This is a genomic window from Streptomyces sp. NPDC056628 (assembly GCF_042792555.1).
Taxonomy (GTDB): domain Bacteria; phylum Actinomycetota; class Actinomycetes; order Streptomycetales; family Streptomycetaceae; genus Streptomyces.
Window position 1 is genome coordinate 1 of the sequence record NZ_JBHTWG010000016.1, and the last position, 56,698, is coordinate 56,698.

51 protein-coding genes and 1 pseudogene (1 of these 52 cut by a window edge) are annotated in these 56,698 nt (G+C 72.6%); 35 read left to right on the forward strand and 17 right to left on the reverse strand.

Annotated features, from left to right (window positions below; all coding sequences use genetic code 11):
• The first annotated feature begins 182 nt into the window (after positions 1-182).
• From ACFRAC_RS20215 to ACFRAC_RS20230, 4 genes are all read left to right on the forward strand, one after another.
• Complete coding sequence (locus ACFRAC_RS20215) at positions 183-377, forward strand: hypothetical protein (RefSeq protein ID WP_361340000.1); 195 nt, start codon at positions 183-185, stop codon at positions 375-377.
• Positions 378-634: 257 nt separating this feature from the next.
• The gene (gene tatA / locus ACFRAC_RS20220) at positions 635-922 is read left to right on the forward strand and encodes a Sec-independent protein translocase subunit TatA (RefSeq protein WP_382925429.1); all 288 of its coding nucleotides are present in this window, start codon (positions 635-637) and stop codon (positions 920-922) included.
• Between the two features lie 92 nt (positions 923-1,014).
• Positions 1,015-1,899, forward strand: coding sequence for a twin-arginine translocase subunit TatC (tatC, locus tag ACFRAC_RS20225; protein ID WP_382925624.1), 885 nt, complete (start codon positions 1,015-1,017; stop codon positions 1,897-1,899).
• Between the two features lie 112 nt (positions 1,900-2,011).
• Positions 2,012-4,864: a DEAD/DEAH box helicase gene (locus ACFRAC_RS20230; RefSeq protein WP_382925431.1), complete on the forward strand. Its 2,853-nt coding sequence runs from the start codon at positions 2,012-2,014 to the stop codon at positions 4,862-4,864.
• A 64-nt stretch (positions 4,865-4,928) separates the two neighbouring features.
• Here ACFRAC_RS20230 and helR read toward each other — a convergent pair whose 3' ends face one another.
• Positions 4,929-7,112, reverse strand: a complete 2,184-nt coding sequence (gene helR, locus ACFRAC_RS20235; RefSeq protein ID WP_382925433.1) for an RNA polymerase recycling motor ATPase HelR — start codon at positions 7,110-7,112, stop codon at positions 4,929-4,931.
• Between the two features lie 596 nt (positions 7,113-7,708).
• On the opposite strand from helR, the gene ACFRAC_RS20240 reads away from it, so the two are divergent.
• The 5 genes from ACFRAC_RS20240 to ACFRAC_RS20260 all read left to right on the forward strand — a co-directional run bounded on the left by ACFRAC_RS20240 (position 7,709) and on the right by ACFRAC_RS20260 (position 12,268).
• A complete protein-coding gene (locus ACFRAC_RS20240) occupies positions 7,709-9,304 on the forward strand; it encodes a sensor histidine kinase (protein WP_382925435.1) in 1,596 nt (531 codons plus the stop codon).
• On the forward strand, positions 9,301-9,708 hold the full coding sequence (locus ACFRAC_RS20245; RefSeq protein ID WP_062672133.1) for a roadblock/LC7 domain-containing protein: 408 nt from the start codon (positions 9,301-9,303) through the stop codon (positions 9,706-9,708). The genes ACFRAC_RS20240 and ACFRAC_RS20245 overlap by 4 nt, the downstream gene beginning before the upstream one ends.
• Positions 9,705-10,106, forward strand: coding sequence for a DUF742 domain-containing protein (locus tag ACFRAC_RS20250; protein WP_361340016.1), 402 nt, complete (start codon positions 9,705-9,707; stop codon positions 10,104-10,106). Before ACFRAC_RS20245 ends, ACFRAC_RS20250 begins: the two co-directional genes overlap by 4 nt.
• Entirely contained in the window at positions 10,087-10,707 is a 621-nt protein-coding gene (locus ACFRAC_RS20255; RefSeq protein WP_382925438.1) for an ATP/GTP-binding protein, read from the forward strand. Before ACFRAC_RS20250 ends, ACFRAC_RS20255 begins: the two co-directional genes overlap by 20 nt.
• 121 nt (positions 10,708-10,828) lie before the next feature.
• On the forward strand, positions 10,829-12,268 hold the full coding sequence (locus ACFRAC_RS20260; RefSeq protein WP_382925440.1) for a cytochrome P450: 1,440 nt from the start codon (positions 10,829-10,831) through the stop codon (positions 12,266-12,268).
• Between the two features lie 19 nt (positions 12,269-12,287).
• Here ACFRAC_RS20260 and ACFRAC_RS20265 read toward each other — a convergent pair whose 3' ends face one another.
• The 4 genes from ACFRAC_RS20265 to ACFRAC_RS20280 form a co-directional block, all read right to left on the reverse strand.
• On the reverse strand, positions 12,288-13,232 hold the full coding sequence (locus tag ACFRAC_RS20265) for an RluA family pseudouridine synthase (protein ID WP_382925442.1): 945 nt from the start codon (positions 13,230-13,232) through the stop codon (positions 12,288-12,290).
• A 21-nt stretch (positions 13,233-13,253) separates the two neighbouring features.
• Positions 13,254-14,192, reverse strand: a complete 939-nt coding sequence (locus ACFRAC_RS20270) for a pentalenene synthase (RefSeq protein ID WP_382925443.1) — start codon at positions 14,190-14,192, stop codon at positions 13,254-13,256.
• Between the two features lie 686 nt (positions 14,193-14,878).
• A complete protein-coding gene (locus ACFRAC_RS20275) occupies positions 14,879-15,724 on the reverse strand; it encodes a siderophore-interacting protein (protein ID WP_382925445.1) in 846 nt (281 codons plus the stop codon).
• 154 nt (positions 15,725-15,878) lie between these two features.
• Positions 15,879-16,799, reverse strand: coding sequence for a 5'-3' exonuclease H3TH domain-containing protein (locus tag ACFRAC_RS20280; protein ID WP_382925446.1), 921 nt, complete (start codon positions 16,797-16,799; stop codon positions 15,879-15,881).
• A 193-nt stretch (positions 16,800-16,992) separates the two neighbouring features.
• Here ACFRAC_RS20280 and ACFRAC_RS20285 point away from each other — a divergent pair, with 193 nt between their 5' ends.
• From ACFRAC_RS20285 to ACFRAC_RS20300, 4 genes are all read left to right on the forward strand, one after another.
• A complete protein-coding gene (locus ACFRAC_RS20285; RefSeq protein WP_382925448.1) occupies positions 16,993-18,069 on the forward strand; it encodes a glycine betaine/L-proline ABC transporter ATP-binding protein in 1,077 nt (358 codons plus the stop codon).
• Positions 18,062-19,888: an ABC transporter permease/substrate binding protein gene (locus tag ACFRAC_RS20290; RefSeq protein WP_382925451.1), complete on the forward strand. Its 1,827-nt coding sequence runs from the start codon at positions 18,062-18,064 to the stop codon at positions 19,886-19,888. Before ACFRAC_RS20285 ends, ACFRAC_RS20290 begins: the two co-directional genes overlap by 8 nt.
• 529 nt (positions 19,889-20,417) lie before the next feature.
• Positions 20,418-20,987: a helix-turn-helix domain-containing protein gene (locus ACFRAC_RS20295; RefSeq protein ID WP_382925452.1), complete on the forward strand. Its 570-nt coding sequence runs from the start codon at positions 20,418-20,420 to the stop codon at positions 20,985-20,987.
• Entirely contained in the window at positions 20,987-21,706 is a 720-nt protein-coding gene (locus ACFRAC_RS20300; protein WP_382925454.1) for a helical backbone metal receptor, read from the forward strand. The genes ACFRAC_RS20295 and ACFRAC_RS20300 overlap by 1 nt, the downstream gene beginning before the upstream one ends.
• Here ACFRAC_RS20300 and ACFRAC_RS20305 read toward each other — a convergent pair.
• Positions 21,618-22,745, reverse strand: a complete 1,128-nt coding sequence (locus ACFRAC_RS20305; protein ID WP_382925456.1) for a TDT family transporter — start codon at positions 22,743-22,745, stop codon at positions 21,618-21,620. The two genes, ACFRAC_RS20300 and ACFRAC_RS20305, sit on opposite strands and share 89 nt — an antisense overlap.
• Positions 22,746-22,815: 70 nt before the next feature.
• Between ACFRAC_RS20305 and ACFRAC_RS20310 the strand changes: the two genes are divergently transcribed.
• Positions 22,816-23,739 carry a LysR family transcriptional regulator gene (locus tag ACFRAC_RS20310; protein WP_382925457.1) on the forward strand — a complete coding sequence of 308 codons (924 nt, stop codon included), beginning with the start codon at positions 22,816-22,818 and terminating at the stop codon, positions 23,737-23,739.
• A 324-nt stretch (positions 23,740-24,063) separates the two neighbouring features.
• On the opposite strand, the gene ACFRAC_RS20315 is transcribed toward ACFRAC_RS20310, so the two are convergent.
• The 3 genes from ACFRAC_RS20315 to ACFRAC_RS20325 form a co-directional block, all read right to left on the reverse strand.
• Positions 24,064-24,735, reverse strand: coding sequence for a gamma-glutamyl-gamma-aminobutyrate hydrolase family protein (locus ACFRAC_RS20315; protein WP_382925627.1), 672 nt, complete (start codon positions 24,733-24,735; stop codon positions 24,064-24,066).
• Positions 24,736-24,768: 33 nt separating this feature from the next.
• The gene (gene eat, locus ACFRAC_RS20320) at positions 24,769-26,214 is read right to left on the reverse strand and encodes an ethanolamine permease (RefSeq protein ID WP_382925458.1); all 1,446 of its coding nucleotides are present in this window, start codon (positions 26,212-26,214) and stop codon (positions 24,769-24,771) included.
• Positions 26,215-26,460: 246 nt separating this feature from the next.
• Entirely contained in the window at positions 26,461-27,207 is a 747-nt protein-coding gene (locus ACFRAC_RS20325; protein ID WP_382925460.1) for a FadR/GntR family transcriptional regulator, read from the reverse strand.
• 86 nt (positions 27,208-27,293) lie between these two features.
• Between ACFRAC_RS20325 and ACFRAC_RS20330 the strand changes: the two genes are divergently transcribed.
• Genes ACFRAC_RS20330 through ACFRAC_RS20340 form a run of 3 tightly spaced genes read left to right on the forward strand, consistent with a single transcriptional unit; the run spans position 27,294 to position 30,831 of the window.
• Complete coding sequence (locus ACFRAC_RS20330; RefSeq protein ID WP_382925461.1) at positions 27,294-28,652, forward strand: glutamine synthetase family protein; 1,359 nt, start codon at positions 27,294-27,296, stop codon at positions 28,650-28,652.
• A gap of 8 nt (positions 28,653-28,660) precedes the next feature.
• A complete protein-coding gene (locus ACFRAC_RS20335) occupies positions 28,661-30,052 on the forward strand; it encodes an aldehyde dehydrogenase family protein (RefSeq protein WP_382925463.1) in 1,392 nt (463 codons plus the stop codon).
• Entirely contained in the window at positions 30,049-30,831 is a 783-nt protein-coding gene (locus tag ACFRAC_RS20340) for a 3-oxoacyl-ACP reductase (protein ID WP_382925464.1), read from the forward strand. Before ACFRAC_RS20335 ends, ACFRAC_RS20340 begins: the two co-directional genes overlap by 4 nt.
• Before the next feature lie 50 nt (positions 30,832-30,881).
• Here the strand turns inward: ACFRAC_RS20340 and ACFRAC_RS20345 are convergent, their stop codons facing one another.
• Positions 30,882-32,084 (reverse strand): amino acid deaminase/aldolase, encoded by a 1,203-nt coding sequence (locus ACFRAC_RS20345; protein WP_382925466.1) that lies wholly within the window; start codon positions 32,082-32,084, stop codon positions 30,882-30,884.
• Between the two features lie 271 nt (positions 32,085-32,355).
• Between ACFRAC_RS20345 and ACFRAC_RS20350 the strand changes: the two genes are divergently transcribed.
• Positions 32,356-34,134: a hypothetical protein gene (locus ACFRAC_RS20350; RefSeq protein WP_382925468.1), complete on the forward strand. Its 1,779-nt coding sequence runs from the start codon at positions 32,356-32,358 to the stop codon at positions 34,132-34,134.
• A 44-nt stretch (positions 34,135-34,178) separates the two neighbouring features.
• The gene (mycP, locus tag ACFRAC_RS20355) at positions 34,179-35,360 is read left to right on the forward strand and encodes a type VII secretion-associated serine protease mycosin (protein WP_382925629.1); all 1,182 of its coding nucleotides are present in this window, start codon (positions 34,179-34,181) and stop codon (positions 35,358-35,360) included.
• A gap of 3 nt (positions 35,361-35,363) precedes the next feature.
• On the opposite strand, the gene ACFRAC_RS20360 is transcribed toward mycP, so the two are convergent.
• Positions 35,364-36,302 (reverse strand): serine hydrolase, encoded by a 939-nt coding sequence (locus tag ACFRAC_RS20360; RefSeq protein WP_382925469.1) that lies wholly within the window; start codon positions 36,300-36,302, stop codon positions 35,364-35,366.
• Between the two features lie 149 nt (positions 36,303-36,451).
• On the opposite strand from ACFRAC_RS20360, the gene ACFRAC_RS20365 reads away from it, so the two are divergent.
• Positions 36,452-37,180 (forward strand): SseB family protein, encoded by a 729-nt coding sequence (locus ACFRAC_RS20365; RefSeq protein WP_382925471.1) that lies wholly within the window; start codon positions 36,452-36,454, stop codon positions 37,178-37,180.
• A 16-nt stretch (positions 37,181-37,196) separates the two neighbouring features.
• Here the strand turns inward: ACFRAC_RS20365 and ACFRAC_RS20370 are convergent, their stop codons facing one another.
• Positions 37,197-37,574, reverse strand: a complete 378-nt coding sequence (locus ACFRAC_RS20370) for a DUF1844 domain-containing protein (protein WP_382925473.1) — start codon at positions 37,572-37,574, stop codon at positions 37,197-37,199.
• Positions 37,575-37,912: 338 nt separating this feature from the next.
• Here ACFRAC_RS20370 and infC point away from each other — a divergent pair.
• The 10 genes and pseudogenes from infC (at position 37,913) to ACFRAC_RS20420 (ending at position 48,839) form a co-directional block, all read left to right on the forward strand.
• Positions 37,913-38,630 (forward strand): annotated as a pseudogene (gene infC, locus ACFRAC_RS20375) (translation initiation factor IF-3).
• 109 nt (positions 38,631-38,739) lie between these two features.
• On the forward strand, positions 38,740-38,934 hold the full coding sequence (gene rpmI, locus ACFRAC_RS20380; protein ID WP_382925474.1) for a 50S ribosomal protein L35: 195 nt from the start codon (positions 38,740-38,742) through the stop codon (positions 38,932-38,934).
• Between the two features lie 102 nt (positions 38,935-39,036).
• Entirely contained in the window at positions 39,037-39,420 is a 384-nt protein-coding gene (rplT, locus tag ACFRAC_RS20385) for a 50S ribosomal protein L20 (RefSeq protein WP_004002577.1), read from the forward strand.
• Between the two features lie 146 nt (positions 39,421-39,566).
• Complete coding sequence (locus ACFRAC_RS20390; RefSeq protein ID WP_382925476.1) at positions 39,567-40,415, forward strand: TrmH family RNA methyltransferase; 849 nt, start codon at positions 39,567-39,569, stop codon at positions 40,413-40,415.
• Positions 40,416-40,468: 53 nt separating this feature from the next.
• Entirely contained in the window at positions 40,469-41,593 is a 1,125-nt protein-coding gene (locus ACFRAC_RS20395) for an ATP-binding protein (protein ID WP_382925478.1), read from the forward strand.
• A 145-nt stretch (positions 41,594-41,738) separates the two neighbouring features.
• Positions 41,739-42,860 (forward strand): phenylalanine--tRNA ligase subunit alpha, encoded by a 1,122-nt coding sequence (pheS, locus tag ACFRAC_RS20400; protein WP_382925480.1) that lies wholly within the window; start codon positions 41,739-41,741, stop codon positions 42,858-42,860.
• A complete protein-coding gene (gene pheT, locus ACFRAC_RS20405) occupies positions 42,860-45,373 on the forward strand; it encodes a phenylalanine--tRNA ligase subunit beta (RefSeq protein ID WP_382925481.1) in 2,514 nt (837 codons plus the stop codon). Before pheS ends, pheT begins: the two co-directional genes overlap by 1 nt.
• 175 nt (positions 45,374-45,548) lie before the next feature.
• Complete coding sequence (locus tag ACFRAC_RS20410) at positions 45,549-46,589, forward strand: PP2C family protein-serine/threonine phosphatase (RefSeq protein WP_382925483.1); 1,041 nt, start codon at positions 45,549-45,551, stop codon at positions 46,587-46,589.
• A 258-nt stretch (positions 46,590-46,847) separates the two neighbouring features.
• Positions 46,848-48,188 (forward strand): transcriptional regulator, encoded by a 1,341-nt coding sequence (locus ACFRAC_RS20415; protein ID WP_382925485.1) that lies wholly within the window; start codon positions 46,848-46,850, stop codon positions 48,186-48,188.
• Positions 48,189-48,263: 75 nt separating this feature from the next.
• The gene (locus tag ACFRAC_RS20420) at positions 48,264-48,839 is read left to right on the forward strand and encodes an NUDIX hydrolase (RefSeq protein ID WP_382925486.1); all 576 of its coding nucleotides are present in this window, start codon (positions 48,264-48,266) and stop codon (positions 48,837-48,839) included.
• 71 nt (positions 48,840-48,910) lie between these two features.
• Here the strand turns inward: ACFRAC_RS20420 and ACFRAC_RS20425 are convergent, their stop codons facing one another.
• Both ACFRAC_RS20425 and ACFRAC_RS20430 read right to left on the reverse strand, forming a co-directional pair.
• The gene (locus tag ACFRAC_RS20425; protein WP_382925487.1) at positions 48,911-49,168 is read right to left on the reverse strand and encodes a hypothetical protein; all 258 of its coding nucleotides are present in this window, start codon (positions 49,166-49,168) and stop codon (positions 48,911-48,913) included.
• Positions 49,169-49,383: 215 nt separating this feature from the next.
• Positions 49,384-50,256: a 3-hydroxybutyryl-CoA dehydrogenase gene (locus tag ACFRAC_RS20430; protein WP_382925489.1), complete on the reverse strand. Its 873-nt coding sequence runs from the start codon at positions 50,254-50,256 to the stop codon at positions 49,384-49,386.
• Positions 50,257-50,456: 200 nt separating this feature from the next.
• On the opposite strand from ACFRAC_RS20430, the gene ACFRAC_RS20435 reads away from it, so the two are divergent.
• Positions 50,457-51,719 carry a glycoside hydrolase family 10 protein gene (locus ACFRAC_RS20435; protein ID WP_382925491.1) on the forward strand — a complete coding sequence of 421 codons (1,263 nt, stop codon included), beginning with the start codon at positions 50,457-50,459 and terminating at the stop codon, positions 51,717-51,719.
• Between the two features lie 46 nt (positions 51,720-51,765).
• On the opposite strand, the gene ACFRAC_RS20440 is transcribed toward ACFRAC_RS20435, so the two are convergent.
• Positions 51,766-51,966 carry a DUF1918 domain-containing protein gene (locus ACFRAC_RS20440; protein WP_361340100.1) on the reverse strand — a complete coding sequence of 67 codons (201 nt, stop codon included), beginning with the start codon at positions 51,964-51,966 and terminating at the stop codon, positions 51,766-51,768.
• Between the two features lie 95 nt (positions 51,967-52,061).
• Positions 52,062-52,868 (reverse strand): DMT family transporter, encoded by an 807-nt coding sequence (locus ACFRAC_RS20445; RefSeq protein WP_382925631.1) that lies wholly within the window; start codon positions 52,866-52,868, stop codon positions 52,062-52,064.
• On the opposite strand from ACFRAC_RS20445, the gene ACFRAC_RS20450 reads away from it, so the two are divergent.
• The 3 genes from ACFRAC_RS20450 to ACFRAC_RS20460 all read left to right on the forward strand — a co-directional run bounded on the left by ACFRAC_RS20450 (position 52,783) and on the right by ACFRAC_RS20460 (position 55,682).
• Positions 52,783-54,438 (forward strand): PLP-dependent aminotransferase family protein, encoded by a 1,656-nt coding sequence (locus ACFRAC_RS20450; protein ID WP_382925633.1) that lies wholly within the window; start codon positions 52,783-52,785, stop codon positions 54,436-54,438. The two genes, ACFRAC_RS20445 and ACFRAC_RS20450, sit on opposite strands and share 86 nt — an antisense overlap.
• A 73-nt stretch (positions 54,439-54,511) precedes the next feature.
• The gene (locus tag ACFRAC_RS20455) at positions 54,512-54,946 is read left to right on the forward strand and encodes a GNAT family N-acetyltransferase (protein ID WP_382925493.1); all 435 of its coding nucleotides are present in this window, start codon (positions 54,512-54,514) and stop codon (positions 54,944-54,946) included.
• Between the two features lie 142 nt (positions 54,947-55,088).
• A complete protein-coding gene (locus tag ACFRAC_RS20460) occupies positions 55,089-55,682 on the forward strand; it encodes a histidine phosphatase family protein (protein WP_361340110.1) in 594 nt (197 codons plus the stop codon).
• Here ACFRAC_RS20460 and ACFRAC_RS20465 read toward each other — a convergent pair.
• A complete protein-coding gene (locus ACFRAC_RS20465) occupies positions 55,664-56,107 on the reverse strand; it encodes a DUF6314 family protein (protein ID WP_382925494.1) in 444 nt (147 codons plus the stop codon). The two genes, ACFRAC_RS20460 and ACFRAC_RS20465, sit on opposite strands and share 19 nt — an antisense overlap.
• Positions 56,108-56,350: 243 nt before the next feature.
• Between ACFRAC_RS20465 and argC the strand changes: the two genes are divergently transcribed.
• Positions 56,351-56,698: the 5' end (the start) of an N-acetyl-gamma-glutamyl-phosphate reductase gene (gene argC, locus ACFRAC_RS20470; RefSeq protein WP_382925496.1), read on the forward strand. 681 nt of this gene lie beyond the right edge of the window; 348 of the gene's 1,029 nt are visible here — the first part of the coding sequence; it begins with the start codon at positions 56,351-56,353; its stop codon lies beyond the right edge, outside the window.

Below are 56,698 nucleotides of genomic sequence, written 5' to 3' on the forward strand. Positions count from 1 at the left end.
GTCCCGTCCGGTCCGCGACGCCTGGCACGGCGCCTCGCCGCGTTGTCGGGATCGTCCGCGTACGCCCAGTACGCGGACGACCCTCCGCCTTGAGATGCACCGCACCAGACGCCGCGGACCCCGCCCTTCGGGCGGACGACGCTACTTTCGAAACACGCCCTAGGACCGTCTAGGCTCGGCTCATGTTCTGGCCGATGTTCGCGGTAGCTGTGGGTTTCGTGGGTCTCGCCGTCCTCGGTGTGCTCGCCGTGCGGGTGTTCGTGGAGGCGCAGCGCCTCGGCCGTCAGGTGACGGAGTCGGCCCGCCGCATCAACAGGGCGGCGGAGGACCTGGAGCGGGCGTCGGTCGGTGTGGCCCGTGCCGCGGACTCCTTGTAGGGCGTTCAAGGAATCGGTGTGAGTGCCGGGCCGTGTGCGTTTTGGGCCGCTTCGCCCTGTCGACGGGCAGTGGGTCACAGGTACGCTGCTCACTTGCGGCCCGGGAGCGAGGCGCGGGCACGCGACTGGGAGTATGCACAGGGATTGTCCTGCGTTCACCCCCGAGCGTTACGATCGCTGGCAGCACGGTGGTCGGATGTATGTCCGACCGGCCGGGTATTCGGACCATGTCGCCTCGGTGAAGAAGGTATACAGCTATGGGTAGGCTCGGCCCCACCGAGATCATCCTGATCCTCGTCGTCATCATCCTGCTGTTCGGTGCGAAGAAGCTCCCGGACATGGCCCGCTCCCTCGGCAAGTCGGCCCGCATCCTCAAGAGCGAGGCCAAGGCGATGAAGGACGACGACAAGTCCGCCGCCCCCGCCGACCCGCCGAACACCACTGACGACCAGCAGCCTCCCGCCCAGCGCGTCATCCAGGCTTCCCCCGGCGACGTGAAGAGCTCGCGCCCGGTCAACGAGTCGACGGACACCACGCAGCGCTGACGCAGGGCCGGTGACCTCCGGCCCACCGCACGAGATGGGAACGTGGGTTGCTGAAGTCTGCCCGCAAACAGGAGAAGGACCCCGAGGGGCGGATGCCGCTCGCGGAGCACCTCCGTGAGCTCCGCAACCGGCTCGCGAAGGGCATGCTGGCCATCACGCTCGTCACCATCGTGGCCGCCTTCTACAACCAGCAGTTGATGGAGTTCCTCTCCGACCCCGTGCCCAAGTGCGCGAAGGGTCTCGGTGAGACCACGGGCGGCGCCTGCGCGGTCGTCGCGTACACCGATCTTCTCTCTCCCTTCACGACCACGGTGAAGGTGAGCCTCATGGCGGGCATCGTCCTGGCGAGCCCGTTCTGGCTGTACCAGCTGTGGGCGTTCGTCGCCCCGGGTCTGCACAAGCACGAGCGCAAGTACACGTACTACTTCGTGGCGGCCGCGGTCCCGCTGTTCCTCGGCGGCGCCTGGCTCGCCTACACGATCATGCCGGTGAGCATGCGCGTGCTGCTCGGCATCACGCCCGAGGGCTCGGCGAACATCCTGCCGATGGACAAGATCCTCGACTTCAGCGTCCGGATGGTCCTCGTCTTCGGCGCCGCCTTCGAACTGCCGCTGCTGCTGATCATGCTGAACCTCACCGGTGTGGTGACGGGCCGCCGCATGTTCGCCTGGTGGCGCGGTGTCGTCATGGGCGTCTTCATCTTCGGCGCGGTCGCCACGCCCACCACCGACCCGGTCGGCATGATCGCCCTCGCCGGGCCGATCGTCGTCCTGTACTTCATCGCCGTCGGCCTCTCCCTGCTGAACGACCGCCGCCGCCACCGCGACGACCCCGACGCGGCCCTCGACGACGACGAGGCCTCCGACCTCGACCTGACCCCCGAGAGCATCGGCGAGGTCGAGCGCGTCTCCCCGAGCCGCGCCCTGCCGGAGCAGGCCACCACGGAACGTGTCAACGGCTACGACGACGTGACCTGACCCGCAGCCACCACGAGCACACGGCCGGGGCGCCCACGGGGCGTACCCGGCCGCTCGCGCTCCGCGGTCCCGCGCCGGGTGGACGCCGGGGCGCCGGCCGCCGATCCGGATAATGATCGTCCTGTTGTCAGCGGCGCCCGGTACGCTCGAAAGCACGATGACAGAGGACCTCTCACCGGCCGAGCGGTACGCGGCAGCACGCAGGCGCGCTACCGAGCAGGCCACCGCGCTCGCCTCCTTCTGCGAGATGTACGACTTCGGCCTCGACCCCTTCCAGATCGAGGCGTGCCAGGCGCTCGAGGCGGGCAAGGGCGTCCTGGTGGCCGCCCCCACCGGCTCGGGCAAGACGATCGTCGGCGAGTTCGCCGTCCACCTCGCCCTGCTGCAGGGCAAGAAGTGCTTCTACACCACGCCCATCAAGGCGCTGTCCAACCAGAAGTACGCCGACCTGTGCCGCCGCTACGGCGACGACAAGGTCGGTCTGCTCACCGGTGACAACAGCATCAATTCCGACGCCCCCGTCGTCGTGATGACGACCGAGGTCCTGCGGAACATGCTGTACGCCGGATCGCAGACCCTCCTGGGCCTCGGCTACGTCGTCATGGACGAGGTGCACTACCTCTCCGACCGCTTCCGCGGCGCCGTCTGGGAGGAAGTGATCATCCACCTCCCCGAGTCGGTCACCCTGGTCTCGCTGTCGGCGACCGTCTCCAACGCCGAGGAGTTCGGCGACTGGCTCGACACCGTCCGCGGCGACACCGAGGTGATCGTCTCCGAGCACCGGCCCGTGCCGCTGTTCCAGCACGTGCTCGCCGGACGCCGGATGTACGACCTGTTCGAGGAGGGTGAGGGCCACCGCAAGGCGGTCAACCCCGACCTGACCCGGCTGGCGCGGATGGAGGCCACCCGGCCCTCCTACCAGGACCGCAGACGCGGCCGCGCCATGCGGGAGGCCGACCGCGAGCGCGAGCGCCGCCAGCGGTCCCGCGTGTGGACCCCGGGCCGTCCCGAAGTCATCGAGCGGCTCGACGCGGAGGGCCTGCTGCCCGCCATCACGTTCATCTTCAGCCGCGCCGCCTGCGAGGCCGCCGTCCAGCAGTGCCTGCACGCGGGGCTGCGGCTCAACGACGACGAGGCCCGGGAGCAGGTGCGTGCCCTGGTCGAGGAGCGCACCGCCGCCATCCCCACCGAGGACCTGCACGTCCTCGGGTACTACGAGTGGCTGGAGGGCCTGGAGCGCGGTATAGCCGCCCACCACGCCGGGATGCTCCCGACGTTCAAGGAGGTCGTCGAGGAGCTCTTCGTCCGCGGCCTCGTCAAGGCCGTCTTCGCCACCGAGACCCTCGCCCTCGGGATCAACATGCCCGCCCGCTCGGTGGTCCTGGAGAAGCTCGTCAAGTGGAACGGCGAGCAGCACGCCGACATCACCCCCGGCGAGTACACCCAGCTCACCGGCCGTGCGGGCCGCCGCGGCATCGATGTCGAGGGGCACGCCGTGGTGCTGTGGCAGCGCGGCATGAGCCCCGAGCACCTCGCGGGCCTCGCCGGCACCCGCACCTATCCGCTGCGCTCCAGCTTCAAGCCGTCGTACAACATGGCGGTCAACCTGGTCGAGCAGTTCGGCCGGCACCGCTCGCGCGAGCTGCTGGAGACGTCGTTCGCCCAGTTCCAGGCCGACAAGTCGGTCGTCGGCATCTCCCGCCAGGTGCAGCGCAACGAGGAGGGGCTCTCCGGCTACAAGGCGTCCATGACCTGCCACCTCGGCGACTTCGAGGAGTACGCGCGGCTGCGCCGCGAACTCAAGGACCGCGAGACCGAGCTGGCCCGGCAGGGCGCGGTAGAGCGCCGCGCGGAGGCCGCGGTCGCGCTGGAACGGCTCAAGCCGGGCGACGTCATCCACGTGCCGACGGGCAAGTACGCGGGCCTCGCCCTCGTGCTGGACCCCGGTCTGCCCGCCGGCCGGTCCAACGGCCACCGCGGCTTCGAGCACCACGACGGTCCGCGCCCCCTGGTCCTCACCGCCGAACGGCAGGTCAAGCGGCTGGCGTCGATGGACTTCCCGGTGCCCGTGGAGGCGCTGGAGCGGATGCGCATCCCGAAGTCCTTCAACCCGCGCTCCCCGCAGTCGCGTCGCGACCTCGCCTCCGCGCTGCGCACCAAGGCGGGGCACATCCCGCCGGAGCGCCACCGCAAGCGGCGTTCGCAGGCCGCCGACGACCGGGAGATCGCCCGGCTGCGCAAGGAGATCCGGGCGCACCCCTGCCACGGCTGCGACGACCGCGAGGACCACGCCCGCTGGGCCGAGCGCTACCACCGGCTGATGCGCGACACCTCACAGCTGGAGCGCCGTATCGAGGGCCGCACGAACACCATCGCGCGCACCTTCGACCGGATCGTCGCCCTGCTCACCGAGATGGACTACCTGCGGGGCGACGAGGTCACCGAGCACGGCAAGCGGCTCGCCCGGCTCTACGGCGAACTCGACCTGCTGGCCAGCGAATGCCTGCGCGAGCGGGTGTGGGAGGGCCTGGACCCGGCCGAACTGGCCGCGTGCGTCTCGGCGCTGGTGTACGAGGCACGCGTCGGGGACGACGCCCTGGCCCCCAAGCTGCCGTCCGGCAAGGCGAAGGCCGCCCTCGGCGAGATGGTCCGGATCTGGGGGCGCCTCGACGCCCTGGAGGAGGACTTCCGGATCACTCAGAGCGAGGGTGTCGGCCAGCGCGAACCCGACCTCGGCTTCGCCTGGGCCGCCTACATGTGGGCCAATGGCAAGGGCCTGGACGAGGTGCTGCGGGAGGCGGAGATGCCGGCCGGGGACTTCGTGCGCTGGTGCAAGCAGGTGATCGACGTGCTCGGGCAGATCGCGGCGGCCTCTTCCATGGAGGGCTCGACCGTGGCCAAGAGCGCGCGCAAGGCCGTGGACGGGCTGCTGCGCGGCGTCGTCGCCTACTCGTCGGTGGGCTGAGCGGACGGGGCCGGCGCCCGCACCGGTCCGGGGAGTGCCCCCCGGACCGGTCGGCCACCGGCCCTCACCGGAGGACGACCAGTTGCCGGGTGGCCCGGGACATCGCCACGTAGTGGTCGACGGCGGCCTCGACGCCCTCGCCGAAACGCTCGGGCCGGACCAGCACGACCAGGTCGAACTCCAGTCCCTTCGTCAGCTCCGGCGGAAGGGACCGCACCCGGTCCGTCGACGGGAAGCCGGGAGCGCCGATGACACAGGCGATCCCGTCGGCGTTCTCTCCCAGCCAGGCGTCCACGACCGCGTCCAGGTCCGCGACCGGGCCGTGCACGACGGGGAAGCCTCCGCTGCGGATGGACGTCGGCACGTTGGCGTCCGGCAGCACGGCCCGGATCACCGGCTCCGCCTCCGCCATGATCTCCCGCGGAGTGCGGTAGTTGACGGTCAGGGACGCCTCCTCGACCCGGTCCAGACCGACCCGCTCCAGGCGTTCCCGCCATGACTCGGTGAAGCCGTGCCGGGCCTGGGCCCGGTCGCCGACGATGGTGAAGCTCCGGGACGGGCACCGCTGCAGCAGCATCTGCCACTCGGCGTCGGTGAGTTCCTGCGCCTCGTCGACCACGATGTGCGCGAACGGGCCCGCCAGCGAATCCGGGTCGGGTTCGTCGAGCTCCGCCTCGTCGACCAGGCTGACCTGGGCGTCCTGACCGCGCAGCATCCGCACCAGGCCCTCGCCGTCGTCACCGTCCGCGCCCGAGTCCGCGACGGCGTCGATCAGGTTGTCCACGACCCGCGTCATCCGCTCCCGCTGCGCGGCCAGGGTCCGTGCGTGCCGCTGCCTGCGCAGGGCCGCCTCCGGATCGCCGAGCCGCTGGCGGGCCGCGTCCAGGAAGGGAAGGTCGGACACCGTCCAGGCGTCCGGCCGCTCGCGCTGGAGCAGCCGTACCTCGTCCGGGCCGAGCCACGGGGCGCACAGACGCAGATACGCGGGGACCGTCCACAGGTCGCCGACCAGGTCTGCGGCCTCCAGAAGCGGCCATGCCCGGTCGAAGGCGGCGCGCACCTCCCTGTGCCGCTCCAGCGCTCTGCGCAGCAGCCGCGCCGGGACCTCCGCGTCGTCGCCCGAGGCGTCCTCCTCGTGCCGGTCGGCCAGGAGGGTGAGCAGTTCCTCCCAGACCTGGCCGCGGGCCTCGTTGTGCGGGGTGCCGGGCTCCGCCGCGTCGAACGCCGCCGCCCAGTCGCCGGCGGTCAGCCGGATCTCGGACCAGGGGGTCGACACCGTCATGCCCTCGCGGGGCGGTTCCTCGTAGAACCGCACCGCCTTCTCGATCGCCCGCACCAGGTCCGCGGACGACTTGAGCCGGGCCACCTCCGGGTCCGTCTCGGCGGTGGCCGAGGCGCCCTCGGCCACGAGATCCCGCAGTACGCAGGTCTGCACACCCTCCTCGCCGAGGCTGGGGAGCACGTCGGAGACGTACGCCAGATAGGGCCGGTGCGGGCCGACGAACATCACCCCGCCCCTGCGGTGCCCGAGGCGCGGGTCGGCGTGCAGGAGGTAGGCCGACCGGTGCAGGGCGACCACGGTCTTGCCGGTGCCCGGTCCGCCGTCGACGACGAGCGCGCCCCGGGACCCGGCGCGGATGATGGCGTCCTGGTCGGCCTGGATGGTGCCGAGCACGTCCCGCATCCGCGCCGAGCGGTTCCCGGCGAGGCTCGCGACGAACGCCGACTGGTCGTCGAGCGCGGCGTGCCCCGACAGGCCGTCCGGGGTGAACACCTCGTCCCAGTAGTCGCTGATCAGGCCGCCGGTCCACCGGTACCGGCGGCGGCTCGCCAGGCCCATCGGGCGGGCGTGGGTGGCCCCGAAGAACGGCTCGGCGGCGGGGGAGCGCCAGTCGACCAGCAGTCGGCGGCCCGTGCTGTCGGTCAGGCCGAGCCGTCCCACGTACACGGGCCGCGGGTCGTCCGCGAAGACCATCCGGCCCAGGCAGAGGTCCAGGCCGAAACGGCGCAGGGTGCGCAGCCGGGCGGTGAGGCGGTGGATCTCGGTGTCCCGGTCCATGGCCTGCCGGCCCAGGCCGCCCTCCGCTCTGCGTTCGGCGGCGAGCCGCTCGGTGAGGTCGGCCGTCGTCTCCTCGAGGCAGCGGGCGATGGCGGCGAAGTGCCGGTCGTCGTCGGCGATCAGGGCGGGCCCGGCCTTGGCCCGTCGACGGTCGTCGAGGGCGAACGCGGTGGTGGGGAGAGGGTGCAAGCGGGGTCTCCGATCCGAGGTCGCCGAGGCGCCGGGAGTGTTTGCTGGTCAGACCGGAGATTGTGCGCCATCGAGGGGGCCTTGCCGCAAGGCCCCCTGTGCGCTATACGTTGAGAGTGGCAGGGAGTGCCTGACTCCTTGCCTTTCGTGTTTCCCGGACCCCTTCGACGCGGATTCCCGGACCTTTTCGATCCGGTCGCGGGTAGGGCGTGTGTTCGATTCATCTCGCGCGCCACACCCGCCGGACGCGCCCCGCCCGCGCCGCCTGCCTCCCGCCCGCTCTCGTCGCCCCGAAGCGGGGCCTCTCACGCGTCACGGTGAGTGGTATTCGCACACCCGTATGCCATGACGTTCCGTGTTCGAATGCGTGCCCAGTGTGTAAAAAAGCCGAGAGTACTCCTGCCGCACGGGCCATTTCAGGTGCTTGCTGAATATGACACGGCGATGATCCGGTCGGACTAGGCTCGCCCGCAGCGCACCGAGTTGAGGCGTATTCGTGCGCTTGTTCCCTAAGTATCGGAGAAGTCCGACATACCCATGACATACCCCCCTGCACACCCCCCGTACACCCACCCGATTCGTTTCAGAGGGCCCACATGGTGAGCGTTCAATCCCCGCCCCGTCGGCGTGAACTCCCTTATGCGCGCGTGCTTCTGCTGCCGGCCATAGCGATGGCCGCGGCCACCGGAGCCGCCGTCGCCGTCGTGGCGGAACCGGCCCGGACGGCCGTCGGTGTGTGCGGTGTCGTGGCCTTGGCGCTCGTACTGGCCTGTGCGGCCGAGGCGGTCCGCCGCGGACGCGCCCTGCGGGACGCGCAGGCCGAGCACGCCCGTCACGCCGCGTATCTGGAACGCTGCGTCGCCGCCCACGAGGAGGAGATGGTCCGCCTCGCCACGGAGATCACGCCGGCCGCCATCCACCGGCTGCGGTGCGGCGCCTCACCGTACGAGGTGATGCGGGACCTGGGGGAGATCGATCCCTCGTACGCGGAACTCCCGCCGGTGCAGGTCGAGTTCGTGCGTCAGATGATCGACCTCGTCGACCACGAGGAAGCCCTCCGCGACTCCGCGCAGCGCTCCTTCGTCAGCATCGCCCGCCGCGTCCAGTCGATCGTCCACCAGCAGGCCGTGGAACTGCGGGAGATGGAGGAGGACCACGGGCGCAACCCCGAGGTCTTCGACGACCTCCTGCGCATCGACCACGGCACCATGCTGATCGGCCGCCTCGCCGACTCCATCTCCGTGCTCGGCGGCGGCCGCCCCGGACGGCAGTGGCCCGACCCGGTCCCGCTGTACAGCGTGCTGCGCGGCGCCATGTCGCGCATCCTCGAGTACCGGCGCATCAGCCTGGACTCGATCGCCAAGGTCAACATCGCCGGCATCTCCGTCGAGCCGGTCATCCACGCCGCCGCCGAACTCCTCGACAACGCCACGCGGTACTCGCCGCCGCAGACCAAGGTGCACGTCACCGCCACCGAGGTGCAGACCGGCGTCGCCATCGAGATCGAGGACGCCGGGGTCAGCCTCAGCGAGGAGGCCCGCGCCCGGGTCGAGGGCATGCTCGAACGGGCCAAGCAGGGCACCGACCTCCAGGAACTCGGCGAGTCCCCGCGACTCGGCCTGGCCGTCGTGGGACGCCTGTGCACGGCGTACAACATGCAGGTCTCGCTGCGGTCGTCGGCGTACGGCGGTGTCCGCGCCGTCCTCGTCGTGCCGCGCGACATGATGACCACCGAGCCGGCTCCCGGTCTCGCCCACGGCATCGGCGCCGGCGCCGCCCCCAAGGCGCAGGGCCCCGACGTGCTCGAAGGCCCCAAGCGCGCCCCCAAGAAGCGCCGCCCCACCAGTCCCAAGATCCCCGCGGCGGTCTCCATGGAGGACGACGTCCCCGTCGTCACGGAGTGGACCGCGAACGGGCTGCCCCAGCGCCGCAGCCGGGTGAAGACCCCGCTCAGCAAGCGGATCGCCGAGCAGGCGGCCATCGAGCAGGCCGAGCGGGAGGGCCGTCCGACGATCTGGTCGACGCGCGCGGCCGAGCCCGAGCCCGCCGCACCGGCGGAGGACGAGCCCGTGCCCGGCGCCTGGGTGGAGGCGTTCTGGAACGGACTGAAGGACAAGCCGGACCCGCTCACACTCCAACCGCGAACCCAACCGGCCCGCCCCGAGGCCGATGACGAGGGGGACCTCAAGTGATCCAGCAGCGTGCCAACTTCGACTGGATGCTCAAGGAGCTCTACGACGGCGTACCAGGCATCCAGATGATCGTCGTGCTGTCCGCCGACGGTCTGCGCATCGCCCGCTACGGCGGCGAACCCGACACCGCCGACCGGGTCGCGGCGGCCTGCGCCGGCCTGCAGAGCCTGGCCAGCGCGGTCGCCCAGGAGATCCCGAAGAGCGACGGCAAGATGAAGATGGTCCTGATCGAGATCAACGGCGGCTACTTCTATCTGATGGCCGCCGGCGCCAACGCCTATCTCGCCGTCCTCTCCGACACGTTCGCCGAGCCCGGCCTGATGAGCAACCGCATGTCCGACCTCGTGGCCCGCATCGGCGCCCATCTCACCAGTCCGCCCCGGCGGAACGGGCAGACCGTATGACTCCTCCGAAACGCCGGCGGCGCGAACCCCAGGAACACTTACCCCCACCGCCCGCGCCCGCCGGGAAGCAGAAGAACCCGGAACGGCTGTTCGTCGTGGCCGGCCCCGACGGCGGGGAGCGGGACGGGGACCTCGACCTCGTCACGCTGATCGTGGCCCGCGCCGACCCCCCGCCCTCGGCCACACCGGAACAAGCGGCACTGCTCCGGCTGTGTACGGCCCCCCTGTCCGTGGCCGAACTCTCGGCCTATCTCAGTCTGCCGTTCAGCATGATGACGGTCGTCCTCACCGACATGCTCACGGCCGGACTGGTGACCGCCCGCGCGCCGATCGTGCGCCAGGCCGTCGCCGACCGTTCAATCCTCGAAGCGGTGATGCATGGACTTCAAAGGCTCTGACGTCGTCCCTGGTCCACGGACCGAGGACCAACTGCCGCAGACGGCCGAGGCCGCGGTCAAGATCGTGATCGTGGGTGGCTTCGGCGTCGGCAAGACGACCATGGTCGGGTCGGTCAGCGAGATCAAACCGCTGACCACCGAGGAGACCATGACGCAGGCCGGTATCGGCGTCGACGACAACTACGGCTCGGACACCAAGACGGCCACCACGGTCGCCATGGACTTCGGCCGCATCAGCATCACGGAACAGCTCGTGCTGTACCTGTTCGGCACCCCGGGCCAGGAACGGTTCTGGTTCCTGTGGAACGGGCTGTTCGAAGGCGCGCTGGGCGCGGTCGTCCTGGTCGACACCCGCCGCCTGGAGGTCAGCTTCGACGTCATAGGACGGCTCGAGGAACGCGGTGTGCCCTTCGTCGTGGCGGTCAACACCTTCCCGGACGCGCCCCGTTACGCCGTCTCCGAGCTGCGCACGGCCCTCGACCTGGCCGAGGAGATCCCCATCGTCGAGTGCGACGTCCGCCGCCGGGCCTCCAGCCGGGACGTCCTGATGACCCTGATGCACTTCCTGCACGCGCTGGCGACGGCGAAGGCGCCTGTGTGAGCCACGCACCGGTCGAGCCGTGCCCCTGGCGCCGACCGGGTCCTCCCCCCGACCTCTTGCAACCGGACAACCTCGTTTCGGAGCGACCATCGTGACGTCTGAATCCCTTTTCCCAGCCGGTATGGACGATCCCACGGCCACCCCGCCCCCGGGCTGCCCCGCCCACGGCATCGGCCCCGGCGGGCTGCGCCGGCTGTACGGGCCCGAGGCGGAGGACCTGGGAGCCGTGTACGAGAAGCTCCGCGCCGAACACGGCCCCGTGGCCCCGGTGCTGCTCCACGACGACGTGCCCATCTGGGTGGTGCTCGGCCACGCGGAGAACCTCCACATGGTGCGCAGTCCCTCGCAGTTCTGCCGCGACACCCGGCTGTGGTCGGCCCTGCAGGACGGCACGGTCAAGCCCGACCACCCGATGATGCCGCACTTCGCCTGGCAGCCCATCTGCGTCCATGCCGAGGGCGACGAGCACCTGCGGCTGCGGGGCGCGGTCACCGGCGCCATCTCGACCATCGACCACCGCGGGATCCGCCGGTACATCAACCGTGCCACGCAGTACCTGGTGAACCAGTTCTGCGAGGCCGGAAGCGCCGATCTGGTCAGCCGGTTCGCCGAGCACCTGCCGATGATGGTGATGTGCGAGATCCTCGGCATGCCCGACGAGTACAACGACCGGATCGTGCAGGCCGCCCGTGACATGCCCAAGGGCAGCGAGACCGCCATCGCCAGCAACGCGTATCTGATGGACGTCCTGATGCGGCTGACCGCCCGCCGGCGCGCCGAGCCTGCGGACGACTTCACCAGCCATCTGATCAGCCATCCGGCGCGGCTGACCGACGACGAGGTCAGCCAGCACCTGCGGATCATCCTGGTCGCCGCCTACGAGGCGACCGCGAACCTGATCGCCAATGTGCTGCGGGTGGTGCTCACCGACCCGCGATTCCGGGCGCAGCTCAAGGGCGGGCAGATGACGGTCCCCGAGGCGGTCGAGCAGTCCCTCTGGGACGAGCCGCCGTTCAGCACCGTCCTGCCGTACGTCGCCAAACACGACACGGAGCTGGGCGGGGAGCACATCAGCAAGGGCGACGCCCTGATCATGGGGATCGCGCCGGGCAACGTCGACCCCCGGGTCCGGCCCGACCTCTCCGCCCACATGCAGGGCAACCGGTCCCATCTCGCCTTCGGCGGGGGCCCGCACGAATGCCCGGGGCAGGACATCGGCCGTGCGATCGCCGACGTCGGTGTGGACGCCCTGCTGACCCGGCTGCCGGATGTGCAGCTCGCCTGCCCCGAGGACGAGCTGCGCTGGTCGTCGTCCATCTCGAACCGGCATCTGGTGGAGCTGCCGGTGAAGTTCGCGCCCAAGCCGCAGCAGGACGTGATGGCCCGGCCCGCGCATCCGCTCGCCTCGCCGCGCGTCAGCACCTGGCAGGTCGGTACGCCGGAACGGCAGTCGAGGATCCCGGCGCCCGCCGCCACGGCACCGGCACCCGCGGCGCCGCCCGAGCCGTCCGCCCGGCCCGGTCTGCTGCGGCGCTTCCTGCGCTGGTGGCGTGGCGAGTGACCCCTCGCGGGGCACCGGGTCAGGCGGCGGCCCAGGTGTCGTACGACGACCAGGACTCCAGGCCACGCGAGCTGACGAACCGGTGCCGGCGCCCGGTGATCGGGTCGGTGAACTCCAGCGTCCGCGCGAGCAGTTGGAGCGGGCGCCGGAAGTCACCGGGCGCGATCGGTCCGGTCACCACCGGGTACAGCGGATCGCCCAGGATCGGCACCCCCAGGGCGTTCATGTGCACCCGCAGCTGATGCGTCTGGCCGGTGCGGGGGGTGAGACGGTAGCGGGCGCGTCCGTCGCGGTGCTCCACCAGCTCGACGCGGCTGACCGCGTTGGGTTCGCCCGCCACCTCCCGGGCCGCCATCACCCCGCGCTCCTTCACGATGCGGCTGCGCACGGTGCGGGGCAGGTCCAGCCCGGGGTCGTACGGGGCCACCGCCTCGTACTCCTTCGCCACCTGCCGGTCGCGGAACAGCGACTGGTAGGCCCCGCGCTCCTCGGGCCGGACCGTGAACAGCACCAGTCCCGCCGTCAGACGGTCCAGCCGGTGCGCCGCGCCGAGCGTCGGTACGCCGAGGTCCCGCCGCAGCCGGGCGAGCGCCGTCTCGGCGATGTGGCTGCCGCGGGGTGTGGTGGCCAGGAAGTGCGGCTTGTCGGCGATCACCACGTGCTCGTCCCGGTGGACGACCTCGATCGGGTAGGGCACCTGCTCCTCGGCGGCGAGCTCCCGGTGGAACCAGACGTACATCCCGGGGGCGTACGCGGTGTCGTGTGCCACCGGGTGTCCGGCGGAGTCCACGATCCGCCCCGTGTCCAGCATGCCGTCGATGACGGCGGACCCGGCGGAGAGGCGCTCCACGAGATGGTCCCGCACGGTCGCCCAGCCGTCCGCGGCGGGCAGCCGCACGCGCACCGGGTCCACCCCGTGGAGCTGTGGCAGGGGAGAGGGCGGGGGCGGCGTACGGCGTCTCATCGCCGCCCAGCCTACGAGAGGCTAGCGGGACACCGGCGCGAGGTTCGCGGGGTGGAGCTGGCCCGACTCGTCCGGGCGCAGGGCGTTGGCCGTATGGGGGGAGTAGCGGCCGTTGCTCCGGCTCCAGTCGTAGCTGCCGCGTATCCAGGTGAGCATGGCCGTCGCATAGCGGTGGAGCTTGTCGGACTGGGCGCCCGTGAGCCCGAGCCGGGAGGAGACCAACGGGATCGTCCGGGCCTGTTCGTGGAGCCGGGCGGCCGAGGTCTGGACGAGCGCGACGGCCATCGGGATGGCCTCCTGCCGGGAGCAGTCGCGCTGCCGCATCAGGCAGTGCACGAGGTTCGGGTCCCCGCGCGCGTCGTCGTTCTCCAGGGACATGATCTCGTTGATGAGTTTGACGGCGTCGACGGTAGCCCGGCGCATCGCGTCCAGGTGGCTGCTGTGCCAGACGAGCGGCGGGATCTCGAAGTGCCCGAGCCGCTCGGCGAGGTCCAGCGAGGGAATCAGTCCCAGGGTGCGGTGTCCTATCCGCATCCGGGTGGCGAAGTCCTGGGGGACCCAGGTGCGCCGGTCGATCTCCTCGGTCAGGTTGCCAACCAGGTAGTCGACCCAGTTGTGCGCGGCCCGCAGCCGCCACTCCTCGGACATGCCCGCCCGGGTGCGGCGCCAGATGTCCGTGAAGGCGGTCACGAGGGGCGGCTCGCTGTCGGGGCGCGGCCGTGTACCACCGCTGAGGAGCGCGATGAGCTGTTGGCAGACGTCTACGGCCTCGTCGGCCTCGCATCCCTCAGGTACGTCGAAGAGGTCGTCGAACAGGAAGAACCAGCCCATCGTGTCGAAGGCCAGGTCGAGGTCCTCGCCGACGGCGTCCGGGTAGCTGTAGGCGGCCAGGTCCGCCACCGCCGAGAACAGGTAGCGGCGGGCGGCCATGTGGCCCACCACGAGTCCGTGGCGGCGCATCCATTCCAGATGTCGTTCCCTGGCGGCTGTCAGACCGGGGTTCAGCCGGGATGGAATGGGTAAATTTATGGCGACGTTCTGGGGCATGAGCCTCTCCCGGAATCAGGGGTCCGCGGACAAGGTCGGTTCCTCCGCGCGGGCGGCGGGCCCACGACCCCCAAGCACCGTCGCGGGACGGAGTCCAGGGCGACCAAGCGGGAACAGAGCCCTTCACGAAGCCCTCCGAGTGGCGGAGTCGACCAAGTCCAGGAACTACGCGCTGTGCTTCCCTACGCTGCTGCCGCGGTGTGGCTGACTCGTGCACGGATGAGGCTCGCTGACGGAACCGTCCGAGTGGGGGATCGTCGATCGCGTGCTGGGTGGTGCCGTCAGCCAAGACCTCCGAGGCGACCGCCGGACGGTACAGGTGATCGGTGGTCACCACGCCACGACCGCGACGTCGGCGACGCGGTCGTGGATCACCTACACCTTCCTTCGCCACCGTGCGTTTCGTCAACTGTTCAAACTGGTGGAGCTGTTCCCGGGACTCACGGGAACGCTGCTTCGCACCATGCGACGGTTTCCGGCCGCCGAACAGGGCGTGCGCTCCGGCGCATGGGACGTGTCCGCCGTCCGCCGTGCGCGCTGCCGCCCGCCCGGTGCCGTCGGCTCGTCCGGCACCGGGGAAGGAAGAGGGGGCTGTCGGGCTACGCCGCCGGCGTCGCCCCCTCCTGCTCCGCCTCGATCCGCGCGTTCCAGTCCCGCTTCGACGCCTGCCAGCCGTCCTCGTTGTGGCCGAGGCGCCAGTAGCCGGAGATCGACAGGGCCTCGCGCGGGACGCCCCGCTCCACGCGGAGCAGGTGGCGCAGTTCCTTGACGAAGTGGGCCTCGCCGTGGACGAAGGCGTGCAGGCGGCCCTCGGGGAAGGCGAAGGAGCGCACGGCGTCGAGCAGGGTCTCGCCGACCGGGCGGGAGCCGCGGTGCAGCCAGGCGACGTCGACGTCCGAATCGATCTTCTGCTCCTCCTCGGGGCCGGCGACCTCCACGAAGGCGTACGCGGCGGCGCCGTCGGGCAGCGACTCCAGGGCGCGGGCGATGGCGGGCAGGGTGCTCTCGTCGCCGGCGAGCAGATGCCAGTCGGCCTCGGGGTCGGGGGCGTAGGCGCCGCCGGGGCCCATGAACCGCACCGTCTCACCGGGCTGGGTGCGCATCGCCCAGGGGCCCGCCAGGCCCTCGTCGCCATGGATGACGAAGTCCAGCGTCAGTTCACGGTGTCCGGGGTCCCAGGCCCGCACGGTGTACGTCCGGGTGACCGGCCACTGCTCGCGCGGAAGCTCCTCGCGGATGCGGTCCAGGTCGAACGGCTCGGGGTAGCTCACGTCCTCGGGGGAGAAGAGGATCTTCACATAGTGGTCCGTGCAGGTGTCCGCCGAGAAGTCGGCGAGGCCCTCGCCTCCGAGCACCACGCGCTGCATGTGCGGGGACAGCCGTTCGGTACGGACGACCTGCGCGGAGCGGACCTTCCGCGGCTTGCGGGCAGGGCGTTCTGCCATGACGGCCTCCCTCTCATGAGCTTAGGTTTACCTAAGTTAGCACCTCGATCGGGTCGTGCGGGGTATGTGTGCCGTCTCGTTCGACCGTGCACGGCGTAGTGGGGGCCGACTGCCCCGTCGCGGCCGTCCCATGCGTCCGGGCCGGCCGCGCCCGTCACTCGGCCAGCGTCGTGAGCAGCCGCTGCAGCGAGCCGCCGAGCCCCCAGCGCGCCGCCAGCGCCTCCAGTGCCTCCGCGTCGCGCGGGGCGCGCGGCAGGGCCACCTCGACGTCCGGCAGCGGGACGTCGGCCGCGACCCGCACCACGGTCGGCGCGACCGCCACATAGGGCCGGGACTCGTCCAGCCGCCTGCGCTGCGAGGGCGTCAGCTTCGCCTTCGGGTCGTCGACCGCCGCCATGATCCCGGCCAGGTCGCCGAACTCCGCGAGCAGCTTCGCCGCCGTCTTCTCACCGATCCCCGGCACGCCCGGCAGGCCGTCGCTCGGGTCGCCCCGCAGCAGCGCCAGGTCCGCGTACCCCCGGCCGTCGACGCCGTACTTCTCGCGCAGCCACGCCTCGTCGGTGAGCTGCAGGGTGCCGACGCCCTTCAGCGGGTACAGCACGCGCACGCCGCGCGCGTCGTCCACCAGCTGGTACAGGTCGCGGTCGCCGGTGACGATGTCGACGGGGCCCTTCGCGCGGGCGGTGAACGTGCCGATCACGTCGTCCGCCTCGTACCCCTCGACGCCGACGCGGGCGATACCGAGCGCGTCCAGGACCGCCTCGATCACCGGCACCTGCGGCGACAGCGTGTCGGGGACCTCCTCCTCGTCGGGGCCCGCCTCGTGCTCCTCGGCGACGCGGTGCGCCTTGTAGGAGGGGATCAGGTCGACCCGCCACTGCGGCCGCCAGTCGGCGTCCATGCAGGCCACCAGCTCGTCCGGGTGATGGTCCTTGACGAGGCGGTCGATGAAGTCGAGGAGCCCGCGCACGGCGTTCACCGGGGTGCCGTCGGGGGCCTTCACGGAGTCCGGGACGCCGAAGTAGGCGCGGAAGTACAGCGAGGCGGTGTCGAGGAGCATCAGTCGTCCGGTCACGCACGCATCATGCCGCACGGCACCGACAGCGGCCCGCGCGTGAGCGTCCGGGCACGCTGTGTGGCAACCCTGTGGGCTGGGCCACTTGTGCGTTTGTGGTCACGGAACCAGGGCAGGGGCGGCCTCGGGGTGCTCCCTGCGCAACTGTTGCGCAGGCCGCTCCGTTCACCTGCCGTCGAGACAAGAGGTACCCGTGTCATCCAGGCTTGAGGCCGACCATCTGTTCAAGGTGTTCGGCAGACGACCGGACCAGGCCGTCGAACGGCTCCGCCAGGGAGCCGACCGTGAGGAGCTGCGCGCCGACGGCACCACCGCCGCCGTGATCGACGCGTCCTTCACGGTCGAACCCGGCCAGATCTTCGTCGTCATGGGCCTGTCCGGCTCCGGCAAGTCCACCTTGCTGCGCATGCTGAACGGCCTGCTGGAGCCGACCGCGGGCCACGTCCGCTTCGACGGGCAGGACCTGACGGCGCTCGGCGACCGAGAGCTGCGCGACGTCCGCGCCCACAAGATCAGCATGGTCTTCCAGCACTTCGCTCTCTTTCCGCACCGCAGCGTCCTGGAGAACGCGGCCTACGGCCTGGCTGTGCAGGGGGTACCCCGCGCCGAGCGGGAGAAACGCGCCGCCGAGGCACTGCGGCTGTGCGGCCTGGGCGGCTGGGAGAAGTCCTGGCCCGACGAGCTGTCCGGCGGTATGCAGCAGCGCGTGGGCCTCGCCCGCGCCCTCGCCACCGACGCCGACCTGCTGCTCATGGACGAGTCCTTCAGCGCGCTCGACCCGCTGATCCGCCGTGACATGCAGGACCAGCTCCTCCAGCTCCAGAAGCGCCTGAAGAAGACGATCGTCTTCATCACCCACGACCTCAACGAGGCCATGCGGCTCGGCGACCGCATCGCCGTCATGCGCGACGGGCGCATCGTGCAGACCGGCACCGCCGAGGACATCCTGCTGCGCCCCGCGAACGACTACGTCGCCTCCTTCATCCAGGACGTCGACCGCTCCCGCGTGCTCACCGCGAGCGCGCTCATGGACACCGCCGTCACCGCGGACACCCCGCTGTGCGCGTGCGAGACCGCGACCCCCGACACGACGTTCGCCGAGCTGTGCGCCATCAGCACCCGGCTGACGCACCGCGTCTCGGTCGTGGACGAGTCGGGCCGGGTCGTCGGCGTCGTACCGCGCCGCCGGCTCATCGGCTTCCTCGGCGACGAGAGCGCCGATCCCTCCCCCTGCGACAACCCCGAGGGGAAGGTGACCGCCCGTGCCTAGGCTGCGTCTCGGCGACTGGGCCGACTCCGGTGTCGACTGGCTCGTCGCCCACATGGGCTGGCTCTTCGACGCCGTCAAGGCCGTCGTGGAAGGCATGTACGACGGTGTGAACACCGTCCTGACCGCACCCGAGCCCCTGCTCCTCGCGGGCATCCTCGCCGTGCTGGCCTGGTGGCTGCGCGGACTGGTCGCGGGCGTCCTCGCCTTCGCCGGATTCGCCCTGATCGACTCGCTCGACCTGTGGGACCGGGCGATGTCCACGCTGGCCCTGGTACTGGTCGCGACCGTCATCGCCCTGGTGATCTCGGTCCCGCTGGGCATCTGGGCGGCCCGCTCCAGGACGGTCGGCGCGGTGCTGCGGCCCGTCCTGGACCTGCTCCAGACGATGCCGTCGATGGTGCTGCTCATCCCGGCCATCCTGTTCTTCGGGCTGGGCACCGCCGCCGGTGTCATCGCCACCCTGATCTTCGCGCTCGCCCCCGGCGTCCGCATGACCGAGCTGGGCATCCGGCAGGTCGACGGCGAGCTGGTGGAGGCCGCCGAGGCCTTCGGCACCACGCCCCGCGACACCCTGCTGCGCGTCCAGCTGCCGCTGGCCCTGCCGACGATCATGGCGGGCGTCAACCAGGTCATCATGCTGAGCCTGTCGATGGTCGTCATCGCCGGCATGGTCGGCACCGGCGGCCTGGGCGGCGCGGTCAACGAGGCCATCGGCCAGCTCGACATCGGGTTCGGCTTCGAGGCGGGCGTCGGCATCGTCGTCCTCGCCATCTACCTCGACCGCGTCACCGGCGCGCTCGGCACGCGGATCTCCCCGCTCGGCCGCCGCAGCGCCGCCAAAGCCGGCGTGACCGGCACCCGCATGGTCTGGAACCACCGGCCGCGCCCGGTCGTCGCGGTGGCCGGCGTCGCCGTGCTGGCCCTCGTCGCGGGAGGAATGGGCGTGTTCCGCCCCTCCTCCGGCACCACCGAGGCGTCCGCCACGAACATCGGTGAGGGCCGGCAGATCAAGCTCGGCTACATCCCCTGGGACGAGGGCATCGCCTCCACGTTCCTGTGGAAGGAGCTGCTGGAGCGGCGCGGCTTCGACGTCACGACCAGCCAGTACGCCGCCGGGCCGCTCTACACCGGCCTCGCCACCGGGCAGATCGACTTCCAGACCGACTCCTGGCTGCCCGTCACGCACGAGGAGTACTGGAAGAAGTACGGCGACAAGCTCGACGACCTCGGCTCCTGGTACGGCCCCACCTCGCTGGAGCTCTCCGTCCCCTCGTACATGAAGGACGTGAACTCGCTCGAGGACCTGAAGAACAAGTCCGCCGACCTCAAGGGAAAGATCGTCGGCATCGAGCCGAGCGCCGGGATGATGGGCCTGCTCAAGGACAAGGTCCTCAAGGAGTACGGCCTGGAGGGCTCGTACGACGTCGTGGACGGCTCCACGCCCGCCATGCTCGCCGAGCTCAAGCGGGCGTACGCCAAGAAGGAGCCCATCGTCGTCACGCTCTGGTCGCCGCACTGGGCGTACAGCGACTACGACCTGAAGAAGCTTAAGGACCCCAAGGGCGCCTGGGGCACGGGCGACGAGGTGCACACCCTCTCCCGCGACGGCTTCGCCGAGGACAACCCCGAGGTCGGCGCGTGGCTGAAGGACTTCTCCATGACGGAGAAGCAGCTCACCGGTCTGGAGTCGGAGATCACCAAGGCCGGCAAGGGCAAGGAGCAGGACGCCGTGCGCGCCTGGCTGGACCGCAACCCCGGGCTGGTCGACAAGTGGGCCCCGGTCGCCGGACCCGAGCACAAGAGCCAGGCGGCCGGGTGACCTGACGGACCCGACCGCCGCCCCCGAGGGGCGGGTCCCGCCGTACGTTCTTCCCCTTCGTACGGCGCGCCCGCCCCTCGGGGTTTTCCGTCTGCGGGGCGGCACCACCCCTACGAAAAGGATCCGGCCAACCACGCAGGGCGACCTTCCGCGCCGGACCTGGGTCCCTGAACGCCGCTGCCCCGGGCCGACTTCACCGCCGGGCACGCGGCCGGCCCGGCCCCGGGAGCTGGGCCGTCGGTCCCCGGCGCCGCGGGAACACGGGGGGCGGCAGGCGCATTGAACAAGGCAGCGGGTCATGTCCGCCGTGCCGGAGGCCGGGCACGCGTCCCGGCCCGTGAAGCGTCCGGCGGCCGGTGGTGCCGGCGCGATCCGGCGGGTCGCGCTCCCCCTGATGTGCCGTCGATGTGACGGGCGCATGAAACGGTTTGCCGAACATGCGTAGGGTGCAGAGAACCCAACGAAAGGTGCGCGCCGGACGGCCGGCGCGGAGCGGACGGACCGGCGAGCGAAGGAGGGAGCCGAAGCGATGGGCGACCACAAAGAGCAGCCCCTCCGGGTGGGCGCGGCGGTGCGCCGGCGCCGTCGTGCCCTGAACCTGACGCTGGCCGTCGTGGCCGGGCGCAGCGGCCTGTCCGTGCCCTTCCTCAGCCAGGTCGAGAACGACCGGGCGCGCCCCAGCCAGAGTTCCCTGGAGAAGGTCGCCGACGCGCTGCGCACGACCGCCGTGGAACTCCTCGCCGCCGCCGACCCGGCGTGCAGCGTCGACGTCGTCCGGGCCGACACCATCGACCCGGCCCCGGAGCCGCGCACCCGGTCCCTGGTGCGCGGTCACCACCAGATGCACGCCTCCGAGTACACCGGCGACCACGACGCCGGCCGGGAACTGCAGCACCGCAACGACCAGTTGATGTACGTCGCCGACGGTGCCGTGGAGATCGAGGCCGAGGGTCGCGCCTACCGCCTGGGCCGCGGCGACACCCTGTATCTGACCGGCGGGGTGCGCCACCGGTGGCGGGCGACCGTGCCGGAGACCCGGATCGTCGTCGTCGCCGTGGCCGAGCACATCGAGGCGGTCCGGGACCGGCCGCGCCGCTGATGCGCGTCGTCTCCCTGGTGCCGTCGCTGACGGAGGCCGTCGCCGTGTCGGCGCCCGGCCTCCTCGTCGGCGCCACCGACTGGTGCACCCACCCCCACGGACTGGACGTCACCCGGGTCGGCGGCACCAAGAACCCCGCGCTCGACCGGATCACCGCCCTCGCGCCCGACCTGGTGGTCGCCAACGAGGAGGAGAACCGCGCCGCCGACCTCGACGCGCTGCGCGCCGCGGGCGTCGGTGTCCTGCTGACCGAGGTGCGGGACGTGCCCGCGTCCTTCCGTGAACTGGCGCGGGTGCTGGAGGCGTGCGGGGTGCGGACGCGCCCGCGGTGGCTGGACGAGGCGGAGGCCGCCTGGGCGTCCCCGTCCGGGCTCCCACGCCGGGTGACGGCCGTCGTGCCGGTGTGGCGGCGGCCCTGGATGGTGCTGGGCCGTGACACCTTCGCCGGGGACGTCCTCGCCCGCCTCGGCGTGGACCACCGGTACGCCGGCCACCCGGACCGCTACCCGCGCGTCCCGCTGGACGACCTGCGCGCGGCGGCCCCCGACGTGGTCGTCCTCCCCGACGAGCCGTACCGCTTCACGGCCGGCGACGGACCCGAGGCGTTCGCCCCGCTGCCCTGCGCACTCGTCAGCGGACGGCACCTGACGTGGTACGGACCGTCACTGGCCGAGGCGCCACGGGTGCTGGCCGGGGCGCTGCGAGGAGCGCTCCGCTGAGCAGCCCGCGCGCGGTGCGCACGGAGGCGACGGCCCAGGCGGCGACCAGCAGGCCGTACAGGCCCACGGCGAGCCCCTCGTAGACGAACAGCCCGGTGTGCCGGGCGAGCGCCGCAGCGCCGGTGACACAGGTGCCGACCGGGAAGGTGAACGCCCACCAGGTCATCGCGAAGCCCATGCCGTGCCGCCGGGCCCGTACGACGTGCGCGGCGGCCAGCCCCAGCCACAGCAGCGCGAAACCCATCACGGGCACGCCGTAGAGCACGGCGAGCACACCGAAGCCGTCGGCGTACGGGGCGGGCAGCGCCCCCGGGGCGGCGTCAGCGAACGCGCCGACGGCGGTCGTGGACTGCCCGAGCGGCCCCAGCACCAGGAACAGCGACGGCGTCAACGCGAGCGGCAGCGGACCTCCGGTGATCACCCGGGCGAAGACGAGCGGCAGCATCAGCGCGGTGGCGAGCAGACTCAGTCCGAACAGCGCCACGCAGCCCAGCAGCAGCGTCCGGCGAACCTGACCCGGCGGCAGATGCGGCACGAGGAGCGGACCGGCCGCCGCCGCCACCATGGGCGCGACCAGCGGCAGCAGCCACACGGGCGTCGCCTGGGCCGCCTCGGCCCGGTGCCGTACGGCCATCAGGTACGGGACGGCGACGGCCGCCGCCAGCCCGGTCGCCGTACCGGCGGTGAACAGCACGGCGTCCAGGCCGAGCGCGGCCCGGTCGCCGATCCACACGCGGCCGGCGGTGAGGGCCCCGCCGCCGACGGCGAGCAGGGCCATCGACAGGCAGCCGTAGAACGGGGCCACCGCCGGGTCGAGGAGATGGGCACGGGCCTGGTCGCGGTGGTGGGCCCAGTGCAGGGCGCGGGCCGAAAGCAGGGCGAGGAGCAGCAGCAGCGACAGCGCCCAGACGGCCGCGCAGACGGTGCGCAGGCCCGGGACGCGGGGCACGGGCAGCGCCGCGCCCGCGGTGGCGACGGCGGCGGTGCCCATGACGGCGGCGTACCAGTGGGGTCCGAGGTGACGGACGGCGGTGACCATGGCCTCAGCGTCGGGGTGTTGCGCCCGGCCCACCAGGGAGTCTCTCCCTATGGCGACATAAACTGACCTTATGAGCGAGCAGCCGGGGGAGACGTACCGTGCCGGGTCCGTGGCGCACCGCGTCCCCGATCTGGGCGCGATGGAACTGCTGCTGGCGGTGGCGCGGCTGGGCAGTCTGGGCGGGGCGGCGCGGGAGCTGGGCATCACGCAGCCGGCGGCGAGCAGCCGGATCCGCTCCATGGAACGCCAGTTGGGGGTCGCGCTGGTGGACCGGTCGCCGCGCGGCTCACGGCTGACCGACGCCGGGGCGCTGGTGACGGACTGGGCGCGGCGGGTCGTGGAGGCGGCGGAGGCGTTCGACGCCGGGGCACAGGCCCTGCGCGTACGGCGGGACTCGCGGCTGCGGGTCGCGGCGAGCATGACCATCGCGGAGTACCTGCTGCCGGGGTGGCTGCTCGCCCTGCGCGCCCAGCGGCCGGACACGGCGGTGTCCCTGCACGCCGGGAACTCGGCGGCCGTGGCGGAGCGGCTCCTGGCCGACGAGGCGGACCTCGGGTTCGTCGAGGGGCTGACCGTGCCGACCGGGCTGGACTCGGTCGTCATCGCCCACGACAACCTGATCGTGGTGACCGCGCCGGGACACGCCTGGTCGCGGCGGCGCCGGCCGCTGGACGCGGCGGAGCTCGCGGCGACCCCGCTGATCCTGCGGGAGAAGGGCTCGGGCACCCGGCAGGTCCTGGACGCGGCACTGGGCGGACTGGCCCGGCCGCTCATCGAACTGTCCTCGACGACGGCGGTCAAGGCGGCCGCTGTCAGCGGAGCCGGTCCGGCGGTCCTCAGCGAACTCGCGGTGGGGGAGGAACTGGCCATGCGCCGTCTGGTCGGCATCCCGCTGGCCGGCGTCTCCCTGGCCCGTGACCTGCGAGCGGTCTGGCCGACGGGCCACCGTCCGGTGGGCCCGGCACGGGACCTGCTGTCGCTGACGCGGGGGTGAAGGGGGCTCCGCCCAGGGGACCGGCCGCTTGCGGCCGGCGCGGGGCGCGGCCCCCTTATGCGCTGGGTCGATCACCCGCCCCGCCCGCACCCCAGGAGCCTTTGGCCCGTGCCCGGCGGCGCCTGACTACGCCGGTCGGCGAACGCCTTCCGTCGGGGGGACGGGCGGCTGCCGTCGGCTCGACGGGGACGGCCGGCCGCGACCGGCGCAGCGCCGAGGAGGTCGACCACGCCCGGCCGGGCGGCCGATGGGCGCCGGTACCGCCGCCCGGGACCGGGCGCGCAGGTGGGGCAGTCGCCGGATCGGCGGCCCGTGGGCCGCGTATCAGCCGCCCGCCGCCTCCACCAGCGCCCGCATGACCCGCACGTCGTCGTCCATCTCCGGGTGCCACTGCACGCCCAGGACCCAGCCGACGGAGGGGAGTTCCACCGCCTCCACCGTGCCGTCGGCCGCGTGGGCCGAGGGGACCAGACCCTCGCCGAGGCGGTCGACGGCCTGGTGGTGGTAGGTCGGTACGGTCGTCTCCTCCGGGACGGCGGCGGCGTACAGGGTGCCCGGCACCGGCTTGACGGGGTGGCCGCCGAAGACGCCCACGACCTCCGCGTGCCCGTCCAGGTGCTGGACGAGCGTCCCGCCGAGGGCGACGTTCAGCAGCTGCATGCCCCGGCAGATCCCGAGCAGCGGGATCCCCGCCGCCAGCGCCGCGTCGATCAGGGCCAGCTCCCAGACGTCGCGGTCCGGCGCCGGCGGGCCCGTGCGGGGGTCGCGCTCGGCGCCGTAGCGGACCGGATCGACGTCCGGGCCGCCCGCGACGACCAGCCCGTCCAGCCGGGCCACGGCGGCCGCCGCGTGCTCGGGGTCGTCCGGCGGCAGCATCGCGGCCAGGCCGCCCGCCCGCTGCACCAGCCGCGGGTAGCCCACCGGCAGCAGGGCCGCCTCCAGCTCCCACACGCCCCAGCGCGCCCCGACCTCCATATAGGTGCTGACCCCGATCAACGGCCTGCTCACGACCGCTCCTTCCCGCTGTGCTCAGTCCCGCGTCAACTCTGCCTCGGCCGCCGCCAGCGCCGCGAACTCCTCCTCCGGTGCCTTCGCCACCAGGTGCTTGCGGCTGTACAGCCCGAAGTAGGCCACGGCCACGGCGTACACCGCGAGCGCGATGAGCGCGGCCGTCACGTCCACCAGGAACGTCGCCACCAGCGCCGCGCACGCCAGCACCAGCGCGACGGAGGAGGTCACCACCCCGCCCGGCGTCCGGTACGGCCGCGGCAGCCCGGGCTCGCGGCGGCGCAGCACGATGTGCGACAGGGACATCAGCGCGTAGGAGATCGTCGCGCCGAAGACGGCGATGTTCAGCATCCGGGCGCCGTTGCCGGACGCCGCCGCCAGCAGGAAGCCGATGCTGCCGGGCACGAGCAGGCCCAGGTAGGGCGCCTTGCGGCGGCTGGTGAGGGACAGGAAGCGGGGCAGGTAGCCGGCGCGGGACAGCGCGAACAGCTGCCGGGAGCCCGCGTAGATCAGGGAGAAGAAGGAGGCCACCAGCCCGGCCAGGCCCGCGTAGTTGACGATCCGGCTCAGCGTGGTCGCCTCGCCGTCCGGCTGGAGGGCCTCGACGAGCGGGTTGCCCGCGTCCTGGATCGCGGACGAGCCGCGCGCCCCGGCCGCCGCGAAGAAGGTCACCACGGCCAGGACCACCAGCACGCCCATCGACCAGCGGATGGCCCGCGGCAGCGTCCGGGCCGGCTCCTTGGTCTCCTCCGCGGCCAGCGGCACGCCCTCCACGCCCAGGAAGAACCACATGCCGAAGGGGAACGCCGCCCAGATCCCGAGGAGACCGAACGGCAGCCACGAACTCGACCCGGCGGCCGACGGGTCCACCGGGATGTCGTCCAGCGCGCCGAAGGAGAACTCGGGCAGCGCCGACAGGGCGAACACGACCAGGGCCGCGACCGCGATGCCGGTGACGACGAAGCTGAACCGCAGCGCCTCGCCCACGCCCCACAGATGGATGCCGAGGAAGATCGCGAAGCACACCAGGTACAGCGGCCAGCCCGACTCCAGGCCGAACAGGCCGAGCGACTCGACGTAGTCGCCGATGAAGATGACGATGGCGGCGGGCGCGAGCACGTACTCGATGAGGATGGCCGTACCGGTGAGGAAGCCGCCCCAGGGACCGAGCGCCCGGCGGGCGAAGCCGTAGCCGCCGCCGGCCGTCGGCAGGATCGAGGACAGCTCGGCGAGCGCGAACACCATGCACGCGTACATCGCGCCCATGAGCACCATGGCGATCGCCAGGCCGCCGAAGCCGCCCTCGGCCAGGCCGAAGTTCCAGCCGGAGTAGTCACCGGAGACCACGTAGGCGACGCCGAGACCGGTCAGCAGCACCCAGCCGGCGCTGCCGCGGCGCAGCGCTCTGCGGCTGAGATAGTCGTCCGCCTCCGCGGCGGACGGGGTGTCGGTGGATTCCTGGGACATGTGCGGACTCCCCACAGGGCGACGGGCGCGGACTGTTCCGGGCACGGTGGGGTCGACGACCGGGCTCCGGCGCAATGGAATGGATCCATACCTTTGCGGTCGCCGTCCGGGGAAGGCAAGCCCCGTGCGTTAATCGCCCGTAAAACCTTCCTCGGCCGCCCCCGGTCACGCCTCGGTTCCCGATCAACCCGGTCCGCGATCAACCCGGTCCGCGATCGACTCCGCCGAGGAAGCCCGCGCCATCGCTCAGCCGAGGAAGCCCCGCAGCAGCGCCGCCGTGCCCGCGCAGTGCTCGCGCATGATCTCCCGCGCCTCCTCGGCGTCGCCCTCGATCACGGCCTCCACCAGCGCGCTGTGCTGACGCTGCGAGTGCTCCAGGTTGCGCACCAGCAGTGGGATGCAGTCCAGCAGGTCGTTGACGCTGGCGCGGACGGCCGCGTACTGCGCGGTCAGCGTGCTGGAGCCGGACAGCTCGGCCAGGGTCAGGTGCAGCAGCGTGTCCAGCCGCCGGTACTCGCTCAACGGGGCGTCGTGCGTGCGGGCCAGCGCCTCGCGCAGCCGGTCCGCCTGCTTCTCGTCCAGCCCGTGCGCCGCGCACAGCCCGGCCGCGCCCACCTCCAGGACCTCACGGAAGCGCAGCGCGTCCTCCACGTCGACGTCTTTCAGCCGGCGCCGCAGCTCCTCCTCGCCGGGCGTCTCGGTGCGCGGCAGCACGAAGGTGCCGCCGTAGCGGCCGCGCCGCGACTCGACCAGCCCCTGGTCCTGGAGGACCTTCAGCACCTCGCGCAGCGTCACCCGGCTGATCCCCAGCCGCTCGGCCAGCTCCCGCTCCGCCGGCAGCCGCTCCCCGCCCGGCACCAGACCCAGCCGGACGACCTGGAGAACCTGCTCCAGGGCCTCCTCGAAGCCGTTGCCGGCCCGCACCGGCCGCAGGACCGACGTCAGCCGGTCGGCGGCCCCGGGCGCCCCGTGCCCCGTGTCCGTCCGCGACATGTCACCGGACCCCCTTCCCAATCAATGGTCTTGCGCAATACCTTATGGCTCCCGGCTGACCGAAGTAGCCGAATGGAGGCTCTCCCGTGGCAGACCGCACACCCCCGCTGAGCGTCGAGGAGCTGCGCGCCCTCGTCGCCGGTGGTGAGATCGACACTGTCGTCCTGGCCTTCCCCGACATGCAAGGCCGGCTCCAGGGCAAGCGGTTCGCCGCCCGGTTCTTCCTCGACGAGGTCCTGCACCACGGCACCGAGGGCTGCAACTACCTGCTCGCCGTCGACACCGAGATGAACACCGTCGAGGGCTACGCCATGTCCTCCTGGGACCGCGGCTACGGCGACTTCGCCATGCACCCGGACCTCACCACCCTGCGCCGCGTCCCCTGGAACGCCGGCACCGCGATGCTGATCGCCGACCTCGCTTGGGAGGACGGCTCGCCCGTGGCCGCCGCACCCCGCCAGATCCTGCGCCGCCAGCTGGAGCGCCTCGCCGAGCACGGCTACACGGCGAACGTCGGCACCGAGCTGGAGTTCATCGTCTTCAAGGACACCTACGAGCAGGCGTGGGACGCGGGCTACCGGGGTCTCACCCCCGCGAACCAGTACAACATCGACTACTCGGTGCTGGGCACCGGCCGCATCGAGCCCCTGCTGCGCCGCATCCGCAACGAGATGGCGGCCGCCGGGCTCACCGTGGAGTCCGCCAAGGGCGAGTGCAACCCCGGCCAGCACGAGATCGTCTTCCGGTACGACGCGGCCCTGGTCACCTGCGACCAGCACGCGATCTACAAGACCGGCGCCAAGGAGATCGCCGCCCAGGAGGGCGTCTCGATCACCTTCATGGCCAAGTACAACGAGCGCGAGGGCAACTCCTGCCACATCCACCTCTCGCTCGCCGACGCCGACGGCGACAGCGTCATGGCCGGACCCGACGGCATGTCCGAGGTCATGCGGCACTTCCTGGCCGGTCAGCTCGCCGCCCTGCGTGACTTCTCCCTGCTGTACGCACCCAACATCAACTCCTACAAGCGGTTCGCGCCGGGCTCCTTCGCGCCGACCGCCGTCGCCTGGGGCCGCGACAACCGCACCTGTGCCCTGCGCGTCGTCGGCCACGGCCGCTCGCTGCGCTTCGAGAACCGGCTCCCCGGCGGCGACGTCAACCCGCACCTCGCCGTCGCCGGACTCGTCGCCGCCGGTCTGTACGGCATCGAGCAGAAGCTGGAACTGCCCGAGCCCTGCCCCGGCAACGCCTACACCGCCGACTTCGAGCACGTCCCCACCACGCTGCGCGAGGCCGCCGAACTCTGGGAGAACAGCCCCATCGCCAAGGCCGCCTTCGGCGACGAGGTCGTCGCGCACTACCGCAACATGGCGCGCGTCGAACTCGACGCCTTCGACGCCGCGGTGACCGACTGGGAGCTGCGCCGCTCCTTCGAACGCATGTGAGGCCCTTCTTGTCCGACCAGCTCCAGGCATCCGACCGGCTCCAGGTACTGAACCCGGCCACCGAAGAGGTCGTCGCCACCGTCCCGGCCACCGACGCCGCCGGCGTGGACGCGGCCGTCGTACGCGCCACGAGGGCGCAGGCCGTATGGTCCGCCCTCGCGCCCGGCGAACGCGCCCGCCTGCTGCGCCGGTTCGCCGCCACCGTCGACGACCACCTCGAGGAACTGGCCCGCCTCGAGGTCGCCGAGGCCGGGCACACCCTCGGCAACGCCCGCTGGGAGGCGGGCAACGTCCGCGACCTGCTCGACTACGCGGCCGGGGGAGTGGAGCGGCTCACCGGCCGGCAGATCCCGGTCGCCGGCGGCCTGAACGTGACGATCCCCGAACCCCTCGGCGTCGTCGCCGTCATCGCCCCCTGGAACTTCCCCATGCCGATCGCCGCCTGGGGCACCGCCCCCGCGCTCGCGGCCGGCAACGCCGTCCTGCTCAAGCCCGCCGAGACGACGCCGCTGACGGCCCTGCGGCTGGCGGAACTCGCCCTGGAGGCCGGGCTGCCCGAAGGGCTGTTCCAGGTCCTGCCCGGCCACGGCCCGGTCACGGGCGACGCCCTGGTCACCCACCCGGGCGTCGCGAAGATCGTGTTCACCGGCTCCACCACCGTGGGCAAACAGGTCCTGGCGAAGGGCTCCGCCCTGCTCAAGCGCGTCACCCTCGAACTCGGCGGCAAAAGCCCCAACATCGTCTTCGCCGACGCCGACCTCGAAGCCGCCGCGGCCGCCGCGCCCCTGTCCTTCCTCGACAACTCCGGCCAGGACTGCTGCGCCCGCACCCGCATCCTCGTCCAGCGCTCCGTCCACGACCGCTTCCTGGAACTGCTGGCCCCGGCGATCGAGGCCGTGCGGGTCGGCGACCCGGCCGAGGAGCAGACCCAGATGGGCCCGCTGATCTCCCGCGCCCAGCTCGACCGGGTCCGCTCCTACGTCGACCCGCGGGCGCCCGGCATCCGCGGCAAGGCGCCCGAGGGGCCCGGCTTCTGGTTCCCGCCGACCGTCCTCACCGGTGTCGACCCGCGGGCGAGAGTGGCCGTCGAGGAGGTCTTCGGCCCCGTCGCCGTGGTCCTGCCCTTCGAGGACGAGGCGGACGCCGTACGACTGGCCAACGCCACCGACTACGGCCTGTCCGGCTCCATCTGGACCCGCGACGTCGGCCGCGCCCTGCGCGTCTCGCAGGCCGTCCGCGCCGGCAACCTGTCCGTCAACTCCCACTCCAGCGTCCGCTACTGGACCCCGTTCGGCGGATTCAAGCAGTCCGGCATCGGCCGTGAACTGGGACCGGACGCCCTGACCGCCTTCACCGAGACCAAGAACGTCTTCATCAGCACGGAGGGCTCCGCACAGTGACCGAAGCAATCGTGTGCCGTCGCCTCGTCGGCCGTACGGCCGTCATCACCGGAGCCGGCAGCGGCATCGGCCTCGCCACCGCCCGCCGGTTCGCCTCCGAAGGGGCGCACGTCGTCTGCGGCGACATCGACGAGCAGCGCGGCAAGGCCGTCGCCGAGGAGGTCGGCGGGACGTTCGTGAAGGTCGACGTCACCGACGCCGAGCAGGTCGAGGCGCTGTTCAGGACCGCGAACGACACCTACGGCAGCGTCGACATCGCCTTCAACAACGCCGGTATCTCACCGCCGGACGACGACTCCATCCTGGAGACCGGCCTGGAGGCGTGGAAGCGGGTCCAGGAGGTCAACCTCACCTCCGTCTACCTGTGCTGCAAGGCCGCCATCCCCTACATGCGGCGGCAGGGCAAGGGCTCCATCATCAACACGGCGTCCTTCGTGGCCCGGATGGGCGCCGCCACCTCCCAGATCTCCTACACGGCCTCCAAGGGCGGCGTCCTCGCCATGTCCCGGGAACTGGGAGTGCAGTTCGCCCGCGACGGCATCCGGGTCAACGCCCTGTGCCCCGGGCCGGTCGACACCCCGCTGCTGCGGGAGCTGTTCGCCAAGGACCCCGAGCGGGCCGCCCGGCGCCTCGTCCACATCCCCGTCGGCCGGTTCGCCGAGGCCGACGAGATCGCCGCCGCCGTCGCGTTCCTGGCCAGCGACGACTCGTCCTTCGTGAACGCCACCGACTTCCTGGTCGACGGCGGGATCTCCGGGGCGTACGTCACCCCGCTGTAGCCCGGCGCCCCGTCCGGCCGGATAGGAGTGCCCCTTTCCGGCCGGTCCGGCTACAGGAACGTGTGACCCTCGCCCCGGTACGTCGGCACCGTCTCCGTCACCGTGTCGCCCTGGACGAGATGCAGCGCGTCGAACCGCTCGCACAGCTCCCCGGCCTTGGCGTGCCGGAACCACACCTTGTCCCCGATCAGCAGATCGTCGGCCGGGGAGCCGAGCAGCGGGGTCTGCACCTCGCCGGGCCCCTCCTGCGGGTCGTACCGCAGGCCCTCGGGCAGGTACGGCACCGGCAGCCGGTCCCTGCCCGCGACGCCGGAGGCGGGGTAGCCGCCGCCGAGCACGGTCACCACACCGACCCCCGGTCGGCGCACCACCGGCTGCGCGAACAGCGCGGCCGGACGCCCGCTGAAGGACGTGTAGTTGTCGAACAGTCGCGGCACGTACAGCCCCGAACCGGCCCCGATCTCGGTGACGCACTCCTCGGCGGCCGTGAACTGCACGCTGCCCGTCCCGCCGCCGTTGACGAACTCCAGCCCCGGCACCACGTCCCGGACGGCCCGCACCACCGCGGCCCGCCGCTCCGCCAGCTCCCGGCGGGCCGTGGCCTGCATCAGCCGGACGGCACGCGAGCGCAGCGGCCGCCCCGGCACGGAGTCCCCGACACCGGCGACGTGCCCCTCGTACGCCATGATCCCGACCACCTCGAAGCCCGGCCGGCGGGCCACCGCCCGGGCCATGTCGGCGACCTGGGCGGGGGAGTGCAGCGGCGACCTGCGGGCACCGACCCGCATCCGGCCGCCGAAGGGCCTCAGCGAGGTGTCCAACTCCAGGCAGACCCGCACCACTTCACGGCCACCCGAGCGGGACTCGTCGATCAGCCGCAGCTGCGCCGGGTCGTCGATCATCACGGTGACCGCGGCCGCGAGCTTGGGATCATTCGTCAGCTCGGCGAAGCGGGCCCGGTCCGCGGACGGATAGGCCAGCAGGACGTCGTCGAAACCGGACCGCGCCAGCCACAGGGACTCGGCGAGGGTGAACGACATGACACCCGCGAAGCCGTCCTTCGCGAGGACGCGTTCGAGCAGCGCCCGGCAGCGCACGGACTTGCTCGCGACCCGGATCGGCTTGCCGCCGGCCCGGCGGAGCATGTCGTCCGCGTTGGCGTCGAAGGCGCCCAGGTCCACGATCGCGAGAGGGGCGTCGAGATGGGCGGTGGCCCGGTCGTAACGGGCCCGGTCGGCGGCGCGCGCAGTCATGAACGAAGCCTGCCAGACCGGATTACCGCAGGGTAGGGGGACGTTCCGGGCAGATGCACACGGGGTCGCGGACTGGTTCCCTCTCGCCCGGCATCAACCCGTAGAGTGACGCGCACGCAAGGGGAACGCCACCGGTCGCGCACCGCGCCGGGATGACGCTCCCCGGGTGCGGGTATGCGTGCCTGGTCGGGAAAGTCCATCGGGCGGACCGGCACCGGGGACGACGGCCCGTGGACGAGGACGGGCCCGGACACGAGGAAACGGGGGGTGCATGAGCACGGAAGCGCGCCGCGCCCCCATCCCGCCTCGCCCCGCCACGCCGCCGCCCCCGGCGGCCCCGCCCCCTCCGCCGACACCGCCCCGCCCCACGGAGCCCCCGGCTCCTTCGGACGACTCCTCGGCCCCTTCCCCGCCCCCCGGCGACAGCACCCCGCCTCCGCCCCGCGCCTCGGCCCGCTTCCCGGACGCCCCTCCGACGGCGGGCCGCGAGCCCGCACATCCGACGACGGCCCCTCGGACCGCCGGGTACGAGAGCGCGCCCCGGCAGTCCCCGGCCACCGCCGGCCCTGGCGCCGGCACGTCGTCGCCCGCCGGGCGCGAGCGGCGGGACGCCTCGCCGACCGCCGGGTACCAGAGTGTGCCCGCGCAGTCCTCGGCCCACCCGGCCGCTTCCCGCCCCGGCACCGGTACTCCGACGCCCGCCGACGGCGAGCGCCGGGACGGCATTGCGGCGGGCGGATATCCGGGCACGGCCGCCCGCCGGGACGCCTCGCCGACGGCCGGGTACGAGAGCGCGCCCCAGCAGTCCTCGGTCACCGCCGGCCCTGGCGTCGGCACTGCGTCGCCCGCCGGGCGCGAGCGCCGGGACGGCACCGCGGCGGGGGGATACCCGGGTGCCCCCGCGCGCTCGGCCGGTCCCGCGCCCGGGGAAGCCCCCGACCGGGCCGCCCCCCGCCCTCCGGCGCCACGGCAGCCCGAGCGGGCCCCGCAGCCGCGCCGGGGCGGTGCCCCCGCGGAGACGTCCGCCGAGACCACGTTCCGGCTCCGGCCCGTCCCCAGCGAGCCGTCGGCGGCCGCCGGAGGCACCGGCACGCCCACCCGGCCGGCGCCCGGCGCGTTCGGCGCGCCCCCCGTGCCGCCGCGGAACCCCTCCACCGGGCACGCCCCCGGAGTCTTCGCGCCCGACCCCTCCCACTCCTGGAACGCGCCGACGCCTCCGCCCCCCGGACGGCCCGTCGTGTCGTTCGGGGAGCCCGAGGGGTACGACGAGCGGGCCCGGCCGCGCCCCCTCGGCCTGCGCATCCGGCCCCGGACCGCCCTGGCCGCCGCCTGCGTCGTCCTGGGCCTCGGGCTCATCGGCGGCGCCCTGACGGGGAGCTGGCTGGTCGGCGAGCCCGGCGACGACGGCGCCCAGGGCACCTTCGCCGCGGCCGGGAGTCTGTGGCACAGCATCCCCGTCGACCGGCTGTTCCCGCCGACCGTGGACGGCAAGGGCGCCGGTCCCGGCGGCGCGGACCGGACCTGGACGCGGATCGCCGTGGCCCCCGACACCGGCTGCGCGAACGCCTTCGACCCGCTGCTGCGCAAGGCCCTCACCCCGGCCGGCTGCCGGCGCCTGCTGCGCGCCACCTACATCGACGCCACCCAGAGCCACGTCACCACCGTCGGCCTGCTGTTCACCAAGGCCGACCCGGCGACCATGCGCTCGCTCGACACCCGCTTCACCCGGGACGGCCTCGACCGGCGCGCCGATCTGGTCCCGCGCCCCTACGCCCCCCAGGGGACCCTGGCCGCCGGCTTCGGCGACGCGCAGCGGGCCGCCTGGACCGTCTCCGTCCTCACCGACGCGCCCGTGGTCGTCTACGCCGTCTCCGGCTGGGCCGACGACCGCGTGGTCGCCCGGCCCGAGCCCGCCGAGGAGGCCATGCGCGCCGGCGCCACCTCCGCCGTGGCCCAGGCCGGACTCGGCCACGAGGCGCGGGGCCTCGCCGACCGCGTCGAGCGCACCCTGCGCAGGGACGTCGGCCCCTCCGCGGAGCCGTCGTCGTGACCGCCCCCGTGAACAAACCGGCGCCCACCGCCGTGACCAGAGCTGTGAAGACCTTCCTGACCCGGCGCACCGCCCCCCTCGCGACCCTGCTCGGCGCCTGCCTGGCCGTCCTGCCCGCCACCACCGCGCACGCCGACTCCATACGGGCCCAGCAGTGGGCCCTGGAGGCCATGCACACCCAGGAGGCCTGGCGCACCACCAAGGGCGCGGGCGTCACCGTCGCCGTCCTCGACACCGGCGTCGACAACGACCACCCCGACCTCGCGGGCAACGTCCTCACCGGCAAGGACATGGTCGGCTTCGGTGCCGAGCGCGGCGACTCCGTCTGGGCCCGGCACGGCACCGCGATGGCCGGCATCATCGCCGGTCACGGACACGGCGAGGGCAACGGCGACGGCGTCATGGGCATCGCCCCCGAAGCCAGGATCCTCCCCGTGCGGGTCATCCTCGAGGACGGCGACCCCTCCCGCGCCAAAGCCCGCACCACCCGTGGCAACGCCCTCGCCGAGGGCATCCGCTGGGCCGCCGACCACGGCGCCGACGTCATCAACCTCTCGCTCGGCGACGACTCCAAGTCCGCCCACCCCGAGGCCGGCGAGGACGAGGCCGTCCAGTACGCGCTGGGCAAGGGCGCCGTCGTCGTCGCCTCGGCGGGCAACGGCGGCGAGAAGGGCGACCACATCTCCTACCCGGCCGCCTACCCGGGCGTCATCGCCGCGACCGCCGTCGACCGCTACGGCACCCGCGCCTCCTTCTCCACCCGCCGCTGGTACGCCACCGTCAGCGCACCCGGCGACAAGGTCGTCATCGCCGACCCGGACCGCAAGTACTACGAGGGCTGGGGCACGAGCGCGGCGGCCGCCTTCGTCTCCGGGGCGGTCGCCCTGATCAAGGCCGCCCACCCTTCACTGACCCCGGCCCAGGTCAAGAAGCTCCTGGAGGACACGGCCCGCAACGCCCCCACCTCCGGCCGCGACGACTCCCGCGGCTACGGCTTCGTCGACCCGGCCGCGGCTCTCGCGAAGGCGGCCCGGATGAAGCCGCGGCAGCTGAAGCCGGTGGCGCACAGCGAGGAGTACTTCGGCGCGGGCCCCGACGCCGCCACCTCCGACGACGGACCGGCGGGCTGGACGGCCTGGCTCGCGGGCGGCACCGGAGTCGTCCTCCTCGGCGCGGCCGTCGCGGTCTGGCGCGGGCGGCGCGGCCGCTTCGGCCTCCGGGCGTAGCGCTCAGTCCGCTGCCCCGTCATCCCCGGAGAACACCGACACCGCGGCCACCGCCGCCGCCTCCACCACGGAGATCCCCCGCGCCTGGGTCGTATGACGGTCCGACAGTACGGCCACCAGCAGCTCACGGCCCCCGGCCGTCACCCGCCCGACGCTGTTGACGTCCCACAGGCCGGTGGCCGTACGCGGCAGCCAGCCGTTCTTCAGCGCCCACCCGGAGCCGTCGGCCGCCGCCGACACACCCCAGCGCTGCCCCTCGGCGATCCGGCCCATCAGCGTGCGCATATACGCCCGCGACGCCGCGCCCAGCTCCGAGTCCTCCCCGAACACCTGCCGCAGCAGCCGGAGCCGGTCGGCGGCCGTGGTGCGGGTCAGCCCCCACAGCATGCCGTCGCCGCCGTCGGTCCCCGTGAGGCCGAACCGCTGGTTCGCGGCTTCGAGCCCGGCGGCCCCGCCGATCGCCCGCCACAGCCGGGACGCGGAGGCGTTGTCGCTGTGCTCGATCATCGCGGCAGCGTCCGCCCGCTCCGCCGCCGTCAGCCCCCGGCCCGCGTCCTGGGCGCGCAGCAGCAGCGCGCACAGGATGTCGACCTTGACGACGCTCGCCGTGTCGAAGGCGCCTGTCCCGTACGTGGCGCTCTCCCCGGACGCCAGGTCCAGCACCCCGACCGACAGTCGGGCCCCGTCCGGGACGTCGACCGCCCGCAGGGCGCGCGCGAGCAGCGCGTCGCGGTCCACCGTCGGCCGTGCCACACGCTCCACCGCGGCCTCCTCACCTGCCGGCGGCGAGGCGGACCCGGACGCCGCCGCGGACGACGACGATACGGTCCCGGCCGCCCGGTGCGCCCGGGACGTCCCGTGGACCGTGCCGGCGAGGACGACGACGGCGGCGAGGGCGCCGCACAGCAGCGGGCGAGCGCGGCGGGGTGGGGAGGACTCCATGGCCGCGATCGTGGGCGCCCCAGCTGAGCGCGCCGTTAGCCGCAGGTTAGAGCCGTGTCAGAAAAACGGTCTCCGCCGCCCTCTGCGTCACGCGTGGGTTTCCGGACCCGCACAAGCGCAGCAGGATCCCCCCGATAGGGTCGGTGACCGTGGCGAACAAGAACATTCCCGACTCCCCCTTCTCCGACGACGACGGCTCCGCCGACCCCGCGCTGAGTGCCGCGCTCGCCGCCTGGGCCGAGGACCGCTCCGCCGAGGGCCCCGTTCTGCGGGCGCTCAGGGAGGCCCGGCTGCTCGTCCCGGTCGTGGCCGTGCTCGGCGAGGTCGAGGAGGACGAGAACGGTCTGCGCCGGGAGAAGACCAGCGACATGGCCGTCCCGACCCTGAAGGCCGGGAACCGCACCGCGCTGCCCGCGTTCACCTCCACGGAGTCCCTCGCCCGCTGGGACCCGGCCGCCCGCCCGGTCGCGGTCCCGCTGAGCTCGGCCCTGGAGGCCGCCGCGCACGAGAAGGCGGACACGATCGTCCTGGACCTGGCCGGACCGGTGCCCTATGAGCTGACCGGACGCTCCCTGCTGGCGCTGGCCGAGGGACGGACGAGCACGGACCCGCTCGCCGACCCGGCCGTACGGGACGCCGTACGGGCCGTCGTCGCCGCGGAGCCCGCCGTCCTGCGCGCCCACCTCGGGCCGGGCCGGGCCGACGGCACCCTGGCCCTCGTGATCGACGCGGCCGAGCCCGCGGAGGCGGCGCGCTCGGTCGCCGAGCGGCTGGCCGCCGACGAGACACTGAGGGCCCGCCTGGTGCGCGGCCTCGACCTGGCACTGCTGCCGGCCGGGACCACGCCGCCGGGCGAGCCCCTGTACGTGCGCGGATGAACGGAAACGGAACGGCTCAGCCGTAGACCGGACCGGTGTACTTCTCGCCCGGTCCCTGGCCCGGCTCGTCGGGGACGACGGAGGCCTCGCGGAAGGCGAGCTGCAGCGACTTCAGGCCGTCGCGCAGCGGGGCGGCGTGGAAGGAGCTGATCTCGGTGGTGCTCGCGTCCAGCAGGCCGGCGAGGGCGTGGATCAGCTTGCGGGCCTCGTCGAGGTCCTTGTACTTGTCGCCCTCCTCGGTCAGACCGAGCTTCACGGCGGCCGCGCTCATCAGGTTGACCGCGACCGTCACGATCACCTCGACCGCCGGCACCTCGGCGATGTCGCGGGTCATGGCGTCGAAGTCGGTGGGGCCGGAGGTCTCGGGGCTGTCCGAGGGGGAGGTGTCACTCATGCCCCACACGATAGGCCCCGGTGCGGGCCGGTTAGCGCCGCCCCCGGGTTGATGCTAACCTTGTGTAATGACCGGCTGGAGAGTCATGTAACCAGCCCACAAGTGGAGGCTCCGATCTCCCACCTGACCGTCCCCCGGGACGGCGGGTCACCCCCGGTCAGGCGGCCACCATCGTTCCGTACGGACGATGGAGTCGCCCGAATCGCGCCCCGCGGCATCGCGGCGGTGCTCCGGAAGTGCTTTGGAGCCCCGCCTGTGATCGTCCGGGGCATTTTTTGTGCTTCGGCGCGGTTAGGTCTTGTCTAGAAGAGACATACGCGACGGTCCGCCAGACCGCCGTGTGGTGCTAACCGAGGAGGATCCATCAGCGCCGAGCCCCGCATCAACGACCGGATTCGCGTTCCCGAGGTGCGACTTGTCGGTCCCAGTGGCGAGCAGGTGGGCATTGTCCCGCTGGCCAAGGCACTGGAGCTTGCGCAGGAGTACGACCTGGACCTGGTCGAGGTCGCGGCGAACGCCCGTCCGCCCGTGTGCAAGCTCATGGACTACGGGAAGTTCAAGTACGAGTCGGCCATGAAGGCCCGTGAGGCGCGCAAGAACCAGGCGCACACGGTCATCAAGGAGATGAAGCTCCGGCCGAAGATCGACCCGCACGACTATGACACCAAGAAGGGTCACGTCGTTCGGTTCCTCAAGCAGGGCGACAAGGTCAAGATCACGATCATGTTCCGTGGTCGCGAGCAGTCCCGGCCCGAGCTGGGCTACCGACTGCTGCAGCGTCTCGCGGAGGACGTCCAGGACCTCGGTTTCGTCGAGTCGAGCCCGAAGCAGGACGGCCGGAACATGATCATGGTTCTCGGTCCGCACAAGAAGAAGACCGAGGCGATGGCTGAGGCCCGCCAGGCGCAGGAAGCCCGCAAGGCAGAAGCGAAGGCCAACCCCGGCAAGTCGCAGAACGCCGCGGAAACCGAGAACGCCGCGGAGTCCGAGAACGCCGCGGAGTCCGAGAACGCCGTGGAGTCCGAGACTCCTGCCGAGGCCTCCGCCGAGGCGTGATCCCGGGGGACACCGTCCCCAGGACATAACCGACAAACGAGCGACGCTCCACCGTGCCCGGTTTCACGACCGGGCACCGGAGCGCCACCCACGAGGAGAGAACGGCGCTATGCCGAAGAACAAGACGCACAGCGGTGCCAGCAAGCGCTTCAAGATCACCGGCTCCGGCAAGGTGCTCCGTGAGCGCGCCGGCAAGCGCCACCTGCTCGAGCACAAGTCGTCCCGTGTGACGCGTCGCCTCACCGGCAACGTCGAGATGGCCCCGGGCGACGCCAAGAAGATCAAGAAGCTTCTCGGCAAGTGACGTACGCGGCGCTCGGCCTGAGCGCCGTACGTCTGGACCGGGACCCCATCGATTCCGGGCCGTGTGAGTCCCACCGCGGCCCCGCTACAAGGAGTTAAACAAGTGGCACGCGTCAAGCGGGCAGTCAACGCCCACAAGAAGCGCCGGGCGATCCTCGAGCAGGCCTCCGGCTACCGCGGTCAGCGTTCGCGCCTGTACCGCAAGGCCAAGGAGCAGGTCACCCACTCGCTGGTCTACAACTACAACGACCGCAAGAAGCGCAAGGGTGACTTCCGCCAGCTGTGGATCCAGCGCATCAACGCCGCTGCCCGCGCGAACGGCATCACGTACAACCGCTTCATCCAGGGTCTGAAGGCCGCGAACGTCGAGGTCGACCGCAAGATCCTGGCCGAGCTGGCCGTCAACGACGCCGGCGCGTTCGCCGCGCTCGTCGAGGTCGCCCAGAAGGCGCTCCCGAGCGACGTCAACGCCCCGAAGGCGGCGTGACGCCGCGCCGGCTCTGAGCTGACGCCGAAGGACCCGCAGGCTGCGAGCCTGCGGGTCCTTCGATTGCCCGCCCGGCTGTCCGCGACCCCGTCGCACCCCGCGTCGACGCCCGCCGCGTCGAGACCCCGCAGAAGGTGATGGAACCCATGGCGCCCCCCGCCCCCGAGCTGATCTCCCCCCGTTCGCAGCGCGTGCTGGCCGCGCGGCGCCTGGCGAAGCGGAACTTCCGGGGCAAGGAGCGGCTGTTCCTGGCCGAGGGGCCGCAGGCCGTACGGGAGGCCGCCGCGTGCGGCGACACCCTCGTCGAGCTGTTCGCCACCGTCGAGGCGGCCGAGCGGTACGCCGACATCATCGGCGAGGCACGGACCGCCGGCGCCCGGGTGCACCTGGCCGACGAGCAGGTGATCGCCGACATCTCCACCACGGTGACGCCCCAGGGGCTCGTCGGCGTCTGCCGGTTCGTCGACACCCCCTTCGAGGAGATCCTCGCCGCCCGGCCCAAGCTGGTCGCCGTCCTCGCCCATGTCCGCGACCCCGGCAACGCCGGGACCGTGCTGCGCTGCGCCGACGCCGCGGGCGCCGAGGCCGTCGTGCTCACCGACGCCTCCGTCGACCTCTACAACCCCAAGGCCGTACGGGCCTCCGTCGGCTCCCTGTTCCATCTGCCGGTCGCCGTAGGCGTGCCCGTGGAGCGGGCCGTCGCCGGTCTCAAGGACGCCGGGGTGCGGGTCCTCGCCGCCGACGGCGCGGGCGACCACGACCTCGACGCCGAGCTCGACGAGGAGACCATGGGCGGGCCCACCGCCTGGGTGTTCGGCAACGAGGCCTGGGGGCTCCCGGAGGAGACCCGCGCGCTGGCGGACGCCGTCGTGCGCGTCCCCATCCACGGAAAGGCCGAGAGCCTGAACCTCGCCACCGCCGCAGCCGTATGTCTCTACGCGTCGGCCCGTGCACAGCGCGCCTCCGGAGGGTGCCGCTCTGTCACCGAGAGCTAGTAGGGTGACCAGCTCGGGGGCCCCTCAGCCGTCGTGAGAGGTGGGGTACGGGGATGAGTGTCGGCACGAGCAGCGCACCGGGGACACCACAGGTGCGGCCGCCTGCCGAAGCCACCGCCGGGCTCGGCGTCGACCCCGACGACCTGCCCGACGGCCTCGTCGTCGCCGACGAGCACGGGCACGTGATCTGCTTCAACGCCGCCGCCGAACGCATCACCGCCGTCCCGGCCGCCACCGCCCTCGGAGAGCGCCTGGAGACGGCGCTGCCGCTGGAGGACCTGGAGGGCCGGCGCTGGTGGCAGCTGACCGACCCCTACGGCGGCCTCGCCATCCGCAGCAGGCAGCCCGAGCGCAACCTGCTGCTGCCCGGCGGCCGCGAGGTGCTGGTCGCGGTCCGTTACGTCCGCGCCGAGCCGGCCGGCCCCGTCCGCCGGGTCGTCGTCTCGCTGCGCGACACCGAGGCCCGCCGCCGCACCGAGCGCAGCCACGCCGAGCTGATCGCGACCGTGGCGCACGAGTTGCGCTCGCCGCTCACCTCCGTCAAGGGCTTCACCGCGACCCTGCTCGCCAAGTGGGAACGCTTCACCGACGACCAGAAGCGGCTGATGCTGGAGACCGTCGACGCCGACGCCGACCGGGTCACCCGGCTCATCGCCGAACTGCTCGACATCTCCCGGATCGACAGCGGCCGCCTCGAGGTGCGCCGCCAGCCCGTCGACATCGGCGCGGCCGTCGGACGGCACATCCAGGCGTACGTCGCCGCCGGGCAACCCGCCGACCGGTTCCTGCTGCGCGTCGAGCAGCCGCTGCCCGCGCTGTGGGCCGACCCCGACAAGATCGACCAGGTGCTCAGCAACCTCATCGAAAATGCCGTGCGGCACGGCGACGGAACGGTCACCATTGACGTCACGGCCTCGCCGTCCCCCCGCGAGGGAGAGGACACCGGCACGTCGGTCACCGTGAGCGACGAAGGCCCCGGCATCCCGGAGGAGTCCATGAACCGCGTCTTCACCCGCTTCTGGCGGGGCAGCAAGCGCGGCGGCACCGGCCTCGGGCTCTACATCGTCAAGGGCATCGTCGAGGCCCACGGCGGCACCATCACGGTCGGGCGCGCCCCTGGGGGCGGCGCGCGGTTCCGATTTACGTTGCCCGTGGCGGCACCGGCATATCTCACCTGAGAGCCGGACCGGGCCCACGGGCGCATTCGCTCACCTCAACCCCGTTAGACTCGGCCTTTGGCACCTTTGTGTCCCCATGACCGAGACGAGATGTCCGCGAGTCGGAACGGGGCCATCCGCCAGCCAACCGGAAGCACGGGAAGAGATGTCGGCACCGAACAAGTCGTACGACCCTGTCGAGGTCGAGGCACTGAAACCAGAAGAGATCGAGCGCATGCGGGACGAGGCGCTCGCCGCCTTCGCCGCCGCGGACTCCCTCGACGCGCTCCAGGAGGCCAAGACCGCCCACGCCGGCGGCGCCTCCCCGCTGGCCCTCGCCAACCGCGAGATCGGCGCCCTGCCCCCGCACGCCAAGGCCGACGCCGGCAAGCGCGTGGGCCAAGCCCGCGGCGCCGTGAACAAGGCCCTCGCCACCCGCCAGGCCGAGCTGGAGGCCGAGCGCGACCAGCGCGTGCTGGTCGAGGAGGCCGTGGACGTCACGCTGCCTTTCGACCGCGTGCCGCCCGGCGCCCGCCACCCGCTCACCACCCTGTCGGAGCGCATCGAGGACATCTTCGTGGCCATGGGCTACGAGGTCGCCGAGGGCCCGGAGGTCGAGGCGGAGTGGTTCAACTTCGACGCCCTGAACATCGGCCCGGACCACCCGGCCCGCGGCGAGGCCGACACGTTCTTCGTGCAGGGCCCCGACGGCGGCGCGGACTCCGGCATGGTGCTGCGCACCCACACCTCGCCCGTGCAGATCCGCTCCCTGCTCGACCGCGAGCCGCCGGTGTACGTGATCTGCCCCGGCCGCGTGTACCGCACCGACGAGCTGGACGCCACGCACACCCCGGTCTTCCACCAGGTCGAGCTGCTCGCCGTGGACGAGGGCCTGACGATGTCGGACCTCAAGGGCACCCTGGACCACATGGTCCAGTCGCTGTTCGGCGAGGGCATGAAGACCCGGCTGCGGCCGAACTTCTTCCCCTTCACCGAGCCGAGCGCCGAGATGGACATGCTCTGCTACGTCTGCAAGGGCGCGTCCGTGGGCAACCCCGACCGGCCCTGCCGTACCTGTTCCTCCGAGGGCTGGATCGAGCTCGGCGGCTGCGGCATGGTCAACCCGCGGGTGCTCATCGCCTGCGGCGTCGACCCGGAGAGGTACAGCGGCTTCGCCTTCGGGTTCGGCATCGAGCGGATGCTGATGTTCCGCCACAACGTCGAGGACATGCGAGACATCGTCGAGGGTGACGTCCGGTTCACCCGACCGTTCGGGATGGAGATCTGATGCGGGTCCCGCTTTCTTGGCTGCGGGAGTACGTCGACCTGCCGGCCACCGAGACCGGCCGCGACGTGCAGGCCAAGCTCATTTCGGCCGGCCTGGAGGTCGAGACCGTCGAACAGCTCGGCGCCGACCTCAAGGGCCCGCTGGTCGTCGGCCAGGTGCTGACCATCGAGGAGCTGGAGGGCTTCAAGAAGCCGATCCGCTTCTGCACCGTCGACGTCGGCCAGGCCAACGGCACCGGTGAGCCCCAGGAGATCGTCTGCGGCGCCCGGAACTTCGCCGTCGGCGACAAGGTCGTCGTGGTCCTGCCCGGCGCCACGCTGCCCGGCGGTTTCTCCATCAGCGCCCGTGAGACCTACGGCAAGGTCTCGCACGGCATGATCTGCTCCAGCGACGAGCTGGGCATGGGCGACGACGGCTCCAAGGGCATCATCGTGCTGCCCCCGGAGACCGAGGTCGGCAAGGATGCCATCGAGCTGCTCGAACTGGTCGACGAGGTCCTGGACATCGCCGTCACCGCCAACCGCGGCGACTGCCTGTCCATCCGCGGCGTCGCCCGCGAGACCGCCATCGCCTACGGCCTGCCGCTGCGCGACCCGGCACTGCTCGACGTGCCCGGCCCGAACGCCTTCGGCTACCCGGTGCAGGTCTCGGACCCGCTCGGCTGCGACCGCTTCACCGCCCGCACCGTGAGCGGTCTGAGCCCCGAGGCGCGCTCGCCGATCTGGCTCCAGCGCCGGCTGCAGAAGGTCGGCATGCGCCCGATCTCGCTCGCCGTCGACATCACCAACTACGTGATGATGGAACTCGGCCAGCCGCTGCACGCCTACGACCGCAGCCGTGTCCGGGGCACCATCGGCGTGCGCCGGGCCGAGGAGGGCGAGACGCTCGTCACCCTCGACGGCGTGGAGCGCACGCTGCACTCCGAGGACCTGGTCATCACCGACGAGCGCGGCCCCATCGGCCTCGCCGGCGTGATGGGCGGCGCCAACACCGAGATCGCCGACCACGAGGACGTCGAGAACGCCACCTCGGACGTCGTGATCGAGGCCGCCCACTTCGACCAGGTGTCGATCGCGCGGACGGCCCGCCGGCACAAGCTGTCCTCCGAGGCGTCCCGCCGCTTCGAGCGCGGCGTCGACCCGGCCGCCGCCGCGGCGGCCGCGCAGCGCACCGTCGACCTGCTGGTGCTGCTCGCGGGCGGCACCGCCGAGGCCGGCGTCACCGAGATCGTCACGCCGTCGGCGCCGCACACCATCACGATGCCCGCCGACCACCCCGACAAGGTCGCGGGCGTCGAGTACGGCCGGGAGACCGTCGTGCGCCGGCTGCAGCAGATCGGCTGCGACGTGTACGGGCAGGACGAGCTGCTCGTCACCGTGCCGTCCTGGCGGCCGGACCTGCTGGAGCCGAACGACCTCGCCGAGGAGGTCATCCGGCTGGAGGGCTACGAGAACCTGCCCTCCACGCTGCCGAAGCCGCCGTCCGGCCGCGGTCTGACGGCCCGCCAGCGGCTGCACCGCCGGGTCGGCCGCGCGCTGGCCGGCGCCGGCTACGTCGAGACACCGAACTACCCGTTCGTCAGCGAGCAGGTCTTCGACCTGTTCGGCCTGGCCGCCGACGACCCGGACCGCCGTGCCGTCAAGCTGGTCAACCCGCTCAACGACGAGGAGCCCGCGCTGCGCACGTCGCTGCTGCCGGGTCTGCTCGCCGCGCTGCGGCGCAACGACGGACGCGGCATGCACGACCTCGCGCTGTTCGAGACCGGCCTGGTCTTCCATCCGCGCGACGGGCAGGCCGTCGCCGCGCATCTGCCCGTGGACCGGCGCCCGACCGACGAGGAACTGGCCGCGCTGGACGCCGTGCTGCCCGAGCAGCCACGGCACGTGGCCGCCGTCCTCGCCGGAGCCCGGGAGCAGGCCGGCTGGTGGGGCGCCGGGCGTCCCGCCGTGTGGGCCGACGCCGTCGAGGCCGCGCGGCTCGTCGCCCGTGAGGTGCGCGCCGCGCTGACGGTCCGCGCCGGACAGTACGGGCCGTGGCACCCGGGCCGCTGCGCCGTCCTGGCGATCACCGTGGACGGGGCGGAGCGGGTCATCGGTCACGCCGGTGAGCTGCACCCGCGGGTCCTGAAGGCACTGGGTCTGCCCGCGCGCACCTGCGCGATGGAGCTGAACCTGGACGCGCTGGAGCAGGTCGGCGACAACACGCCGCAGGCGCCGAGCATCTCGACGTTCCCCGTCGCCACGCAGGACGTCGCCCTCGTCGTCGACAAGACGGTCCCGGCCGCCGAGGTCGAGGCCGCGCTGCGCGAAGGAGCGGGTGAACTGCTGGAGGACATCCGGCTGTTCGACGTGTACGAGAACGAGGAGCAGCTCGGCGCAGGCAAGAAGTCGCTGGCGTACGCCCTGCGGTTCCGCGCGCGGGACCGGACGCTGACGGTCGACGAGGCGTCGGCCGCGCGGGACGCCGCGGTGGCCCTCGCGGGCGAGCGGACCGGAGCGGTGCTGCGGGGCTGACCCCCTGGGCGGCTCTCTTGCGTCGCAGGTGGGCGCCAAGGGGTCACCTCACCCGATGGGGTGACTTCCTTGGGCGATCTTGTCGTACCGGGGCATCTGCCGACAGAATCGGACCGGTCTTTCGAGGCCGGTCCGATTCTGCGTCGTCAGGACTTTTTCCTGGGGGGCCATCGGCATGTTCCGCATCAAGGCTCGGCTTCCCCGCACGGCGCCGGCCATCGGGCTGCCCGCGGCCTGGGGCGCCACGGTGCTCGCCTACGAACTGACCCGTCCGCTCGCACAGCGCGAGGGCCTGTGCGCCCGCGTCGTCTCCGGCGCCCTCCTCCTCGCCGTGGGCGCCGGCCTCCTCCTGCACACCCGGCGCACCCTGCTGCGGGAGCTGTGCCGGGCCCGGACGGTCGCCGGCGCCGCACAGAGCGTGCTGCTGCGGCCGCCGCCCGCCCGGGTCGCCGGGGTGCAGGTCGCCGCCGCCCAACTGTCCGCCGACCGGGGCGCCCGGGTCGGCGGCGACCTGTACGAGGTCGCCGCCACCGAGCACGGCGTACGCGTGCTCATCGGGGACGTCCGCGGTCACGGCATCGGCGCCCTGGGCACGGTGGCGGCGGTCCTCGGCAGCTTCCGCGAGGCCGCTCACGACGAGCCCGACCTCGGCGGGGTGCTGCGCAGACTCGACCGGGCCCTGGCCCGGCACCTGGGCGAGCGGGCTCACGACGAGCCCGTGGAGGACTTCGTCACCGCGCTGCTCCTGGAGATCCGCCCGGACGGCGAGCTCACCGCCCTCAACTGCGGGCACCCCTGGCCCTTTCTGCTGTGCGACGGGCGCGTGGAGCCTCTGGCGCGGGCCGACCCGCTCCCTCCCGTGGGCCCGTTCCCGCTCCCGGGCGACCTGGCGCCCGAGCGGTGCGGTGCGTTCCTGCCGGGCGACGTGCTCGTCCTGCACACGGACGGTGTCGAGGACGCCCGGGACGCCGCCGGCCGGTTCTTTCCGCTCCACGCGACCCTGGCCGGTCTGGCGGGCCGCCTCCCGGCCGCTCCCGAGACCACCCTGCGCCTCCTCTTCTCCGCACTCCTGCGGCACACGCGAGGCCGCCCGGCGGACGACGTGGCCCTCGTCGTCCTGCGCAACGACCGGGCACGCGTGACCTGCGGTCCCCTCGGGGCACGGGCCTACGACACGGGCGGCTCCGCCCCCGGCACGCGCCCGGCCGCCACCTGACCCGCCCGCCGTCGGCGGCGCCGTCCGCCCCGCCACGGAGTGTCGGGCAGGCAGCCGGGCGGACGGCGCGGAAGCGGGCCGCCGCACTGTATGAGGGGGAGCCGGCGGCCCGGCCGGCCTCTTGCGAGGCATTTCAGTCAACCGGCAGGAAACGCTCCGCGACAGCGCGCGCACCCTACGGATTCGCGCACTCCGTTCACACCCCGTGTGAACCGGTTCGCACTAGTCTGTCGGCACCGAGCCACCCGGGGGGCATCCATGCAGCCCAACACTCTGCTCGACGCGATCCTCGACGAGGCGGGGATCTCGCACGCGGGCCTGGCCGCACACGTGAACCAGGCGGGGCGGGCGCGCGGGCTCGCCCTGAGATACGAACACACCGCCGTCGCCCGGTGGTTGAAGGGGCAGCGGCCGCGCGGGCAGGTGCCGGACCTGATCTGCGAGGTGCTGGCCGGACGGCTGCACCGCACGGTCACCCTCGACGACATCGGGCTCGGCGTGCCGGGTGAGCAGTCGGCCGCGCACACCACCTCGCTGTCCGGCTTCGTCGAACGGGCCACCGCCCTGTGGCGCTCCGACGAGCAGCAGCGCCCGCACCTCCTGGGCGCCCCCGCGGTCACCGGCACGCCCGCCGTCATGCCGGTGTGGGAGTGGGAGAACCCGCCCGAGGACGTCGACGTCTCGCGCGGCGGCCGGCACCGGGTCACCGCCGCGGACATCGAGATGCTGCGGTCCGCGCGCGCCCACTACGAGCAGATGTACCGCAAGGCGGGCGGCATGGCGACGCGCACCAGGATCGTCGGCTTCCTCAACGCGGAGGCCGCCCCGCTGCTGCGGGGCAGCTACACCGACGCGACGGGCCGTCAGCTGCACCGCGCGACCGGCGGGTTGGTGGCCATCGCCGGGATCTGCGCGTACGACTCGGACGCCCACGGTCTGGCGCAGCGCTACTTCCATCAGGCGCTGCGGCTGGCGAAGGCCAGCGGGGACCGGGGACTCGGCGCCTATGTGATCGCGCTGCTCGTCAACCAGGCAGTGTTCATGCGGGAGTTCCGGCAGGCGGTCGCCTTCGCCGAGGCCGCGCTGCGGGCCGCCGGCAAGCACATCACCCCGGCACTCGCCTCCGATCTGTACGCGATGCAGGCGAAGGCGTACGCCCACCTCGGGGACGGTACGAGCGCCCTGTCCTGTATCCGGCGTGCCGAGCAGGCCGCCGAACGCATCCGGCGCGGCTACGAACCCGACGAGACGGGCTATGTCCAGCCCGGGCTCGTCAACGTCCAGGTGGCGGAGGCGCTGCTGAGTCTCGGGGAGGTCGCGGCCGCGCGCGAGCACGCCGCGGCGGCCGTGGACAACCCCGCGCACGACCGGGGCCGGGTGCACCGGCTGGCCATGCTCAGCACGATCGAACTGCGCCAGGGCAACGCGGACAACGCCGTGGCCATCGCCGTGCAGATGGCCGAACAGGCGCGCGGAATGGAGTCCCAGCGGCTGCGCGACAGACTCCGGGCGGTGCGCGAACACCTGGTGCGCAGCGGCTGCGCGGGGACCTCCGAGGCCGCGGCACTCATCGACGGGGCACTGCGCGTACCGCTCTAGACCTCCGCCCGCTCTCCGACAACTCTGAGTCGCTGCTGCGATATTGCCACTTACTCGACGGAAGGTGGCAGAACCGTGCAGTGGACGAAACAGAACGAACAAACTGTGTATGAAAACCGCTGGTTCACCGTCAACCTGGCAGACGTGGAGCTGCCCGACGGCCGGCACCTGGACCACTTCCTGATACGGCTGCGGCCGGTCGCCGTGGCCACCGTGGTCAATGAGGCCAACGAGGTCCTCCTGCTGTGGCGCCACCGCTTCATCACCGACAGCTGGGGGTGGGAGCTCGCGGCGGGCGTCGTCGAGGACGGTGAGGACATCGCCGGCGCGGCCGCCCGGGAGCTGGAGGAGGAGACGGGCTGGCGGCCGGGACCTCTGCACCACCTGATGAGCGTGGAGCCCTCCAACGGGCTCACCGACGCCCGGCACCACATCTACTGGGCCGAGGAGGGAGAGTACGTCGGGCATCCGGTGGACGACTTCGAGTCGGACCGCCGGGAGTGGGTCCCCCTCAAGCTCGTTCCCGACATGGTCGCCCGAGGGGAGGTCCCGGCCGCCAACATGGCGGCCGCGTTACTGCTCCTGCACCATCTCCGGCTGGGGCAGGACGTCCTGGGCCGGCGCGCGGGCCCGCACTGGCGTGCCACCTGAGAGGCGGCCGTAGGGGAGTCCGCAAAGTCCCACCCGCCGTCCGGCGTCCGGTGCGACTTCACGGACACGACCTAGTGCCCGAGGGCCTGCCAGATCGCCACGACCAGAGCGCCCACGGCGACGAGGGCGGCGACCGCGGGCAGCGGCCAGCGCGCGTGTTCCAGCGTCGTGATCCGGGAGTCGAGCTCGTCCAGCTCCTTGGCGCTCTCCTCGGTGCGGTGCGTCAGCAGAGTCAGCCCGCCCTCCACGCGGGCGTAGGCGACGTCGAGCCGGCGTCGTAACTCTGCGAGTTCCCCCTGAACGGCGGGATGCTCGGGATCGGCGGTCACGTGTCCGCTCCTTTCCGCAGTCGTCTTCCATCCCTGGCATGCGCAGCAAAGTGAACTCGCCTGGTGGGCGCGTGGGGAGCGTGTGCGAACGGCATATGCGGGCCCGGCGCGCACACCGGGTGCGAAACGCGCGGGCCCGGCACCTTTCCCGGTGCCGGGCCCGCGTGTCTGGCCGGAATCTGACGGTCGGTAATCAGCCGTAGGCGTGGAGATCGTCAGTTGTAGGCGTAGAAGCCCGAGCCGGTCTTCCGGCCGAGCCGGCCCGCGTCGACCATCCGCTGCAGCAGCGGGGGAGCGGCGTACAGCGGCTCCTTGTACTCGTCGTACATGCTCTGCGCCACGGACGCGACGGTGTCCAGGCCGATCAGGTCGGACAGCTTCAGCGGGCCCATCGGGTGGGCGCAGCCCATCTCCATGCCGTTGTCGATGTCCTCACGGCTGGCGATGCCCGTCTCGAACATCCGGATCGCGGAGAGCAGGTACGGGATGAGGAGGGCGTTCACGACGAAGCCCGAGCGGTCCTGGGCGCGGATGGCGTGCTTGCCGAGCAGCTTCTCGGCGAAGTTCTGGGCGCGGGCGATCGTGTCCTCGGAGGTGGTGAGCGCGGGGATCAGCTCGACCAGCTTCTGCACCGGCGCCGGGTTGAAGAAGTGGACGCCGATGACCCGGTCCGGACGCGAGGTGGCGACGGCGAGCCTCACCAGGGGGATCGAGGAGGTGTTGGAGGCGAGGATCGCGTCCGGCCGGGTCACGACCTGGTCGAGCACCTGGAAGATCTCCGTCTTCACCTGCTCGTTCTCGACGACGGCCTCGATCACCAGGTCGCGGTCGGCGAACTCGCCGAGGTCGGTGGTGAAGGACAGCCGCGCCACGGTCGCGTCCCGCTCCTCCTCGCTGATCTTGCCGCGCTCGGCGGCCTTGGCCAGGGAGTTGAGCAGCCGGGTGCGGCCGATCTCCAGGGCCTCGCCGGTGGTCTCGGCGACCTTCACGTCCAGCCCGGAGCGGGCGCAGACCTCGGCGATGCCCGCCCCCATCTGGCCGCAGCCCACGACACCGACGCGTGCAATATCTCCGGAGATGCCGGTCACATCGTCCCCTTCGCTGATCCACGACTGCGGCAGGTCCGCCGTTGTTCGGCGCCTGCTCCAAAAGGGCACGTTACCTTCGGCGCAGCTTGATCGATCGTTCGGGTGCCTCATGAAAGGCTGACGCCGGACCGATCCGGTTCATCCGGATCTGTCATGGAACGGGGGTCCTTGACCGCGTCACCACGGGAGGTACGAAGACGATGCTGCACCGGAAGTCACCGCTGTCACGACGGGCGTTCACCGTCACCGCCCTGTCGGCACTCGTGGCGCCGGGCGGTGCCCTGACGGCGGGGACCGCCGTGGCGGGCGGGACCGACCGTGACCGACGCCACGCGACCCGGGAGATGCGCGGGATGTGGCTGGCGACCGTGGCGAACCGCGACTGGCCCTCCCGGCAGGGCCTGAGCGCACGGCAGCAGCGCACCGAACTCCTCGCCCACCTGGACACGGCGGTGAAGCGCCGCCTCAACACGGTGATCTTCCAGGTGCGCCCCACCGCGGACGCCCTCTGGCCGTCGCCGCACGAGCCCTGGTCACAGGTCCTCACCGGCACCCAGGGCCGGGACCCCGGCTGGGACCCGCTGGGCACGGCCGTCACCGAGGCCCACAAGCGCGGACTGCAGCTGCACGCCTGGTTCAACCCGTACCGCGTCGCCAACCACGGCGACGTCGGCCGGCTCGTCGCCTCCCACCCCGCCCGGCGGCACCCCGACTGGGTGGTGCCGTACGGCGGCCGGCTCTACTACAACCCGGGGCTGCCGGAGGTCCGGGCCTTCGTGCAGCGGGCCATGCTCGACGCCGTCGAGCGGTACGCGGTCGACGCGGTCCACTTCGACGACTACTTCTACCCGTACCCGGTCGCCGGGCAGTCCTTCGACGACGACGACGCCTACGACACCCACGGCAGCGCCTTCCCGGTCCGGGCGGCGTGGCGGCGGGACAACATCAACCGGCTGATCCGGGAGATGGCCGCCGCCGTCAAACGGACCAGGCCCACCACCCAGTTCGGCGTGAGTCCGTTCGGGGTGTGGCGCAACGCCGCCACCGACTCCCGCGGCTCCGACACCCGCGCCGGTGTGCAGACGTACGACGACCTGCACGCGGACACCCGCACCTGGGTGCGCAAGGGCTGGATCGACTACATCTGCCCGCAGCTGTACTGGAACATCGGGCTGGCCGCCGCCGACTACGCCGAGCTGGTGCCGTGGTGGGCCGCGGTGGCGAAGGGGAGCAGGACGCGGCTCTACCTCGGGGAGGCGCTGTACAAGGCGGGCGACCCGGCGCAGCCCGCCGCCTGGCAGGATCCGGCGGAGCTGTCACGCCATCTGACCCTCGCCAAGAAGCACGCACAGGTGCGCGGCCATGTCTTCTTCGCCGCCAAGGACGTGGCGGCGGACCGGATCGGGGCTGTCGACCGCGTGGTCGCGGACCACTACGGGCAGCCCGTGCCACCCCCGGTGTGACCGGTCCGACCGGCCCGGCGGGTACGAACCGGGCCGGTGGACACGGTCAGTGGGACATCTCCTGGTGACGGTGACGGATCTCGGTGTCGGGTCCGGGGGAGCACAGCCCCTCGTGCCCGTCCTCGAAGCGGACGCGGTACGGAGGATTGCCCTTCTGGCCCAGGATCTCGACGATCTCGCCTATCTTGTCGTGTTGCCCGACCACCCTGCCGTGCTGGACAAGCTGGTCGCCCACGGTTGCGCGCATTGGTTGGGCCTCCTCAGCGGATGCGGGAGCAGCGGTCCGTGGCCTTGAGTCTACGGCGCCAGGCGGGAGCGGGAGGCGGGCCGGATCGCACCCGCTCAGCCACGCGCCCGCTGGGTCACGGCGATGCAGACGAGCACCGCCACGGCCGTGAGGGGGGCGGCCACCGTCAGGTGCTCGCCCAGCAGGAGCACCGACCACACCAGTGTGAGCAGGGGTTGGGCCAACTGCAACTGGCTGGCCTTCGGGATGCCGATGGCGGCCATGCCGCGGTACCAGACGACCAGCCCGAGGAACTGCGAGCCCGCCGCGACCCACAGCAGTCCGCTCACGCCGTGCCAGGTCCACCGCACGGGCTCGTGCGCCAGCGCCACCGCGGCGGCCGGCAGGCCCAGCGGCAGGCACAGCACCAGCGCCCAGCCGATCACCTGCCAGCCCGGCATGGCCCGGGCCAGCCGGCCGCCCTCGGTGTAGCCGGCCGCGCAGACCAGCAGCGCCGCGAACAGGTACAGGTCGGCGGTGGTCAGGGCGCCGCCGCTCTGCTGGACGGTGAAGGCGACCACGGCGGCGGCGCCCGCGAGCGCCGCCAGCCAGAAGGTGCGCGACGGCCGGGTGCCGACCCGCAGGGCGGAGAACAGGGCCGTCGTCAGCGGCAGCAGACCGACGACCACGGCGGCGTGCGCGGTGGTGGACGTCCGCAGCGCGAGCGTGGTGAGCAGCGGGAAGCCGAGGACCACGCCCGCCGCGACCACCGCCAGCCCGGCCCAGTGCCGGCGTGCGGGGAGCGGCACGCGCAGGGCCAGCAGACAGCCGCCCGCGATCAGGGCGGCCAGCACACTGCGCACGGCCACCAGCGACCACGGGCCGAACCCCTCCAGGCCCCAGGCCGTGGCGGGGAAGGTCAGGGAGAAGGCCGCGACCCCGAGGCCGGCCTGGAGCGTGCCGCGGACGACCGGGGTGGCCACGGCGTCCGGGTCGGTGTGGCTGCCGACTGCTATCAGGCTCGGCGCGATAGCGCTATTCTCGGTCCTCATGCAAGAGCGTAGCAGCGTGGGAGAGTTGGCGTATCAACTGCGTCGGGAATTGGACCGCTACTCTCCCGGTGGAAAGCTGCCGTCGAGCAGAGCCCTCGTGGAGCGCTTCCGGGTGAGCCCGGTGACCGTGTCCCGGGCCCTCGCCCAGTTGACCGCCGAAGGGCTCGTCGTCACCCGGCCCGGCGCCGGCGCCTTCCGCGCCGAGCGGCCCGCACCGGCCGCCGCCACCGGGGACACCTCCTGGCAGGAGGTGACGCTCAGCGCCGACAGCGCCACCGAACTCGTGCCGCGGTCGGTGGACGCCTCCGGGGTGCTGGTGTCGCTGGCCGCCCCGTCGGCCGGCGTGATCGAGTTCAACGGCGGCTATCTGCACCCCTCGCTGCAGCCCGAGCGCGCGATGGCCGCCGCACTGTCCCGCGCCGGTCGGCGGCCCGGCGCCTGGGGACGCCCTCCGATGGAGGGGCTGCCGGAGCTGCGCGAGTGGTTCGCGCGCGGCATCGGCGGCCCGGGCGGCCCCATCACGGCCGCCGAGGTGCTGATCACCGCGGGCGGCCAGTCCGCCCTGACGACGGCGCTGAAGGCGCTCGCGCCGCCCGGCGCCCCGGTCCTCGTCGAGTCGCCCACCTACCCGGGCATGCTGGCGATCGCCCGCGCCGCCGGACTCCGCCCGGTCCCGGTGCCGGTCGACGCGGACGGCGTCCGGCCCGCCCTGCTCGCGGACGCCTTCCGGGCCACCGGAGCCCGGGTGTTCGTGTGTCAGCCGCTGTTCCAGAACCCGACCGGCGCCCTGCTCGCACCGGAGCGGCGCGGCGAGGTGCTGCGCATCGCCCGCGAGGCCGGCGCCTTCGTCGTCGAGGACGACTTCGTACGGCGGCTGACGCACGCGGACGCGGGGCCGCTCCCGCGTCCGCTGGCCGCCGACGACCCCGACGGCGTCGTCGTCCACGTCTGCTCGCTGACCAAGGCGACCTCGCCGAGCTTCCGGGTGAGCGCGCTCGCCGCCCGGGGCCCGGTCCTGGAGCGGCTGCGCGCGATCCAGGTCGTCGACAGCTTCTTCGTGCCGCGGCCGCTGCAGGAGGCGGCGGTGGAACTGGTCGGTTCGCCCGCCTGGCCCCGGCACCTGCGGGCCGTCGCCGCCGAGCTGAAGGCACGCCGGGACACCATGACCGCCTCCCTCCGGCTGTCCCTGCCCGAACTCGCCCTCCCGCACATCCCCTCCGGCGGCTACCACCTCTGGCTGCGCCTGCCGGACGGCACCGACGAGGCGGGCCTGACCACCGCCGCCCTGCGCGCCGGAGTCGCCATCACACCGGGCCGCCCGTACTTCAGCGCCGAACCCCCGGCCCCGCACATCCGGTTGAGCTTCGCGGGCGTGGCGGGCGCGGGGGAGATCACGGAGGGCGTACGACGCCTGAGGGCCGCCTGCGACGAGGTGCTGTGACCGCCGGGGGCCGTCGATCCCACCTGGTGAAAAAGGCTCGACGGAGCCTCCCGGGCCCTGCGAATCTCGGCGCATGACCGACACCCCGCCCCTCGCCGAGGGCTACGAGATCTCCACCGACGCCGCACTCCTCGACCGCGAGCGGGTGCACCGCTGGCTGTCCACCGACGCCTACTGGGCGCTCGGGCGGGCCCGGGAGAAGCAGGAGGCGGCCATCGACGGGTCGCTGAACTTCGGGGTGTACGACACGGCGTCGGGGGAGCAGGCCGCGTACGCCCGGGTCGTCACCGACCACGCCACCTTCGCCTGGCTGTGCGACGTCTACGTCGACCCGTCGGTGCGCGGCAAGGGCATCGGGACGGCCCTCGTGGGGGCCGTGCGCGAGCACCTGCGCCCGTACGGGGTCCGGCGCATCCTGCTCGCCACGCACGACGCCCACGGCGTGTACGCGAAGCTCGGGTTCGCCGCGCTGGAGCGTCCGGACCGCTGGATGGCGCTCTACCTGTAGACGGTCCCGCACCGGGCGGCGCGGCCCTTTTTGCGAGGGTCCGCCCGCCTGATCCCGACCACGCAGTGAGGACGTGCCCACCGTCGGTGATATGGGAACGATCCCTCTTGACCTGGTCACCTTCCCGTCACACCATCACCGCATGTCGCTACGGGTCACGTTCGTCGCCGCCGCGCGCAGCTCGGCGCTGCTCGCCGAGCGCTTCCAGGACGACCGGCCGCTGGACCAGGCCGGCTGGGACGAGGTGCAACATGTCGCGCGCGACCTGCTGCCGCTGGCGGCAGCCGACCTGCGGTACTGCTCGCCCACCCCGCGCAGCCGCGCCACCGGCGACGCCCTCGGCTACGCCCCGCTGGTCCAACTGGCCCTGCGCGACTGCGACATGGGCCGCTGGCGCGGGCTCACGCTGGGCGAGGCGATGGCCCGGGAGCCCGACGCGGTGGACGCCTGGCTCGCCGACCCGCGCGGCACCCCGCACGGCGGCGAGTCGCTGATCGCCTTCATCTCCCGCGTCGGCGGCTGGCTCGACACGCGGCCCGTGGAGGACGGCGACCGGATCGTGGCGGTGGCCGAGCCGTCCGTGATCCGGGCCGCGCTGGTCTACGCCCTGAAGGCGCCGCCGTCGACGTACTGGAACATCGATGTCAGACCCCTGGCGGCCACCACGGTCATCGGGCACGCCGGCCGCTGGAATCTGCGTCTGGAGGGGACTTCGGCTCAGACCACGCGCGCGTAGTCCGTGGTGAGGACCAGGTCCTTGGCGGGGCCGCGCACCCGCCACACGGTCCGCCAGTGGTTCTCGTCCCGGACCGTGAAGTCGCCCCGGTAGAGGTCCGCCGAGCAGGGGTGGTCGGCGATGTGCCGGCCGCTGCGCAGGTCGAGATCGTGGAACGGGCGGCCGTCCGCGAACCGCACGTCCGCCGTGCCCGGCGCGGCACCGGGCAGGAACCGCAACGTGCGCTCCGCCGGCCGGGCCACCCCGCGCCAGACGAACTCACCGGACTCGTGGTGCAGCAGTCCGCCGCCCGCCAGCGGGCCGAAAACCGTCGTACCGGTGAAGGCGCCCTCGTCGCCGCTCGCGAGGTCGCGCACGGAACGCCCGACCCGCCAGTCGCCGGCCAGATAGGTCAGCACCTCCGGCACCGGCCAGAACTCGCCCATCCCTTCCCTCTCTCCCGGCGCTTCCGGGTCCGCGGGACCCGTCGACGCTCTTCGTTCCCCTCCTATCTTGCCGTTCGAATTTCTGATCGACGTACGTCATTTCGGACCGCTGGACCGCCGGACCGCTCGAACGTTTCCAGCGAACTCCGTGACCCTCCTCCGCCTGGCAGCCGCCCGCCGGTGCATGCGATTGCATAAAACTGCGGCGAAACGTATAGTCATGCCATCGAGGAGGAGGCATCCATGGCGGTACGTGCGGCAGTGGCCGGAGCGAGCGGATACGCGGGCGGGGAACTGCTGCGTCTGCTCCTCGCGCACCCCGAGGTCGAGATCGGCGTCCTGACCGGCAACAGCAACGCGGGACAGCGGCTCGGGGCACTCCAGCCGCATCTGCTGCCGCTCGCCGACCGGGTGCTGGCCGCGACCACGCCCGAGGCGCTGGCCGGGCACGACGTCGTCTTCCTCGCCCTGCCGCACGGGCAGTCCGCCGCCGTCGCCGAGCAGCTCGGCCCGGACGTGCTCGTGGTCGACATGGGTGCCGACTTCCGTCTGAAGGACGCCGGCGACTGGGAGCGGTTCTACGGCTCCCCG

Excerpts from the sequence above, each read along its gene's own strand:
- ACFRAC_RS20390 (WP_382925476.1), top strand. The coding sequence starts at position 39,567 with ATGGCGCCCCCCGCCCCCGAGCTGATCTCCCCCCGTTCGCAGCGCGTG.
- ACFRAC_RS20240 (WP_382925435.1), top strand. The coding sequence starts at position 7,709 with ATGGTGAGCGTTCAATCCCCGCCCCGTCGGCGTGAACTCCCTTATGCG.
- pheT (WP_382925481.1), top strand. The coding sequence starts at position 42,860 with ATGCGGGTCCCGCTTTCTTGGCTGCGGGAGTACGTCGACCTGCCGGCC.
- ACFRAC_RS20255 (WP_382925438.1), top strand. The coding sequence starts at position 10,087 with ATGGACTTCAAAGGCTCTGACGTCGTCCCTGGTCCACGGACCGAGGAC.
- tatA (WP_382925429.1), top strand. The coding sequence starts at position 635 with ATGGGTAGGCTCGGCCCCACCGAGATCATCCTGATCCTCGTCGTCATC.
- ACFRAC_RS20350 (WP_382925468.1), top strand. The coding sequence starts at position 32,356 with ATGAGCACGGAAGCGCGCCGCGCCCCCATCCCGCCTCGCCCCGCCACG.
- ACFRAC_RS20410 (WP_382925483.1), top strand. The coding sequence starts at position 45,549 with ATGTTCCGCATCAAGGCTCGGCTTCCCCGCACGGCGCCGGCCATCGGG.
- ACFRAC_RS20465 (WP_382925494.1), bottom strand. The coding sequence starts at position 56,107 with ATGGGCGAGTTCTGGCCGGTGCCGGAGGTGCTGACCTATCTGGCCGGC.
- ACFRAC_RS20415 (WP_382925485.1), top strand. The coding sequence starts at position 46,848 with ATGCAGCCCAACACTCTGCTCGACGCGATCCTCGACGAGGCGGGGATC.
- rpmI (WP_382925474.1), top strand. The coding sequence starts at position 38,740 with ATGCCGAAGAACAAGACGCACAGCGGTGCCAGCAAGCGCTTCAAGATC.
- ACFRAC_RS20440 (WP_361340100.1), bottom strand. The coding sequence starts at position 51,966 with ATGCGCGCAACCGTGGGCGACCAGCTTGTCCAGCACGGCAGGGTGGTC.
- ACFRAC_RS20265 (WP_382925442.1), bottom strand. The coding sequence starts at position 13,232 with ATGAGACGCCGTACGCCGCCCCCGCCCTCTCCCCTGCCACAGCTCCAC.
- ACFRAC_RS20360 (WP_382925469.1), bottom strand. The coding sequence starts at position 36,302 with ATGGAGTCCTCCCCACCCCGCCGCGCTCGCCCGCTGCTGTGCGGCGCC.
- ACFRAC_RS20295 (WP_382925452.1), top strand. The coding sequence starts at position 20,418 with ATGGGCGACCACAAAGAGCAGCCCCTCCGGGTGGGCGCGGCGGTGCGC.
- ACFRAC_RS20270 (WP_382925443.1), bottom strand. The coding sequence starts at position 14,192 with ATGCGCCGCCACGGACTCGTGGTGGGCCACATGGCCGCCCGCCGCTAC.
- ACFRAC_RS20275 (WP_382925445.1), bottom strand. The coding sequence starts at position 15,724 with ATGGCAGAACGCCCTGCCCGCAAGCCGCGGAAGGTCCGCTCCGCGCAG.
- eat (WP_382925458.1), bottom strand. The coding sequence starts at position 26,214 with ATGTCCCAGGAATCCACCGACACCCCGTCCGCCGCGGAGGCGGACGAC.
- ACFRAC_RS20370 (WP_382925473.1), bottom strand. The coding sequence starts at position 37,574 with ATGAGTGACACCTCCCCCTCGGACAGCCCCGAGACCTCCGGCCCCACC.
- ACFRAC_RS20345 (WP_382925466.1), bottom strand. The coding sequence starts at position 32,084 with ATGACTGCGCGCGCCGCCGACCGGGCCCGTTACGACCGGGCCACCGCC.
- ACFRAC_RS20455 (WP_382925493.1), top strand. The coding sequence starts at position 54,512 with ATGACCGACACCCCGCCCCTCGCCGAGGGCTACGAGATCTCCACCGAC.
- ACFRAC_RS20250 (WP_361340016.1), top strand. The coding sequence starts at position 9,705 with ATGACTCCTCCGAAACGCCGGCGGCGCGAACCCCAGGAACACTTACCC.
- ACFRAC_RS20300 (WP_382925454.1), top strand. The coding sequence starts at position 20,987 with ATGCGCGTCGTCTCCCTGGTGCCGTCGCTGACGGAGGCCGTCGCCGTG.
- ACFRAC_RS20215 (WP_361340000.1), top strand. The coding sequence starts at position 183 with ATGTTCTGGCCGATGTTCGCGGTAGCTGTGGGTTTCGTGGGTCTCGCC.
- ACFRAC_RS20310 (WP_382925457.1), top strand. The coding sequence starts at position 22,816 with ATGAGCGAGCAGCCGGGGGAGACGTACCGTGCCGGGTCCGTGGCGCAC.
- ACFRAC_RS20260 (WP_382925440.1), top strand. The coding sequence starts at position 10,829 with ATGGACGATCCCACGGCCACCCCGCCCCCGGGCTGCCCCGCCCACGGC.
- tatC (WP_382925624.1), top strand. The coding sequence starts at position 1,015 with ATGCCGCTCGCGGAGCACCTCCGTGAGCTCCGCAACCGGCTCGCGAAG.
- ACFRAC_RS20325 (WP_382925460.1), bottom strand. The coding sequence starts at position 27,207 with ATGTCGCGGACGGACACGGGGCACGGGGCGCCCGGGGCCGCCGACCGG.
- ACFRAC_RS20435 (WP_382925491.1), top strand. The coding sequence starts at position 50,457 with ATGCTGCACCGGAAGTCACCGCTGTCACGACGGGCGTTCACCGTCACC.
- pheS (WP_382925480.1), top strand. The coding sequence starts at position 41,739 with ATGTCGGCACCGAACAAGTCGTACGACCCTGTCGAGGTCGAGGCACTG.
- ACFRAC_RS20230 (WP_382925431.1), top strand. The coding sequence starts at position 2,012 with ATGATCGTCCTGTTGTCAGCGGCGCCCGGTACGCTCGAAAGCACGATG.
- ACFRAC_RS20395 (WP_382925478.1), top strand. The coding sequence starts at position 40,469 with ATGAGTGTCGGCACGAGCAGCGCACCGGGGACACCACAGGTGCGGCCG.
- ACFRAC_RS20460 (WP_361340110.1), top strand. The coding sequence starts at position 55,089 with ATGTCGCTACGGGTCACGTTCGTCGCCGCCGCGCGCAGCTCGGCGCTG.
- ACFRAC_RS20305 (WP_382925456.1), bottom strand. The coding sequence starts at position 22,745 with ATGGTCACCGCCGTCCGTCACCTCGGACCCCACTGGTACGCCGCCGTC.